We start from the raw sequence: 57671 nt of genomic DNA, 5'->3' as shown, positions 1-57671 counted from the left end.
GGTCATTCGGCGACCGTCTTCGGACTGGTGGAAGCGGGCGTCGGCGTGAGCGTGCTGCCGTGGCTCGCGCTGCCGTTGCCGGCGGATTCGTCGCTCGTCGCGCTGCCGCTCGAACCGCGCGCCGAACGCACGGTGGAACTGGTGCGGCGGCGCGACCGCTCGCTGTCGCCGGCGGCGCAGTCGGTGTGGTCGCTGATCGCAGGGCTGCCGCGACGCGCCGAAGAACTCTGAAGGGCGCGCGCTTTTTATCGCGCTCGCGTTAGACTTCTTCCTTTTCGACGGAGCGGGCGATGAGTGAATCGGAAGGCGCGGTAATCGCTGAATTGGGCGGCTTGACGGCGCAGGCGCACGCGGGCGGCGCGCCGAACGCGCGCGACGCCGTGCGGGCGTTGCGTCCCTCGCAGATTCGCGAAGTCGCGAACGCCGGATTCGGCGTGCCGGACGTGCTGCCGTTCTGGTTTGGCGAATCGGACCGGGTCACGCCCGAATTCATTCGCGATGCGGCAAGCCGCGCGCTCGCCGACGGCGCGACGTTCTACACGCACAACCTGGGCATCGCGCCGCTGCGCGAGGCGCTCGGCCGCTACGTCAGCGCGCTGCACGGCCCGACGCCCGCCGATCACATCGCGGTGACGAGCGCGGGCGTGAACGCGCTGATGCTGGCCGCGCAACTCGTCGCGGGCGCGGGCGACCGCGTGGTCGCGGTGACGCCGCTGTGGCCGAACCTCGTCGAGATTCCGAAGATTCTCGGCGCGACGGTCGAAACGGTCTCGCTGACCTACGGCGAGCGCGGATGGACGCTCGATCTCGACCGGCTGCTCGCCGCGCTCACGCCGTCCACGCGCATGCTGATGATCAACTCGCCGAACAACCCGACCGGCTGGACGATGACGCGCGACGAGCAGCGCACCGTGCTCGACCATTGCCGCCGTCACGGCATCTGGATCGTGGCGGACGAGGTCTACGAGCGCCTGTACTACGGTCCGGGCGCGAACGTGGCGCCGTCCTTCCTCGATCTCGCGGATCGCGACGAGCGCGTGATCGCGGTGAATTCGTTCTCGAAGGCGTGGCTCATGACCGGCTGGCGGCTCGGCTGGCTCGTCGCGCCCGCGCGCCTGATGGACGACCTCGGCAAGCTCGTGGAATACAACACGTCGTGCGCGCCGTCGTTCGTGCAGCAGGCGGGCATCGTCGCGGTGGAACAGGGCGAGCCGTTCACGCAATCGCTCGTCGCGGACCTGCGTGCGAGCCGCGATCATCTGGTGAACGCGTTGCAGCGTATCGAAGGGGTCGACGTGCGCGCCCCCGATGGCGCGATGTACCTGTTCTTCTCGCTGCCGGGCGCCGAGCGCAGCCTCGAACTGTGCAAGGCGCTGGTGAAAGAGGCGGGACTCGGGCTCGCGCCGGGCAGCGCATTCGGCGCGGAAGGCGAAGGCTTCGTGCGCTGGTGCTACGCCTGCGATCCCGCGCGCCTCGACGTGGGCGTCGAACGCCTGCGGCGCTTTTTGTCTGACCGAGGCGCGAAGTAAGGGCTAAGCGAGTGGGAAGTGAGCAGAGTCGGGCGTAATCGATCACCTTTACGCCCCGGTTCTTTTTGCGTAATATGGCGCTCAGTCACGCGCTTTCGCCTAGGAAAGCGCCACCTCGTCCGGCTGAGATGGCCCGGCGATTCGCTCACCGATCGCCCATTGTCGCCTCTCCCCGGTGCGTGCTCCCAATCAATATGACCGATTACAATCGGGCGAGCGCGTCTTGAAACTCCGCGTCCAGCTTTATCGTGCGCACCGCTTCGGTGACGTTCGAACTCGCTCAGGCTCGTTTTGAACCGGATCATTGACCATTAAGGGTTGACCCAAGCTGCATGAATACCCAAGAGGCGAAAATCGTCCTCGAGACTGCTTTGATCTGCGCGCAGGAACCGCTGCGGGTGAGTGAATTGCGCAAGCTCTTCGCCGAGGACATTTCGGCCGATACGGTGCGCACGCTGCTCGAAGGACTACAGGCTGATTGGACGGGGCGCGGCGTCGAGCTGGTGGCGCTTGCGTCGGGATGGCGCTTTCAGAGCAAGCCCGCCATGCGGACTTATCTCGACCGGCTCAATCCGGAAAAGCCGCCGAAATATTCGCGGGCGGTGCTCGAAACGCTCGCCATTATTGCTTATCGACAGCCGGTCACGCGCGGCGATATCGAAGAGATTCGCGGCGTGACGGTGAATACGCAGGTGGTGAAGCAACTGGAAGATCGCGGGTGGATCGAGGTCATCGGACATCGCGACGTGCCCGGCCGGCCCGCGCTGTACGCCACGACCAAGCAGTTTCTCGACGACCTCGGCCTGACCGCGCTCGACGAACTGCCGGCGCTGGACAATCCGTCGGCGCAGTTCGAGGCGTCGCTGCTCGCGCAGCATTCGATCGATTTTCCGGACGGCGCGGCGGCGCAGGCGTCTGCTGGCGAAAACACGGTGGACGGCGCGACGGCCGTGGCGGCTCCCGCAGAAGCGAACGTCGCGAGCGATGCGCCCGAGGCCGCGATGCCTGCCGTCGCCGACACGCCGGACGCTTCGCCGAGCGAAGCATCCGAGGCCGGAACGCTTCGTGCGAGCGAAGACAAGGACGGGCCTGTGTTGACCGAGGTGCGCCTGATGCCCGCGACCGATGCATCCGATTCAGAAGAAACGCCTGCGTTGGCCGACGCAGGCGACGCTGGCACACATCGAGAACACGATGCGACCGACGCCCGCCTATCGAGCGGCGTCGAGCGGAACGACGCCGACCTGAACGACGGCGACTCCGACGAAGAACCGAAGGCGCGCCGCGCCTGATGCAATTGCATGGCCCCTGATTTAACCGGCTCTCGATAAAACATCACGTCGAAGACGACGAGCCGGACCGGTCAGCGGAAATTTTTGACGCGCCCGCCAGGGTGCGCAATTCGACATTTGAGGTTGTTTTGACACACTCCCACGACAGCGATTCGCCCGAATCCGCGCGCCCCGTGCATGGCGCGGACGCCCATGAGTCGGCCGATGCCGGCGAACGCACGCGCACCGACGAGAGCGCCGACGGCGACGATCGTCCGCGCCGCGGCCTGCGCCGCGGTCCGCGCAGTCTGATCGCACGCCGCCGGGCTGTCGCCAAGACCAAGGGCGCGGATGGCGCGCCGGACGCCGCGACCGACGCGCCGCCGCCGGAAGGCGCCGCCGCGCAGGCGCGCGCGCCGCGCAAGGAAGCGGGCGCGAAGGCGCCGCGAAAACCGGCAGCGAAGCGCGAGCCCAAGCGCGAGACGGTGGAAGGGCAGCAGGACGCCGCGCGGCAAGGTGGCCGCAAGCGTGGGCGTCGCGATGACGCAGAAGTCGCCGTGGAAGCGTCGGGCGAAGTCGCAGCGGCCGCGCCCCGCGAGGGCGGGCAGCGCAAGAATCCGCCGGGAAAGCGTGAACGGCAGCCGCGCAACGGCAAGCGCAACGATGCAGGCCCGGCGACCGTCGAGAGCGCGGCGGCCGCCGCCGTCGACGACGTCTTTGCGTACGTCACGTCCCCGGCATTCGACGCGGACAACGGCTCGGCGGGCGTGCGCGCGCCGATGCTGCGCCGTGGCCGCAACGCGCCCCAGCAAAAGCGCGTGCTGGAACCGGACGACGACGCCCCCAAACTGCACAAAGTGCTGGCCGACGCCGGCATGGGCTCGCGTCGCGACATGGAGGAATTGATCATCGCAGGGCGCGTGTCGGTGAACGGCGAGCCCGCGCACATCGGCCAGCGCATCATGCCGACCGACCAGGTGCGCATCAACGGCAAGCCGCTCAAGCGCAAGCTCGCGAGCAAGCCGCCGCGCATCCTGCTGTATCACAAGCCGACGGGCGAGATCGTCAGTCACGCGGACCCGGAAGGCCGTCCGTCGGTGTTCGACAAGCTCCCGTCGATGAAGACGGCGAAGTGGCTCGCGGTCGGCCGGCTCGACTTCAATACGGAAGGGCTGCTGCTGCTCACGACCTCCGGCGATCTGGCGAACCGGTTCATGCACCCGCGTTACAGCGTCGAGCGTGAATATGCGGTGCGCGTCGTCGGTCAGTTGTCCGAGGCGATGAAGCAGAAGCTGCTGAAAGGCGTGGAGCTCGACGACGGCCCCGCCAACTTCCTGCGCATTCAGGACGGCGGCGGCGAAGGCACGAACCATTGGTATCACGTCGCGCTGGCGGAAGGCCGCAATCGCGAAGTGCGCCGCATGTTCGAGGCGGCGGGGCTCATGGTCAGCCGCCTCATCCGCACGCGCCACGGTCCGATCGCGTTGCCGCGCGGCCTCAAGCGCGGGCGCTGGGAAGAACTCGAAGACAACCAGGTGCGCAGCCTGATGGCGGCGGTCGGCCTGAAGGCGCCGACGGCCGAGAAGGGCGGACGCAGCGCCGCGCCGCGCGTTCAGCCCGATCCGATGCAGACGTCGATGGGCTTCATCACGCGCGAACCGGTCTTGAGCTCGCACTTGCGCGCGGCGCAGACGCCGGCGCGCGGCGGCCGGCGCGGCGGCGCGGGCGGGCTTCCCGGCGCGTTCGGCGCGAGCGGGGTGGGTGGCATGGGCGGCTTCGGCGGCAACATGGGCAATACAGGCAACGCTGGCGGCCCGGGCCGACGAGGCGGTCGTGAGCCGAACGGCAACCGCATCGGCAACGAGCCGAATGGCAATCGCGCGAACGGCGGCCGCTCGGGGCAGCGCAATGCGCGCGGACAGGGTCCGCAAGGCATGAGCGGGCCGGCCAAGCGTCCGGCGAGCGGCAACGGCCCGCGCGGCAACCGTCAGGGCGGCGGGCAGCAAGGCGCGGGGCAAGGCAAGGCCGGCGCCGGACGCGGCCCGCGCAACCGCACGCGCGGACGTTGAACGCGCGTTGACGAGCCGTTTCGGTCGGTCGCGGGTGAGCCTGCGGCCGATCCACTCGAATCGCGTCGTCGAGCCATCGGCATAAAGCAAAAAAGCATGCGAACTGGCACGAAACGGGTCCGATCGCGGGCTTTACGTTTGCGTTTATCCCGAAAAATGGCTAAAATCACGGAGTCGCTGGGCACATAGTTTTTGCGCTGCCCGGGTGCGACCTCGGTTGAAAAAGATGGGCGTTGCGCCCATTTTTTTTTTGGCTTTTTGGTTCGGCATCTCGGGAGCAGGGGTGCGCCCAGTCAAGGCGCTCGCCCGCAGGTGTTTCGCGGCGCGGGCGCGAAACACCTTGGAGTTACTGTGCAACTGACGGAACTGATTGAAACCACGGTCTCGAGCCTGGGCTACGAGCTTGTCGATCTCGAACGTTCGGGAGGCGGCATGCTGCGTATTTATATCGACCAGCCGGCCGGTATCGCCATCGAAGACTGCGAGAAAGTCACGCGTCAGCTTCAGTATGTGCTCGAAGTCGAAAACGTCGATTACGACCGCCTCGAAGTGTCGTCGCCGGGGCTCGACCGCCCGCTCAAGAAGCTGGCCGACTTCGAGCGCTTCGCCGGCAACGAAGCCGTCATCACATTGAAAAAGCCGCTGGACGGGCGCAAGTCGTTCCGCGGCGTTCTGCACGCCCCCGAGGGCGACAAGATCGGTTTGGAATTCGAAGGGAAGGACGGCGCCGCGATGCTCGATTTCACGCTCGCGGACCTCGATAAAGCACGTCTCGTCCCCAAAGTTGACTTTAGGAGCCGCAAACAATGAGTCGCGAAGTTTTGATGCTGGCGGATGCGCTGGCGCGCGAAAAGAACGTCAACAAGGACGTGGTGTACGCAGCTCTGGAGGCTGCGCTTGCTTCGGCAACGAAAAAGCTGTTCGAGGAAGATGTCGATATTCGCGTCGCGATCGACCGTGAAAGCGGCGAGCACGAGACGTTCCGCCGCTGGCGCGTGGTGCCGGACGAGGCGGGCCTTCAGGAGCCCGACCAGGAAATTCTGCTGTTCGAAGCGAAGGAGCAAAAGCCCGACGCGCAAGTGGACGACTATATCGAGGAACCCATTCCGTCGATCGAATTCGGCCGCATCGGCGCGCAGGCTGCCAAGCAGGTCATTTTGCAGAAGGTGCGCGACGCCGAGCGCGAGCAGATCCTGAACGACTTCCTCGAGCGCGGCGAGAAGATCATGACCGGCTCGGTCAAGCGTCTGGACAAGGGCAACTTCATCGTCGAATCCGGCCGCGTGGAAGCGCTGCTGCGCCGCGACCAGCTGATTCCGAAGGAAAACCTGCGCGTGGGCGACCGCGTGCGCGCGTATATCGCGAAGGTGGACCGCACGGCGCGTGGTCCGCAAATCGAACTGTCGCGCACCGCGCCCGAGTTCCTGATGAAGCTCTTCGAACTCGAAGTGCCGGAAATCGAACAAGGGCTGCTGGAAATCAAAGCGGCCGCGCGCGATCCCGGCGTGCGTGCGAAAATCGGGGTGATCGCCTACGACAAGCGCATCGATCCGATCGGAACGTGCGTGGGCATCCGCGGTTCGCGCGTGCAGGCCGTGCGCAACGAGCTCGGTGGCGAGAACGTCGACATCGTGCTATGGTCGGAAGACCCCGCGCAGTTCGTGATCGGCGCCCTCGCGCCGGCAGCCGTTCAGTCGATCGTCGTCGATGAAGAGAAGCATTCGATGGACGTCGTCGTGGACGAGAGCGAGCTCGCGGTCGCCATCGGCCGCAGCGGCCAGAACGTTCGACTCGCCAGCGAGCTCACCGGCTGGCAGATCAATATCATGACGCCGGACGAATCGGCGCTGAAGCAGAACGAAGAGCGCGGCAAGTTGCGCAATCTGTTCATGGCGCGTCTGGATGTGGACGAGGAAGTCGCCGACATCCTGATCGACGAAGGCTTCACGAGCCTCGAAGAAATCGCCTATGTGCCGCTCAACGAGATGCTCGAAATCGAAGCGTTCGACGAAGACACCGTGCACGAGCTGCGCAACCGGTCGCGTGACGCGCTGCTCACGATGGCGATCGCCAACGAGGAGAAGGTCGAGGGCGTCGCGCTCGATCTGAAGAGCCTCGAAGGCATGGACAACGAGCTTCTCGCGAAGCTCGCGGAGCATCAGATTCAGACCCGCGACGACCTCGCGGAGCTGGCAGTAGATGAACTGGTCGAGATGACCGGGATGGAAGAGGATAACGCTCGCGCGTTGATCATGAAAGCACGTGAACACTGGTTCCAGTGAGAAATGACCATGGCGCACTGAAATATCGCGGCCGGTTCGGCCGCATGACCCGATCTAACCGCAAGGACTGATCCTTGCATCAAGAGGAATGAATGGCGAGTAACAACGTAGCCCAATTTGCCGCGGAACTCAAAATGCCTGCGGGCGTGCTGCTCGAGCAGTTGCAGGCGGCTGGCGTCCAGAAAGCGAGCGCGAACGACGACCTGTCCGAAACGGACAAGGCGCGTCTGCTCGATCATTTGCGCAAGTCGCACGGGTCCGCCGATGCCGACAAGCGCAAGATCACTCTGACCCGCCGGCATACGTCGGAAATCAAGCAATCCGACGCAACGGGTAAGGCTCGCACCATTCAGGTCGAGGTGCGCAAGAAGCGTGTGTTCGTGAAGCGCGACGAGGCAGGCATCGAGCAGCCGGCCGAGACGCCGAATCATGTCGAAGACGAGGTCGACGAGGCCGAACTCCAGCGCCGCGAGGAAGAAGCTCGCCGCGCCGCGGAGCAACTCGAGCGCGAAGAGCGCGAGTTGAAGGAGCGTCAGGCGCGTCTCGAACAGGAAGAAGCGGAGCGTCGCGCCCGCGAGGAAGCGGCTGAAGCCGAGCGTCGCCGCCAGGAAGCGGAAGCCGAGCGTCGTGCGCAAGCCGCCGCGCAGGCCGCCGAGATCTCGCGCGCCGCGCAGGCAGCGCGTCAGGAAGCTCGTACGCCGGTCGCCGCTGAGGTGAAGGCCGAGGCCAAGCCGCCGAAGCAGGACGATACGGCCCAGCGCGAAGCCGCCGAAAAGGCAGCGGAAGAAAAGGCGGCGAGCGAACGCGCCGCCCAGCGCGAAGCCGCGAAGAAGGCGGAAGACGCCGCGCGCGAAGCCGCCGAGAAGGCGCGTCTCGAACAGGAAGCCATCGCGAAGCGTCGTGCCGCGGCGGAAGCCGAAGCGCGCGCCATTCGCGAGATGATGAACACGCCGCGCAAGGCGCAGGTCAAGGCGCCGGAACCGGCGCCCGCGGCGAAGCCCGCCGAAGCGGCCAAGGCTGCCGAAGCGAAGGGCACGCTGCACAAGCCGGCGAAACCCGAAGGCGCGCAAGCCGCGCGTCCGGCAGCCGCGAAGAAGCCGGCGCCCGGCGCGGCAGCGCCCGCCACGACGGCGCCGACCGGCGACAAGAAGAAAGCCGGCGGCAAGGGCGGCTGGCAGCAGGACGACGCATCGAAGCGCCGCAGCATCAAGACGCGCGGCGACACGAGCGGCGGCGTGGATCGCGGCTGGCGCGGCGGTCCGAAGGGTCGCGGCAAGCATCAGGAACAGACGTCGTTCCAGGCGCCGACCGAGCCGATCGTCCGTGAAGTGCACGTGCCGGAAACCATCTCGGTGGCCGATCTCGCGCACAAGATGTCGGTGAAGGCTTCGGAAGTCATCAAGGTGATGATGAAGCTCGGCCAGATGGTCACGATCAACCAGGTGCTGGACCAGGAAACGGCGATGATCGTCGTCGAGGAACTGGGCCACCGCGCGGTCGCGGCGAAGCTGGACGATCCCGAGGCGCTGCTCATCGAAGGCGAAGCCGCCGAGGAAACGGCAGAGCGTCTGCCGCGTCCGCCGGTCGTCACCGTCATGGGTCACGTCGACCACGGCAAGACCTCGCTGCTCGACTACATTCGTCGCGCGAAAGTGGCGGCGGGCGAAGCGGGCGGCATCACGCAGCATATCGGCGCGTATCACGTCGAAACGCCGCGTGGCGTCATCACCTTTCTGGATACGCCGGGTCACGAGGCCTTCACGGCCATGCGTGCGCGCGGTGCGAAGGCAACGGACATCGTCATTCTGGTGGTCGCAGCCGACGACGGCGTGATGCCGCAGACGAAGGAAGCGATCGCTCACGCGAAGGCGGGCGGCGTGCCTATCGTCGTGGCGATCAACAAGATCGACAAGCCGGAAGCGAACCCGGACCGCGTGAAGCAGGAACTGGTGGCGGAAGGCGTGGTGCCGGAAGAGTACGGCGGCGATTCGCCGTTCATCGAAGTGTCGGCGAAGACCGGCAAGGGCATCGACGATCTGCTGGAAAACGTGTCGCTGCAAGCCGAAGTGCTGGAATTGACCGCTCCGGTCGACGCCGGCGCGAAGGGTCTCGTGATCGAAGCGAAGCTCGACAAGGGCAAGGGTCCGGTCGCGACCATTCTGGTGCAGTCGGGCACGCTGAACCGCGGCGACGTGGTTCTCGCGGGCAGCGCCTACGGCCGCGTGCGCGCCATGCTGGACGAAACCGGCAAGCCGACGAAGTCGGCAGGTCCGTCGATTCCGGTGGAAATTCAGGGTCTGTCGGAAGTGCCGGCGGCGGGCGAAGAAGTCATCGTGTTGCCGGACGAGCGCAAGGCGCGCGAAATCGCGCTGTTCCGTCAAGGCAAGTTCCGCGACGTCAAGCTCGCCAAGCAGCAGGCCGCGAAGCTCGAGAACATGCTTGAGCAGATGGGCGAAGGCGAAGTGCAGAACCTGCCGCTCATCGTCAAGGCGGACGTGCAGGGCTCGCAGGAAGCGCTCGTGCAATCGCTGCAGAAGCTCTCGACCGGCGAAGTGCGCGTGCAGATTGTGCACAGCGCGGTCGGCGCGATCAGCGAGTCGGACGTCAACCTGGCGACGGCGTCGAAGGCGGTCATCATCGGCTTCAACACGCGTGCGGATGCGCAAGCCCGCAAGCTGGCGGAATCGAACGGCATCGACATTCGCTACTACAACATCATCTACGACGCAGTGGATGAGGTGAAGGCGGCCATGTCCGGCATGCTCGCGCCGGAGAAGCGCGAGACGGTGACGGGCACGGTCGAGGTGCGTCAGGTCATTCGCGTGCCGAAAGTCGGTCTGATCGCGGGTTGTATGGTCACGGACGGGTTCGTGAAGCGCACGTCATCGGTGCGCGTGATCCGCAACAACGTCGTGATTCACACCGGCGAGCTGGATTCGCTGAAGCGCTTCAAGGACGACGTCAAGGAAGTGCGTCAGGGCTTCGAGTGCGGGATCTCGATCAAGAACTTCAACGACATCGTCGAAGGCGACCAGCTGGAAGTCTTCGAAGTGACGGAAGTGGCTCGCACGCTGTAATGCATTAGTACGCCGAGCTCGAGGCGGAGCGGGCCTGACGGCTCGCTCCGCCTTTTTCTTTGGCGCGGCGATAGAGAAGGGAAGGAACCAAGATCATGGCTAAAAGACGTACGTCCACGAATCGCAACGTGCAGATTGCGGACCAAATTCAGCGCGATCTCTCGGAACTGATGCGCGAGGTGAAGGACCCGCGTATCGGCCTCGTCACGATGCAGAGCGTCGAGCTGACGCCCGACTACGCGCACGCGAAGGTCTACTTCACGACGCTCACGGGCGATCCGAAGCAGACCGAAGAGGCGCTCAATCACGCCGCCGGTCATCTGCATAACCTGCTGTTCAAGCGACTGCACATTCATACGGTGCCGACGCTGCATTTCCACTACGACAAGACGATCGAGAAGGCCGTCGAGATGTCGCGCCTGATCGACGAAGCCAACGCGACGCGCGCCAAAGACGACGAAGAAGGTGCGTGAGTGAAAGGCGGTCCGAAGATCCCGCGCCGCGCGCTCGACGGTGTGTTGCTGCTGGACAAGCCGCTCGGTCTGTCGAGCAACGACGCGCTCATCAAGGCGAAGCGCCTTTATCTGGCGAAGAAGGCGGGTCACACGGGCACGCTCGATCCGCTTGCCACCGGCCTTTTGCCGCTGTGCTTCGGCGAGGCGACGAAGTTCTCGCAAGACTTGCTCGAAGCGGACAAGACGTACGAAGCGACGATGCGCCTCGGCATTCGCACGACGACGGGCGATGCCGAAGGCGAGGCTGTCGAGACGCGTGATGTGCTGTGCGACGAAGCGGCCGTCGAAGCGGCGATGCAGCGGTTTCTCGGCGACATCGTGCAGGTGCCGCCGATGTACTCGGCGCTCAAGCGCGACGGCAAGCCGCTTTACGAATACGCCCGCGCCGGGCAGACGGTCGAGCGCGAAGGCCGTCAGGTGACGATTCACGCGCTGAAAATGATCGCCTGCGCGCTGCCGCTCGTGACGTTTCGCGTCACCTGCAGCAAGGGCACGTATGTGCGGACGCTGGCGGAAGATATCGGCGAGGCGTTGGGCTGCGGCGCGCATCTGACGGCGCTGCGTCGCACCGGAGTCGGCGCGCTGACGCTGGTAGGCGCGGTGACGCTGGACGCGTTAGCCGCTGCGGGCGAGTCGGAACGCGATGGCTGGCTGCGTCCGGTCGATGCGCTGTTGTCGACGTTCCCGGCCGTGCATCTGCGCGACGACGCGACGCGGCGCTTTAGGCACGGTCAGCGGCTGCGTCTGGATGAACTGAGCGAATCGGCGTCCGTTTGGCAGGCTGAGGACACGCGAGTGCGCGTCTACGACGATGCGGGCAAGCTGCTCGGCGTCGCGCGAGCAGCGGAAGGCGTGCTCGCCCCTGAGCGGTTGGTGGTGAGCGGGTCTTGACTGACCGCCGCGCGCGCATGCACAAATAAAAAAGGAGAGGCCAGCGCCTCTCCTTTTCATTTCCGCCGATGCATTCCGTTCAATGCGCGGCCGATGCCGCCGCTGCCGAATCGCCGCCGCCCGAGCGCTCGGGACGCGTGATCCAGATCAGCGCGATCAGCGCGACGAAAATTCCCGCCGAGATATAGAACATGTCGTTCACGCCGAGCTGCGCGGCCTGCTGCGTCGCCATGCTGTTGAAGAGCCCGTAAGTCTGCTCCTTGGACATGCCGAGCGCGCTCATCTGCTGCATGGAATTGGCGAACGTCGGGTTGTACGAGTTCGCCTGTTCGACCAGTTGCGCGTGATGCACGATCGACCGATGTTCCCACGCCGTCGAAAAGATCGACGTGCCGATGCCGCCGCACATGATCCGCACGAAGTTCGACAAGCCGGACGCCGCCGGAATGCGATGCCCCGGCAAGCCCGACAGCGTGATGGACACGAGCGGAATGAAGAAGCCCGCCATGCCGATGCCCTGAATGAGCGTCGGCAGCGTCAGCGTCCACGTATCGACGCCCGTCGTGTAGCGCGAACGCATCCAGAAGCAGAGCGCGAACACGAGGAACGCGGCCGTCGCGATGCGCCGCGGGTCCGTGCGCGGCAGGAACTTGCCCGTGATCGGCGAAAGCAGAATGGCGAACACGCCGACCGGCGCCATCACCAGCCCGGCGTTCGTCGCCGTGTAGCCGATGTCCGTTTGCAGCCACAGCGGCAGGAGCACGAGATTGCCGAAATACAGCCCGTAGCCGATCGACAGCGCAATGGTGCCGCCGGTGAAGTTGCGCAGTTCGAAGAGCGACAGGTCGACGACCGGATGCTCCGCCGTCAGCTCCCACACGATGAAGAACGCGAACGAAATGACCGCGATCAACGCGAGCACGACGATGGTCGTCGAGTTGAACCAGTCGAGATCCTTGCCCTTGTCGAGCATGATCTGCAACGAGCCGACCCAGATCACGAGCAGCCCGAGGCCGACCGTGTCGATGGGCGCCTTGCGGATCGCGGAATCGCGGTCGCGGAAGATGGCGAACGTGGCGAGCGCCGCTGCGATCCCGACCGGAATGTTCACGTAGAAGATCCACGGCCACGAGATGTTGTCGGAGATCCACCCGCCGAGCACCGGCCCCGCGACCGGCGCGATGAGCGTGGTCATCGACCACATCGAGAGCGCCATCGGTGCCTTTTCGCGCGGATAGCTCGCAAGCAGCAGCGTCTGCGACAGCGGAATCATCGGGCCGGCGACCGCGCCTTGCAGCACGCGCGCGGCGAGCAGGAACGGCAGCGTCGGCGCGAGACCGCACAGCCACGACGCGAGCACGAACAGGATGATCGAGCCGAGGAACAGGCGCACTTGTCCGAATCGCTGCGTGAGCCAGCCCGTGAGCGGCACCGAGATCGCGTTGGCGACCGCGAAGGACGTGATGACCCACGTGCCCTGATCCGACGACACGCCGAGATCGCCGGAGATCGACGGAATCGACACGTTCGCGATCGACGTGTCGAGCACGTTCATGAACACCGCGAGCGACACGGCGATCGTCCCGATGACGAGCTTGCCGCCCGAAAGCGGCGGATGGACGACGTTAGCTTGAGACATGTGTTGGTTCCGCGAGGCGGCCGCTTACATCAGCTTGGCGGCCGACGCGGACTTCGTCGCGTTGCCGCGCGAAGCCGCGGGCGAGCCCGCGCCTTGCGTGCCCGCGCCGCCGCCCGCGTTCTGCTGGATGATGCGCGCGATTTCCGCGTCGGCCTGGGCGCCGTACTTGTCGAACACGTTCGTCTGATAGACGGTGTTCGGCACGTTGCCCAGCTGGCCGCCTTGCTCGTCCTTGATGGTGACGTCGACGTTCATCGAGAGGCCGATACGCAGCGGATGCTGTTCCAGTTCCTTCGGATCGAGTTCGATACGCACCGGCAGGCGCTGCACGACCTTGATCCAGTTGCCGGTCGCGTTCTGCGCGGGCAGCAGCGAGAACGCCGAACCCGTGCCGGCCGAGAAGCCGATGACCTTGCCGTGGAACACGACGCCCGAGCCGTAGAGATCGGCCGTCAGTTCGACCGGCTGGCCGATGCGCATGTGCTTGAGCTGCACTTCCTTGAAGTTCGCGTCGACCCACACGCCGTTGAGCGGCACGATGGCCATCAGCGGATTGCCCGGCGCGACGCGCTGGCCGACCTGCACCGAACGCTTCGCGACATAGCCCGTGACCGGCGCGGGCAGCGTGTTGCGCGCGTAGTTGATGTACGAGTCGCGCACCTTCGCGGCGGCGGCGAGCACGTTCGGATGGTCCGCGATAGTCGTGTTCGCCGTCAGCGACCGGTTCGAGGCAAGTTCCTGCTGCGCGGCGTCGAGCGCGGCCTGCGCGCTGCGCACGGCGTCGCGTGCGTGCGAGATTTCTTCCTGCGAGACTGCGCCCGTCTGCGCGACCGTCAGGCGGCGGCGCAGGTCGTCCTGCGCGCGGGACAAGTCCGACTTGCGCAGCGCCACTTGCGCTTCATACTGGTTGTTATTGACGAAGAACGTGCGAACCTGCCGCACCGTCTGCGCGAGATTCGCTTCCGCCTGATCGAGCGCGACTTTCGAGTCCGCCGGATCGAGCGCGACGAGCGGATCGCCGACCTTCACGGTCTGCGTGTCGTCGGCGTTCACCGATACCACCGTGCCGACCACTTGCGGCGTGATCTGCACGACGTTGCCGTTGACGTACGCGTCGTCCGTCGACTCGTGGAAGCGGGCGACGAGGAAGTAGTACAGGCCGTATGCGATCGCGGCGATGAGAATGACGAGGACGATCAGCGTCATCAGCATGCGGCGCTTGCCACTGCTCTGCTTCGGCGCAGGCGCGGGCGCGTTGGCGGCGGTTTGTTGAGGGTCGCTCATGAAGGGCTCCGAAAATTCCGTGTTGGTCTTGATGCGTGTTCTTTTGAGTCGCTCAGTGCGACGGCGCGGCTTGATCTGCGGCCTGATTCGCGGCCTGCCGTTGCCCGCTGCCGTCGATGGCGAGATTCGTGCTCGTGGCGTCGAAACCGCCGCCGAGCGAACGAATCAGCGCGATCTGCAGGTCGGTGCGCTTCAGGCGCAGGTTCGTCACCGTCTGCTCGTTCGCGAGGCGGTTTTCGTCCGCCGTGAGCACTTGCAGTTGCGGCGAGAGGCCGGCCTTGTAGCGGATCACCGCCAACTGATACGCGCTGGTCGCAGCAGCGAGCGCGCGTTGCGCGTCGGCCATCTGCCTGTCGAGCGAGCGGATCGAGGAGATGTTCGTCGCCACGTCGTTCAGCGCGTTCACGAGCGTCTGATTGTAGTTGGCGACGACATTGTCGAAATCGGCGTAACGGCCTTTGAGCTGCGCGCGCAGCGCGCCCGCGTCGAAGATCGGCAGGTGAATGGCCGGTCCCGCCTGAATCTGCCGGCTGCTCGCCATCAGGAAGCGGCTCCAGCCGAACGCGTCGAAACCGAAGCTCGCCGCGAGATTGATGTCGGGGAAGAACTCGGCCTTCGCTTCCGCGATGTCATGCGTGGCCGCTTCGACCTGCCAGCGCGCCGCGACGATGTCCGGGCGGCGCGAGATGAGGTCGGCCGGCACGTTGTCCGGCAGCGTCACGTTGACGTTCGGATCGATCACCGGATTGGCGATCTGCAAGCCGCGGTCCGGGCCTTTGCCGAGGAGCGCCGCCAACTGATAGCGCACCGACTGGATCTGCCCGTCGAGTTCGCTCAGGTTCGTCTGGCTCGTCGCCACGTTGCCTTCGGCCGTGCGGCGTTCGACGTTCGTATCGAGGCCCGCGGTCACGCGTCCGCTCGTGATGCGGCCGACGTCCTGGCGATTGGCGATCTCGCGCTGCGTGACGTCGCGCAGCGCGTAGAGCAGGGAGAGCTGGTTATACGTGCGCGCCACGGACGCGGCGAGCGTCACGCGCGCCTGCTGCATGTCCGCCTCGGCCGCCTTCTGCTGCGAGACGGCCATGTTCAGGCGCGAGCGGTTCTTTCCCCACAGGTCCAGGTCCCACGACGCGCTGGCGAGCACGTTGTTCTCGCTGAACCACGTGCCGCCGTACGGCGGCGGAAACAGGGCGTTGGCCGAATAGAGCTCGCGCGTCCATGAATACTGGGCGTTCACGTGCGGATAGAGCGTCGAGCGCGAGCTTTCGATATACGACGATGCCTTCGCGATGCGCGCCTGCGCCTGCGCGATGCTCGGATTGTCCGCGACGGCTTCGTCGATCAGTTGCGGCAACTGCGGGTCGCCGAACTGCTTCGCCCAGTCGAGGCTCGGCCACTGGCCGCCTTGCCCCGGCACGCTCTGCGTCGACTGCAAGGCGTCGGGCGTGGTGATCTGCTTGTCGCTCGAGATGCCCGCGTAATTCGCGCAGCCGGCGACCGCGAGCGCGGCCACGGCGGCCGCCACGGCGCTCTTCGCGCCGCGCAGGGCGCTTTTCGGCCTGCACGCGGACAAGGAAAGGTGTTTCATCGCTCGTCTCTTGAGATGAGTGTTAAAGATGGACGTTGCAACCAATTCTTGGGTGGTCAAGCTGGATTCCCCGGTCCATTTGCTTGTCAGCGCAATGGCATACCAGGCTTATCATTGCCGCCCGCAGGACACGCGGCAGGATCGCACGTGTTGGCGAGAATGCGGCGGAGCATGCTCTTCAGAAAGCCGACTTCCTCGGGGGTGAAGCCCGCGAGCAACGCATCCAGCACGCGCGTGAAGATGGCCGGCACCTTTTCCGCCATCGCGCGGCCGTCCGCTGTCAGCGCGAGACGCACGACGCGCCGGTCTTCCTCGCTGCGCACGCGCGAGAGCAGGCCGCGCTTTTCCAGACGGTCGATCAGGCGCGTGACCGCGCTCGCGTCGATGCCGTATTCCCGCGCTATATCCGCCGCCGTCAGGCACTTGCCGACCGCCAGCATGAAGACGATGCTGGCCTGCGTGCTCGTGATGCCGAGTTCGGACGTGGTGTGCTGCGTCACCATGTTCCACAGCGTCGAGCGCACGCGGCTCAGCAAATAGCCGACGCTTTCGCTCAACACGTAGTTGTCAATCGCCGTGGGTTTCGGAGCGTCGCTCATGGAAAATTTTGTGCGAGTGCAATAGTTGACTAGGCAGGATTATAGGGGCGTGAATCCGCCGCTGCAACAGTCTCTTCTGAGAATGCTTAACAATCGGCGCGAGAGCGCAGTGCTTTGTAGACGCAGTTCGATGCTGACACGTCCGCGTGCTATAATTTTCGGTTCTCACCGCGCCGGGCCCGAAGAGTGTATTCCAGGCAGTCACACAGCAGTCACGCAAATCGAAAGCGTGACGTGACGCTTATCCGAGGGTCTGCCGAGCCATCAGCCATTGAGCGTTCTGCTTGGCGGCCCTCGCTCCGACGGCGCACAACCAAGATACTCTTATGACTCGCGCCCTCCGCAATATCGCCATCATTGCCCACGTCGACCACGGCAAGACCACGCTCGTCGACCAGTTGCTCCGTCAGTCGGGCACGTTCCGGGAAAATCAACAAGTCGCCGAGCGCGTCATGGACTCGAACGACATCGAAAAGGAACGCGGCATCACGATTCTCGCGAAGAACTGCGCGGTCGAATACGAAGGCACGCACATCAATATCGTCGACACGCCGGGACACGCCGACTTCGGCGGCGAAGTGGAGCGCGTGCTGTCGATGGTCGATTCCGTGCTGCTGCTCGTCGATGCCGTCGAAGGCCCGATGCCGCAAACGCGCTTCGTCACGAAGAAAGCGCTGGCGCTCGGTCTCAAGCCGATCGTCGTCATCAACAAGGTGGACCGTCCGGGCGCGCGTATCGACTGGGTGATCAACCAGACGTTCGATCTGTTCGACAAGCTCGGCGCCACCGAAGAACAGCTCGATTTCCCGGTTGTCTACGCGTCGGGCCTGAACGGCTACGCGAGCCTCGATCCGGAAACGCGCGAAGGCACCATGCGTCCGCTGTTCGAGGCGATTCTCGAACACGTGCCGGTGCGCCCGGCCGATCCCGACGGCCCGCTGCAGCTTCAAATTACCTCGCTCGACTACAACACGTACGTCGGCCGTATCGGCGTCGGCCGCATCGCGCGCGGGCGTATTCGCCCCGGCATGCAGGTCGCGGTGCGCTCGGGTCCGGACGGCGCGATCCTCAATCGCAAGATCAATCAGGTGCTGTCGTTCCACGGCCTGGAGCGCGTGCAAGTCGAGGAAGCGCAGGCCGGCGATATCGTGCTGATCAACGGCATCGAGGAAATCGGCATTGGCGTGACGATCTGCTCGCCGGAGAATCCCGAGGCGCTGCCGATGATCACCGTCGACGAGCCGACGCTCACGATGAACTTCCTCGTGAACTCGTCGCCGCTCGCGGGCAAGGAAGGCAAGTTCGTGACGAGCCGCCAGATTCGCGACCGTCTCACGAAGGAACTGAACCACAACGTCGCGCTGCGCGTGAAAGATACCGGCGACGAAACCACGTTCGAAGTCTCGGGCCGCGGCGAACTGCACCTGACGATTCTCGTCGAGAACATGCGCCGTGAAGGCTACGAGCTTGCCGTGTCGCGTCCGCGCGTCGTGCTGCAGGAAATCGACGGCGTGAAGTGCGAGCCGTATGAAAACCTGACGGTCGATATCGAAGACCAGCATCAGGGCGGCGTCATGGAAGAGCTCGGTCGCCGCAAGGGCGAAATGCTCGACATGACGTCCGACGGCCGCGGTCGCACGCGCCTCGAATACAAGATTTCGGCGCGCGGGCTGATCGGTTTCCAGAGCGAGTTCCTGACGCTCACGCGCGGCACGGGCCTGATGAGCCATACGTTCGATTCGTACGCGCCCGTCAAGGAAGGCTCGGTCGGCGAGCGCCGCAACGGCGTGCTGATCTCGCAGGACGACGGCGCGGCTGTCGCCTACGCGCTGTGGAAGCTGCAGGATCGCGGCCGCATGTTCGTGTCGCCGGGCGATGCGCTCTATGAAGGCATGATCATCGGCATTCACAGCCGCGACAACGACCTCGTCGTGAATCCGATCAAGGGCAAGCAGCTGACCAACGTGCGCGCCTCCGGCACCGACGAAGCCGTGCGCCTCGTGCCGCCGATCCAGCTTTCGCTGGAGTACGCGGTCGAATTCATCGACGACGACGAACTCGTCGAAGTGACGCCGCAGTCCATTCGTTTGCGCAAGCGTCATCTGAAGGAACACGAGCGCCGCCGCGCGAGCCGCGAATCGGCGGAGTAAATCGCCTCCGACGTTGCAGTCCAAAAGCCGCCTTCGGGCGGCTTTTTGCATTCGACGCTTGGCCGCACCCATTAAAGAATCGCCAGCCGATGCCGACAATCACGCATGGCCGGCGCTCTTGCATCGACCGGAAACGCCCGCACATGCCCGTTGCAGAAGGGCGAATGCCTGCGCAACGGTGCGACGTCCGGTCATATGACGAATGCATCTGTGCTATGCTATTCGGATTAGCTGTCGCTTTTTAGGTCCTTCCAAGCAGACTTGATTCGCGCAATCCGCTAAACGGTCAGGCCGTGTCGCGGAAGGTTTTGTAACCCGCACTTCCTCGAGAAACTCGAAGAAAGGTGAGCGTAAAATGATGAAGCAATTCCAGTCGAACTCCTATTTGTTCGGCGGTAATGCTCCGTACGTCGAAGAGTTGTACGAGGCATATCTCGATAATCCCGCGTCAGTGCCCGAGACCTGGCGAGCCTATTTCGACGCGTTGCAGAACGTGCCCGCGTCGGACGGCACGAATCACAACGACGTGGCCCACGGGCCGATCGTCGAGTCGTTTGCCCAGCGCGCGAAGTCCAACGGCTTCGTTCAGCGCGAAGGCGCCACCGAAGATCTCGCTACCGCGCGAAAGCAAGTCTACGTTCAGTCCCTCATCGGCGCGTATCGCTTCCTCGGCTCGCAATGGGCCAATCTCGATCCGCTCAAGCGCCGCGAGCGTCCGCATATCCCCGAACTCGAGCCTGCGTTCTACGACTTCACCGAAGCCGACATGGACCAGATGTACAGCGCCACGAACCTGTATTTCGGTTTCGAGCGCGCGACGCTGCGCGAGATCGTCAAGGCATTGCGCGACACGTACTGCGGCACGATCGGCGCCGAGTACATGTACATCAGCGATCCGGAACAGAAGCGCTGGTGGAAGGAGCGTCTCGAGTCCATCCGCTCGACGCCGAACTTCTCGAACGACAAGAAAAAGCACATCCTGAACCGCCTGACGGCCGCCGAAGGCCTCGAGCGTTTCCTGCACACCAAGTACGTCGGCCAGAAGCGTTTCTCGCTGGAAGGCGGCGAGAGCTTCATCGCGTCGATGGACGAAGTCGTGCGTCACGCGGGCAAGAACGGCGTGCAGGAAATCGTCATCGGCATGGCGCACCGTGGCCGTCTGAACGTGCTGGTCAACACGCTCGGCAAGATGCCGGCGGACCTCTTCGCCGAATTCGAAGGCAAGCACGTGGACGACCTGCCGGCCGGCGACGTGAAGTACCACAAGGGTTTCTCGTCGGACGTCGCGACCGAAGGCGGCCCGGTGCACCTGTCGCTCGCGTTCAACCCGTCGCACCTGGAAATCGTCAACCCGGTGGTCGAGGGTTCGGCGAAGGCGCGCATGGATCGCCGCGGCGACGAAGAAGGCCTGCAAGTCCTGCCGGTGCAGATCCACGGCGACGCGGCCTTCGCGGGCCAGGGCGTCGTCATGGAAACGCTGAACCTTGCGCAAACGCGCGGCTACGGCACGCACGGCACGCTGCATATCGTCATCAACAACCAGATCGGTTTCACGACGTCGGACCCGCGCGATTCGCGCTCGACGCTGTATTGCTCGGACGTCGTCAAGATGATCGAGGCGCCGGTGCTGCACGTGAACGGCGACGATCCCGAAGCGGTCGTGCTCGCCACGCAGCTCGCGATCGACTTCCGCATGAAGTTCCACAAGGACGTGGTGGTGGACATCGTCTGCTTCCGCAAGCTCGGTCACAACGAGCAGGACACGCCGGCGGTCACGCAGCCGCTGATGTACAAGACCATCGCGAAGCATCCCGGCACGCGCGCGCTGTACGCGGAGAAGCTGGTGCAGCAAGGCGTGATCACGGCCGAAGACGCCGACAACTACGTGAAGGCGTACCGTCAGGCGATGGACGAAGGCCATCACACCATCGACCCGGTGCTCTCGAACTACAAGAGCAAGTACGCGGTCGACTGGGTGCCGTTCCTGAACCGCAAGTGGACCGACGCCGCCGACACCGCCGTGCCGCTCGCCGAACTGAAGCGTCTCGCTGAGCGCATCACGACGGTTCCGGAGAACTTCAAGCTGCATCCGCTCGTCGAGCGCGTGATCAACGATCGTCGCGCGATGGGCCGTGGCGAAGCGAAGCTCGACTGGGGCATGGGCGAGCATCTCGCGTTCGCGTCGCTGGTGGCATCGGGCTATGCCGTGCGTCTGACGGGCCAGGACTCGGGCCGCGGCACGTTCACGCACCGCCACGCCGTGCTGCACGACCAGAACCGCGAGCGCTGGAACGACGGCACGTACATTCCGCTGCAGAACATCGCGGACAACCAGGCGAAGTTCACGGTCATCGACTCGGTGCTGTCGGAAGAAGCGGTGCTCGGCTTCGAGTACGGCTATTCGACCGCCGAACCGAACACGTTCGTCGCGTGGGAAGCGCAGTTCGGCGACTTCGTCAACGGCGCTCAAGTGGTGATCGACCAGTTCATCTCGTCGGGCGAAGTGAAGTGGGGCCGCGTCTCCGGTCTCACGATGATGCTGCCGCACGGCTACGAAGGGCAGGGTCCGGAGCACTCGTCGGCGCGCATCGAGCGTTTCCTGCAACTGTGCGCGGACCACAACATGCAAGTGGTTCAGCCGACGACGCCGGCGCAGATCTTCCATCTGCTGCGCCGTCAGATGATCCGCCTGTTCCGCAAGCCGCTCATCATCGCCACGCCGAAGTCGCTGCTGCGTCACAAGGAAGCGGTGTCGGACCTGTCGGAACTGGCGAAGGGCTCGTTCCAGCCGGTCATCGGCGAAGTGGACGAAAGCATCGACGCGAAGAAGGTCAAGCGCGTGATCTGCTGCTCGGGCCGCGTGTACTACGACCTCGTCGCGCATCGCCGCGAAGCGAAGGCGAACGACATCGCCATCGTGCGTATCGAGCAGTTGTATCCGTTCGCGCACAAGCAGTTCGACGCGGAACTCAAGAAGTACGAAAACGCGACCGAAGTGGTCTGGGTGCAGGACGAGCCGCAGAACCAGGGTGCCTGGTTCTACATCGAGCACCATCTGCGTGAAGGCATGAAGGAAGGGATGAAGCTGGCCTATAGCGGCCGTCCCGCTTCCGCCTCGCCCGCGGTCGGCTACTACGCGAAGCACTACGAGCAGCAGAAGGCGCTGGTTGAAGGCGCGTTCGGCCGCCTGAAGGGTGCGCAGACCATCGCGAAGTAATCGTTGCCTGATCGGACCGGCGTGCGGCAAGCGCGCCGGTTCCGACGCTCGTACACACAGAACGCATTAGGACAATACAGAAATGGCTATCGTAGAAGTCAAGGTTCCCCAGCTTTCCGAGTCGGTCTCGGAAGCCACCATGCTGCAATGGAAGAAGAAGCCGGGCGAGGCAGTCGCCCAGGACGAAATCCTAATCGAAATCGAAACCGACAAGGTGGTGCTCGAAGTGCCCGCGCCGTCGGCTGGCGTGCTCGCGCAGGTCATCAAGCATGACGGCGATATCGTCACCGCTGACGAGATCATCGCGAAGATCGACACCGAAGCGAAAGCAGGCGAAGCGCCCGCAGCCGCCGCCGCTGGCGACGCCGAAGTGAAGCCCGCGCCGCAAGCCGAGCCGGCCGTGGCGTCGTCGTCGGCGACCGCGCAAGCGACCGCCTCCGCGACGGGCGGTTCGGTCACGGGCGGCGCGGCATCGCCCGCCGCGACGAAGATTCTGGCCGAGAAGGGCGTGTCCGCCGACCAGGTGTCGGGCTCGGGCCGCGACGGCCGCATCACGAAGGGCGACGCGCTCGCCGCGCAAGCCGGCGCGCCCGCCGCCGCGAAGGCACCGGCTCCGGCCGCTGCGCCCGCGAAGGCCGCGAAGCCTTCGCTGCCGCAAGTCAACGCGCCCGCGTCGGCTGATCAGTGGCTGAAGGATCGCCCGGAACAGCGCGTGCCGATGTCGCGTCTGCGCGCGCGCATCGCCGAGCGTCTGCTCGAATCGCAGCAAACCAACGCCATCCTGACGACGTTCAACGAAGTCAACATGGCACCGGTCATGGACCTGCGCAACAAGTACAAGGACCGCTTCGAGAAGGAACACGGCGTGAAGCTCGGCTTCATGTCGTTCTTCGTGAAGGCGGCCGTGCACGCGCTGAAGAAGTTCCCGCTCGTGAACGCGTCGATCGACGGTAACGACATCGTTTATCACGGCTACTTCGACATCGGCATCGCGGTCGGTTCGCCGCGCGGTCTGGTCGTGCCGATTCTGCGCAACGCGGATCAGATGAGCCTCGCCGACATCGAGAAGAAGATCGCCGAATTCGGCGCGAAGGCGCGCGACGGCAAGCTGTCGATCGAAGAAATGACCGGCGGCACGTTCTCCATCTCGAATGGCGGCGTGTTCGGCTCCATGCTCTCGACGCCGATCATCAACCCGCCGCAGTCCGCGATTCTCGGCGTGCACGCGACGAAGGAGCGCGCTGTGGTCGAAAACGGCCAGATCGTGATCCGCCCGATGAACTACCTCGCGCTGTCGTACGACCACCGCATCATCGACGGCCGCGAAGCCGTGCTGTCGCTCGTCGCCATGAAGGACGCGCTGGAAGATCCGGCCCGTCTGCTGCTGGACCTGTAAGAACAAAGTGCCTTCGGTGCGCGCGATAGGCTCGCGCGCACCGCTCGAAGGCGTCTCCGCAAGAGCGGGGTCTACTCAAGGAAAGTCATGTCCAAGGAATTTGATGTCGTCGTGATCGGCGCGGGCCCGGGCGGCTATATCGCGGCGATTCGCGCAGCGCAACTCGGCAAGATGGTTGCGTGTATCGAGAAGTGGAAGAACCCGGCCGGCGCGCTGAAGCTCGGCGGCACGTGCCTGAACGTGGGCTGCATTCCGTCGAAGGCGCTGCTCGCGTCCTCCGAAGAATTCGAAAATACGTCGAAGCATCTGGCCGATCACGGCATCAGCGTGTCGGACGTGAAGCTCGATGTGTCGAAGATGCTGGCGCGTAAAGACGGCATCGTCGAAAAGATGACGAAGGGCATCGAGTTCCTGTTCCGCAAGAACAAGATCACGTGGCTCAAGGGTCACGGCAAGTTCACCGGCAAGAACGCTGCCGGCGTGCAGATCGAAGTGTCGGGCGAAGGCGAAACGGAAACCGTCACGGCGAAGAACGTGATCATCGCGACGGGTTCGAAAGCGCGTCATCTGCCGGGCATTCCGGTCGACAACAAGCTGATCGCCGACAACGAAGGCGCGCTCTCGTTCGACTCCGTGCCGAAGAAGCTCGCCGTGATCGGCGCGGGCGTGATCGGTCTGGAACTGGGCTCGGTGTGGCGTCGTCTGGGCGCTGAAGTGACGGTGCTCGAAGCGCTGCCGCAATTCCTCGCCGCAGCGGATGAATCGCTCGCGAAGGAAGCCGCCAAGCAGTTCAAGAAGCAAGGTCTCGACATTCACCTCGGCGTGAAGATCGGCGAAGTGAAGACGACCGGCAACGGCGTGTCGATCGCGTACACGGACAATCAGGGCAACGCGCAAACGCTGGAAGCGGACCGCCTGATCGTCTCCGTCGGACGCGTGCCGAACACGGACAACCTCGGCCTGGAAAGCATTGGCCTGAAGGCGAACGAGCGCGGCTTCATCGACGTGGACGATCACTGCGCGACGAGCGTGCCGGGCGTGTACGCTATCGGCGACGTCGTGCGCGGCCCGATGCTCGCGCACAAGGCGGAAGACGAAGGCGTGGCGGTGGCGGAAATCATCGACGGACAAAAGCCGCATATCGACTACAACTGCGTGCCGTGGGTCATCTACACGGAACCGGAAATCGCGTGGGTCGGCAAGACCGAGCAGCAGCTCAAGGCCGAAGGCCGAGAGATCAAGACCGGCCAGTTCCCGATGATGGCCAATGGCCGCGCGCTGGGCATCGGGCGGGCTGAAGGCTTCGTCAAGATGATCGCGGACGCGAAGACCGACGAGATTCTCGGCGTGCATATCATCGCAGCGGACGCGTCGGATCTGATCGCGGAAGCAGTCGTCGCGATGGAGTTCAAGGCCGCGTCGGAAGACATCGGCCGCATTTGCCATCCGCATCCGTCGCTGTCTGAAGTGATGCGCGAAGCGGCGCTCGCGGTCGACAAGCGCGCGTTAAACATGTAATACGGCTCGACTTCGGGCAACAAGCAGGGCATCGCACACGAAGGCGAGCGGATCAAACCGCTCGCCTTCGTCACATCGAACGGCAGAAGATGAACGTCACCGAATACTACGAAAACGAACTGCGCACGCGGGGCTACCAGTCCGACGAAGCGCAGCTGGCGGCGGTCGCTCGCCTGCAACGCTGCTACGAAGAATGGGTGGCGTACAAGGCGCGACGCTCGAACGCGATCCGGAAGTTTCTGGTTCATCCGGAACTGCCGCGCGGTGTGTACATGTGGGGCGGCGTCGGGCGCGGCAAAAGTTTTCTGATGGACAGCTTCTATGCCGTCGTGCCGGTGCAGCGCAAAACGCGCCTGCATTTTCACGAGTTCATGCGCGAAGTGCATCGCGAACTGGAGGAGTTGAAGGGGCAAGCCGATCCGCTCGACGAACTGGCGCGGCGCATCGCGAAGCGTTATCGGCTGATCTGCTTCGACGAATTCCACGTCTCCGATATCGCCGACGCGATGATTCTCTATCGCCTGCTGGACCGCCTGTTCAGCAACGGCGTGCAGTTCGTGATGACGTCCAATTACGAGCCCGACACGCTGTATCCGGAGGGCTTGCATCGCGACCGACTGCTGCCGGCCATCGAGTTGCTCAAGAAGAATCTCGACGTGCTGAATGTCGACGCGGGCACCGATTATCGCAAGCGCACGCTGTCGCAAGTGCAGGCGTATCACACGCCGCTCGGCGCGGCGGCGGACAAGGCGCTGCGCGCGGATTACGCGAAGCTCGCGGCCGTGCCCGACGAAAGCCCCATCCTGCATATCGAAAAGCGCGAGATCAAGGCGCTGCGTAAAGCGGATGGCGTCGTGTGGTTCGACTTCGCGACGCTTTGCGGCGGCCCGCGCTCGCAGAACGACTATCTGGAGATCGCGAACCGCTTCCACGCGGTCATCCTGTCGGACGTGCCGCAGATGTCGCCGCGCATGGCGTCGGAAGCGCGCCGCTTCACGTGGCTCATCGACGTTTTCTACGACCACAAGGTCAAGCTGCTGATGTCGGCGGCGGTGCCGGCCGAGGACTTGTACGTCGAAGGGCCGATGGCGAACGAGTTCGCGCGCACGGTGTCGCGCATCGTCGAAATGCAGTCGCAAGAGTATCTGGAGGCGCCGCGGCGGCTCGCGAACATTTCGCTTACGTGAGCTAATACGAGAATCAAAAACAGGCGTCTAGCCAGATGGCATAAGGCTTTCGCCGGGTTTTCAAGATTAGGACCTCTCTGATTTGCCGGTTGAAGGGCACTCGGTATCGTTCTGGCCAGTTAATCAGCAGCTAATTGGAGAGAATGCCGTGAAACCCTACCGCGATATGTCCGACGAAGAATGGCAGATGGTCGCGCCGCTGCTTCCGGAATTGCGTCCGCGCTCGGAGTTGCGCGGCCGTCCTCTGGCCAACACGCGCGCTGTGCTCAACGGCGTGCTTTGGGTGATGTATAGCGGCGCGTCGTGGTCCACGCTGCCGCGCAAATACCCGTCGTATCAGACGTGCCATCGGCGCTTCAAGGCGTGGCATGAATCGGGCGTGTTGCTGCGCGTGATGACGCAGCTCTTCGGCCCGGCCGGTGAATCGCTGTACGGGCTCATGACGTCCCGCATGCGCGTGCCGGCCGAATTGCCGGTTGCGACACCAGAAGCCTTGGAGCCGATGCGCGCCATTGCGGCGGCGCGCTCGCCGCAGGACGACGAGGCGGTTCGTCACGCTGCCTGACCTGCACGCTGAACAAATAAATACGGGCGGAAGACACGCAGTCTTCCGCCCTTATTTTTTGCGAACCGAGAAGCACTACTGCTGCCGCACCCACGTTTGCGAGCGCCCGAGCAGCGACACGCCGATATAACCACGCACCACGAGCTTCTGACCGCCGTCTTCCAGCTTCATCTTACACTTGTACAGCTTGCCGTTTTCCGGGTCCAGAATCTGGCCGCCTTCCCACGTATCGCCGTTCTGCTTCATGCCCGTGATGATGGTCATGCCTTTCACCAGTTGATCCTTCCGGTCGTCGGTGCACGCGGTGCAGCGCCGGTCCGGATGATCGAATTCGCCGATGCCGCGCACCACCTTGCCGGAGAGCTGTCCGCTACCGTCGTCGACGATCTGGATGATCGCCTTCGGCTTGCCGGTGGCGTCATCGATAGTTTCCCAGGTACCCGCGGGCGACGATGCTTGCGCGTACGCGCCCGCCGCCGACACGGCGATAAGCGCGCCAGCCGCGATGCGGACCAAGTGCTTCATAGTGCCTCCTTGTTTTTATGATCGTGGCGCCCGAGCCGTTGCCGGGCGCGTTGCCGACGCAGCATACGAGAAACCGTCGGTCGCGTCTGGGAGGAAAAGCTCTAGGCTCACGCGCCGCCGCGCAGACCGGCTTCGAGTACGTCGAACGTGCGCGAATCGGTGCGATCGAAATGCAGCGGCGTCACCGAGATGCGCTTGCTCGCGACCACGGCGGTTTCGCTGTCGGGCGCGTTCTCGCGCTGACCGCGCTCGAATCTCAGCCAGAAGTAGTCGATGCCGCGCGGATCGGTCTCATCGACCACGTCGATGCCTTCCACGAGCCCGACGCCCTGTCGCGTCACGGTGAGGGGACCCGCCGCGGACGCATCGCAGTCCGGGAAGTTGACGTTGAGACACGTCGGCGCGTCGTGCGAGATGGCGAGCAACTGACGGATCACGCCGGGCGCGAGCGCGCGCGCCGTATCCCAGCGCACGCTTTCACGGTCGGAGAACGTCTGACTGAGCGCAATCGAAGGCAGGCCGAGCAGAAGGCCCGTCATCGCCGCGCCGACGGTGCCCGAGAACATCGTCTCGACGCCGAGGTTCGCGCCGCGATTGATGCCCGACAACACGAGCGTCGGCGGCGCGTCTTTCATGAGATGCCGCGCGGCCATCACGACGCAATCGCCGGGCGTGCCCTGAACGCCGAAGCGCCGCTCGCCCTGACGCGAGATACGCAGCGGCGAATGCAGGCTGATGGAGTGCGAAGTACCGCTCTGATCGTGCTCGGGCGCGACGACCCAGACTTCGTGCGCGAGCTCAGCGGCGACGGCTTCGAGCACGGCCAGGCCGGGCGCGTCGATGCCGTCGTCGTTGGTCAGCAGCACACGTTGAACGATGGGTTCCATGGCGGGCATCGCGAATCACTCCTCGGTCGGTTAGAAAGGTCGACCGATTATTACAGAGATCGCGACGGAAGAAGGGCGCTTACCTGACGCCCAAGCCGCGCAGCACGGCGTTGCCGTCTTCGGTGAGGCGCACCTTGGGACCGTCCGCGCCGGGCGAGACGATTTCCACGTAGCCATATTCCTGCAGCGAGGTGACATCGGGCGGCGCGGCCATCGCGTCGATCGGCGCGTGCATCAGCAGGAGCAGCGTGGCGATCTCGTGATGACTCAAGAGCCGTTTGATGGCTCGCACTGGAGCCGAAGCAGAGCGGAGGTTCATGCGCGAACTCCTTGTTTTACATGACGATTCGCGCCGCGGACAGAGCGGCGTCGTGGATGTCGATGATGAAGTGGGGCAAGCGTATCGGCCGAAACTTAGGCGAGACTTAAGCGCTGCGCATCGGCACGGATGCGCGTGTTACAGCGCATGTCATGCAGTCAGCGCGCGCTTCAGAAGCGGTAGTCAGGGTTGCGTGGATCGAACGTCAGGCCGTCAAATGCCTTCGGCTCGATGTGCTCGAAGACGACGCTTTCGAACACTCTGCCTTCGTTGTCGAAGGATTCGACCGCGCGAATGAGCGGCGCTTCGAGATCGAGGTCGATCACTTCGCGCTTCGCATAGAAGTCGGGCTGCCCGGCCGGCGCGACATACGTCAATGCGACGACGCGCACGCCATTGACGGTCGCCACCGCGATATCCGACGGCTGCGTGATGTCGGCGTCGGCGAACTTCCTGCCTTCGTCGATGAAACGCTGCATCACGGCATCGATGCCGAGTTCGCGGATCGAATGGTTCGATTGCGCGCGGGCGAGCGGTCCGTTCAGCGATGTCCACATCGATACGACACCGAGCAAGCCGCCGGCATGGCCGTAGAGCTCGCCCGGGCGCTTGGACTCGTCGTAGATGACTTCCTGGCCCGCATGGGCGCCATCGGGCAGCCATCTGGCGTAGATACGCAGCGGTTCGCGCGTGACGCGCACGAGCATGTGGTCGGGCCGCTTCGGCCATTTTCCGCCGATGCGCTCGCGTCGAAGGATCGTGAATTCGCACGACGCATAGCGGACCAAGCCGTCGCGCAGGTAGCGCGGCAGCGTCGCGGGATCGAGCGCGCGGAAGAGGGCGACGAGTTCGTCGTCGCTCAGGCGCGCGAGCGTGCCGTCGGCGGCGGCGCGTGCGAGCCATTGGGCTTGTTGGTCGGCAGTCTGGGTGGCGATTTCGTTGACCGCCGGCTGCGGAGTCGCTCGGGCGGGGGCCGGGCTAGCGGTAATCGCCGCTGATAGCGCGCACGCGAGCGTCGCGTAGAGGAGGCGACGGACGTGCGCTTGCGTCATGACTTGTCTTCCCGTTTGACGGTGCTGGAGTGGTCAGGTGTAAACGGGGAATCGCGAGCATTCTTCCGTTGAGCCAGTGCAAGCTGTTCTTGAGAGGGCTTGACAGCTTTGCGATGACAGTTGTCGGGGGGTGCCGGCGCATCGAATACTCAATACACGACGCAGAAGTCAACGTCCATTAACACCGGTTCCCTACCGTTTCCAGGTTGCTGACCCGTTGTTCGTTCGACGCCGTGAATCGGAGCAGCGACGCCGACCATCCGAATTCGGAAATATCGTATGGATAAATATATCGCGGCTAAGATAGAAAGGAGGGGCCGGTCAACATCGCGAGTTTCGCGCAAAGACTGGCACTCACGTACCACAAGGAGGTTTCTAGCAGTAAGGACGGGCCGCTGCAGTTAAGTCGCGCCAAGACCAACCGCAGCTAAATTGCAAACTGACAGACGTAAAACTAGCCACTCCTGAACCAGTCGCAATTTCCTACCGGCCACTTTAGTAGGCGACAGGAGATTAACTGATGTTTGGGCAAAATGTTGTATTGCTCAGGATAAACCTAAACCTGAGCTTCGAAGAACTACGCTCCGATGAGGAAATTCTATTCGATTCGACGCTTTTCACATTCTTAGATACCAGCGGGAAGCTCTCGTATCGAAAGAAGGAAGTCAGTCCGCGTGAACGCGCCGATCTTGAGCGCGCGATCCGCTCTAGCAAAGGCTCGGCGGTCAAAAATCCGAACGGCCGCATTCGTCCGTTCATCAGGTTTCAAGTACTGGTCATGATTCATTTTGGAGCTTCCGCAAGGAGCCTAGCAAAGCAGTTTAATATCTCGGAGACGACAGTTCGAACACTTGGTAAAAAATTGAGGATGACTGTAGGAAAGAACTGCGATAGAGTCCCGATTGACGTTTTCCGCGTCCTGTCGCGTTAGTTTCTCTCTGACGACCTAGCGAGCGCGCCGTGCCCTCGCGCGCTCGGTAGGTCAATCATGTTTTTGTGAGCCGACAGCGTCGCCTCGTTCACAGGAGGCTATGCATTCTTGGATAAGCCCTATCCCGTCGCCCCCACTTCCTCCGCCGACCGGGTCATATCGATCCCCCTGCGCTCCCGGCTAAAGAAAATCAACGCCGCAATGACCACCGCAACCGTACCCGCGACGATCGCCATCGCCATGCCGTAGTTGTTTCCATGCGAAGTGGCAATCGACGCCTGCATCGTCGCATTGATTGCCGCCAGCAAATTGCCGAGTTGATACACGAGCCCAGGAAAAGTGGCGCGAATCTCATCGGGCGATATCTCGTTCAAATGCACCGGAATCACGCCCCAGGCGCCTTGCACTGAAATCTGCATCAGAAACGCGCCGATCGCCAGCGCAACGGGAGTCACCGAAAACGCCCACAGATAAAGCACCGGCAACGCAATCAGTGCAGCGATGAAAATGGTCACGCGCCGCCCGATTCGCTCCGACAACGACCCGAAAAACAATCCGCCGACGATCGCGCCGATATTCAGCACGATGGTAATGATGGACACCGTATGCGGATCGAAGTGATGCTGTTCGCGCAGAAACGTCGGATAAAGATCCTGTGTTCCGTGCGAGAAGAAATTGAATGCGGTCATCAGAACGATCGCATAGAGGGAAAGCGTCCAGTTCTGTTTGAGCGTCGCGAGCAGGCCGGGACGCTTGCGCTTTTCCATCGCTCGCCATGCGGGAGATTCGGGCACATGCGCGCGAACGTAAAGCACGAGCAGCGCAGGCGCCACGCCGACGAAAAACATGCCGCGCCAGCCGACGAACTGATACAGCACGCCGAATACGATCGACGCGAGCAGATAACCGCTCGGATAACCGGCTTGCAGTAAGCCGGAAACGAAACCGCGCGCCTTGGGCGGCACGGTTTCCATCGTCAGCGCAGAGCCGACGCCCCATTCACCGCCCATCGCGATGCCGAAAAGCGAGCGCAAGATGAGCAGCGTCGTCAGGTTGGGCGAGAGACCGGATAGCAATTCAAGCAACGAATAACACGCGATATTGACCATCAGCGTCGGACGGCGGCCGAACTTGTCCGCGAGCCGGCCGAATATCAGCGCGCCGATAGGGCGCATCGCGAGCGTGAGCGTAATGGCAAACGCGACTTCGGGAATCTTCGTGTTGAATTCCGCGGCAATGTCCTTCAGGACGAAAACCATCAGGAAAAAATCGAATGCGTCCAGCGTCCAGCCGAGATAAGCGGCAATCGTTACGTTTCTTTGTTCTCGCGTCCAACTCATCGCCTCGGTCTCCGAATCAGTGTTGATCAGCTTGATATGCAATGCGGTTGCACGCGGCGGTCATGCGGCCACGCGGGCAGGACGAGTGTACGCCGCCGTTCAAGAGCGTGCTGATCGTTACTGATGCAGAAAAGACGATAACGCGGCCGATCCATTCATTTCGCTTTAATCCGAGTCATACGTCGAATAAAGATGAAAGCAAAGCGAAGCCGCTTATAAGCAGAAAAATCGCGCGCAGAAAACAAAAAGCCCCACGTGCATGCGTGGGGCTCTTCGTGAGAAAGGGACCTTGGTGCCCAGGAGAGGACTCGAACCTCCACGGTGTTGCCACCGCTAGGACCTGAACCTAGTGCGTCTACCAATTCCGCCACCTGGGCCAAGGGGTACAGCGAGCCCGCTATTTTAGCGGGAAGCCGAGCCGTGTCAACTGCGCTTCACGACCGGCAGGAGCCGAAAAGCACGGTCTCCGCATAAAAAGAAAACGCCACCCGAAGGTGGCGTTTCCTGACATCTGGTGCCCAAGAGAGGACTCGAACCTCCACGGTGTTGCCACCGCTAGGACCTGAACCTAGTGCGTCTACCAATTCCGCCACCTGGGCAAGGGTGCGTTGCTGCGTATTTCTTTGTCTGCGTCAGCAGCAAAGAACGCCATTATAGCGACTCGCGAGCCGCTGTCAAGCGTTTCATCGCCGGTCGCGGCGGGGCCAGCGTTTGCTGCACTGGCAACGAGCAAGCGCCGGCCGGGCGGTTAGTGCGCACAATAGCCAGTGTTAGAATGATTTCAACGATTGCCGCTCGACTAACGGCAAAACACGGCGAAAGTCCAGTCCAACGAGAAGAACTCTATTAAGCCCTTGAGCAAATATCCGTATCCGATTCCCAGCCGCGAAGAGATTCTCGGCGTGCTGCGCACGAGCGAAACGCCTCACTCCGCGAACGACATCGCCGAGGCCCTGTCGATCAAGCGCCAGGAGCGCGAAGGATTTTTCAAGCGACTGGCGGCCATGGAACGCGACGGGCAAATTCGGCTCGACAAGCGCGGCCATTATCAGCTCACGCATCCGTCGAACTTCGTCGCGGGGCGCGTGCAGGGTCATCGCGACGGCTTCGGTTTCCTGATCCGCGATGACGGCCAGGACGATCTCTTCCTGCCCAACGGCGAAATGCAGAAGGTCATGCACAACGACCGCGTGCTCGCGCGCATCGTCGGCTATGACCGGCGCGGGCGGCCCGAAGGCCATATCGTCGAAGTTACCGACCGCGCGAACAAGCGCATCATCGGGCGGCTCGTGAATGAAAACGGCGCGCTGATTCTCGTGCCGGAAGACAAGCGCATCGGCCACGACATTCTCATCACGCAGAACCCGAAGAAGGCGAAAGTCGGGCAGGTCGTGTCCGTCGATCTGACGGACTTTCCGAGCCGCCATTCGCAGCCGCTCGGGCGCGTGGTGGAAGTGATCGGCGATATCGACGATCCCGGCATGGAGATCGAGATCGCGGTGCGCAAGTACGGCGTGCCGCATCAGTTCAGCGATGCCGCGCTCGCCGCCGCCGCGAAGCTGCCCGACGAAGTGCGGCCGGTGGACATCCGGCATCGCGTCGATCTGCGCGACGTGCCGCTCGTCACGATCGACGGCGAAGACGCCCGCGACTTCGACGACGCGGTGTATTGCGAGCCCGTCGCCGTCGGCCGGGGACAAGGCTTCCGCCTGCTCGTGGCGATCGCCGATGTGTCGCATTACGTGCGTCCGAACGAGCCGCTCGACGTCGACGCGCTGGACCGCAGCACGTCGGTATACTTCCCGCGGCGCGTGATCCCGATGCTGCCCGAGAAGCTCTCGAACGGGCTGTGCTCGCTGAATCCGGACGTCGACCGCTGCGTGCTCGTGTGCGACATGGTCATCACCGCGCGCGGCGAGATCAAGGCGTACCAGTTCTATCCGGGCGTGATGCACTCGGCCGCGCGGCTCACCTACACCGAAGTCGCGGCGGTGCTCGCCAACACCAAGGGCCCGGAAGCCGCGCGGCGCGCGGAACTGGTGCCGCAGTTGCAGAACCTTTACGGCGTCTTCAAGGCGCTGCACGCGGCACGGCAGAAACGCGGCGCGATCGACTTCGACACGACGGAGACGTATATCGTCGTGAACTCGCAGGGCAAGATCGAGCAGATTCTGCCGCGTCATCGCAACGACGCGCATCGGCTGATCGAAGAGTGCATGCTTGCGGCCAACGTCTGCGCGGCGGACTTTTTGAAGCGCAACAAGCATCCGGGCCTGTACCGCGTGCACGCGGGGCCGACCAAGGAAAAGCTCGAAAACCTGCGGCAGTTTCTGCGCGGCGTCGGCCTGACGCTGACGGGCGGCGACAAGCCGCACGCGAGCGACTACGCGGCGCTGATCGCGCAAATCCGCGACCGGCCGGATGCGCAGATGCTTCAGTCGATGGTCCTGCGCTCGATGCAGCAGGCGGTCTACAGCCCGGACAACATCGGTCACTTCGGGCTCGCGTATGAGGCGTACGCGCATTTCACGAGCCCGATTCGCCGTTACCCCGACCTGCTCACGCATCGCGCCATTTACGCGATTCTGCAGGGCAAGAAATACGTGCCGGATATCGGCCACGACGTTTCGCTGAGCACGGGCTTGACGAAAGCCGCGCGCGAAATGCAACTGGCCGACGACAGCGCGCGCAGCCGGTCGCGCAACAGCGTCGCGGTGTGGGAAGAACTCGGCCTGCATTGCTCGTCGAACGAGCGTCGCGCCGACGAAGCGTCACGCGACGTCGAAGCCTGGCTCAAGTGCTATTTCATGCGCGACAAGCTCGGCGAGGAATACGGCGGCATGGTGAACGGCGTGACGTCGTTCGGCATCTTCGTGCAGCTGGATTCGCTCTTTATCGAAGGGCTCGTGCATGTGACCGAACTCGGCTCGGACTACTTCCAGTACGACGAGATCAAGAACGAGCTGCGCGGCGAGCGCACCGGCATCCGCTACCGGATGACTGACCGCGTGCGCGTGCAGGTGGGCCGCGTGGATCTCGATGCGCGCAAGATCGACTTCCGTCTGGTGCGCGATACGCCGGTGAAGCCGTCGCCGCGTTCGTCGTCGGGCACGGCCGATCACGGCGCCTCGGGCGCCAATGGCGCAACGGGTCCGCGCATCCGTCCGCTGAACGACGACGCGCCGGGCACGCGTCAGCGCGGCGGCACGAAGAAGGGCGCGTCGCCGGCGGCGCGTGGCGGCGCGGCGAAGAAACGCGGAGGGACGTCCAACTCGGCGTCGAAGTCGTCGGCGCAGGGGCGGCCGGCGCGCAAGAAACGCTAGCCGGCGCTCATCGCGTCAACGAATACGCGCGGTCCGGTGCGCTTTGCGCCGGGCCGCGTCGTGCTTTTCATGGTTATCACGAAGGTCGAATCAGTCATGTCACGTCTCAAAGTTCTTTACGGTTTCCACGCGGTGACGGCGCGCGTGCGGGCGGATGCCTCGTCTATCGAGGAAGTGTTGTACGACCCCACGCGCAAGGACCGGCGCATGCAGGACTTTCTGCGTGCCGCGAAGGACGCGGGCGTGCGCCTGATCGCCGCTGACGAAGGGCGTTTGTGGGGCCTCGCGGGCAATATCCAGCATCAGGGCGTCGTGGCCCGCGCGCACGACTTGCCGCTCGCGCAGAACCTCGCCGAACTGCTCGATGGCATTTCGGGAACGCCGTTGCTGCTCGTGCTCGATGGCGTCACCGATCCGCATAATCTCGGCGCATGCCTGCGCGTTGCGGACGCGGCGGGCGCGCATGCGGTCATCGCGCCGCGCGATCGTTCGGCGGGCCTCAACGCGACCGCCGCGAAAGTGGCGAGCGGCGCGGCCGAAAGCGTGCCGTACATCACGGTGACGAATCTGGCGCGCGCCCTGCGCGAACTGAAGGACGCCGGCGTCTGGGTCATCGGCACGGCGGGCGAAGCGACGGCGAGCGTCTACGAGACGAAGCTCGACGGCCCGGTGGCGATCGTCGTGGGCGCGGAAGGCGAGGGCATGCGCCGCCTCACCCGCGAGACGTGCGACGAGATCATGCATATTCCGATGGCGGGCGCCGTGGAGAGCCTCAATGTGTCGGTGGCGAGCGGGGTGTGCCTGTTCGAGGCCGTGCGCCAGAGGATGGTGAAGAAGTAAGGTGTTTCGCATGCTTCGCCTCGTCTGTCTAGCGCTCGCCTGCGCTCTCGTTACCGCCTGCACCCCCACCATGCAAAACCGCGGCACCTACATCGCCGACACGCAACACCACGCGAAGAACGCCGATTCGCGCGTGCGTTTCCTCGTCATGCACTACACGGAAATCGACGAAGCGCGTTCGCTCGCCGTCCTCACGGGCGATGAGGTCAGCGTCCACTACGTCGTGCCGGACGCGCCGCGCATCGAGAACGGCGAGCCGGTCGTCTATCAACTCGTGCCCGAAGAGAAGCGCGCGTGGCATGCCGGCCAGAGCTACTGGCAGGGCGCGACGGAGCTGAACGCGTCGTCGATCGGCATCGAGAACGTGAATCTCGGACCGATCGATACCCCCGCCGGCCGCACCTGGCAGCCGTATCCGCCCGCGCAGGTCCATGCGCTCGTGAAGCTCTCGCGCGATATCGTCGAGCGTTACGGCATTCCGCCGACGCGCGTGGTGGGCCATAGCGACATCGCTCCGCAGCGCAAGATCGATCCCGGTCCGCTCTTTCCGTGGCGCGCGCTGTACGAGGCGGGCATCGGCGCATGGCCCGACGATGCCGCCGTCGCCGCGCATCTCGCCGGCCGCGATCCCAAAGCGCCGTGCGACGTGCGCGCGTTGCAGGAAAAGCTGAAGCGCTACGGCTACGACGTCGCCACCGACGGCATGCTCGACGAGAAAACGCGCCGCGTCTTCGGCGCGTTCCAGATGCACTTCCGGCCGTCGGACTACGCAGGCGACGCCGATGCGCAAACAGACGCCATCGCGCAAGCCTTGCTGGACAAATACTTCCCCTGACCGTTGCGTTAGACAAAAGAAGAAATGGGCGACTACTTCCTGCCGCTGCGCGCGCTCCACATGACGTGCGCCGGCCTGAGCATCGCGGGCTTCGTCCTGCGCTGGATCTGGATGCTGACGGACTCGCGCTTACTCACCGCGCGTGCGAGCAAGATGGTGCCGCATATCGTCGATACGCTCCTGCTCGCGAGCGCGATTGCGCTCGTCGCGATCATCGGATTCGGGCCGAACGCGGCGTGGCTGGGCGCGAAGATCGCGGGCCTCGTCGTCTACATCGTGCTCGGCACCTTCGCCCTCAAGCGCGGCCGGACGAAGGGCGCACGCGCCGTGTTCGGGGTGCTGGCGATCATCGTGTTCGCGTTTATCGCGTCGGTCGCGCGCACGCACGATCCGCTCGGCTTCCTGCACAGCATCCTCTGACCGCATGCTCAAAAAGCGCGGGAAGGCGGCGCGCGCTCCGATAAAATCGCGTTTTACCCTCACGCGCAGCACCATTTCCATGACTCAGGACGAACTCAAGCAGCGCGTCGGCCAGGCCGCGGCCGACTACGTGAACGCGCACGTGCCCGAAGGCTCGATCATCGGCGTCGGCACCGGATCGACGGCCAATTGCTTCATCGACGCGCTGGCCGCCTCGAAGGGGCGTTATCGCGGTGCGGTATCGAGTTCGCTCGCGACGACCGCGCGCCTCGAATCGCACGGCTTCAAGGTGTTCGACCTGAACGACGTGGACACGCTGCCGGTCTATGTCGACGGCGCCGACGAGATCGACGCGAGCGGCGCGATGATCAAGGGCGGCGGCGGGGCGCTCACGCGCGAGAAGATCGTGGCGTCGGTGGCGGAGGTGTTCGTGTGTATCGCGGATGCGAGCAAGCGCGTCGACGTGATGGGCACGTTCCCGCTGCCCATCGAAGTCGTGCCGATGGCGCGCACCGCGATCGGCCGCAAGGTCACCGCGCTCGGCGGCGTGCCGATCGTGCGCGTGACGCAGGACGGCATGCCGTTCATTACCGACAACGGCAACGAGATCATCGACGTGAAGGGCCTCTCCATCACGGACCCGCGCGGACTCGAAGCGCAGATCAACGCGTGGCCGGGCGTGGTAACGGTGGGTCTTTTCGCGGCGCGCGGAGCGGACCTGTGCCTGCTCGGCACGGAGCAGGGCGTCGAGCGCATCGACTACTGAAGCGCCTCGCCACAAGCACAACGGGCCCGGCAACGCGAGTCGCCGGGCCCGTTTTCGTTGAATGCAGCGCTCAGCGCTTAGTACGCGTTTCGTCCGATGAAGCCCTTGAACAGCGTCATCGCGACGATCTTGATGTCGAACCAGAACGACCAGTTGTGAATATAGAAGAGGTCGAATTTCACGCGGTTCTGCATCTTCTCGACTTTCTCGGTCGCGCCCCGATAGCCGTTCACCTGCGCCCAGCCGGTAATGCCCGGCTTGATGCGATAGCGGAACATGTAGCCGTAGACGAGATCCTTGTACAGATCGTCGTGTTCGATCGCATGCGGACGCGGCCCGACCACCGACATGTCGCCGAACAGCACGTTGATGAACTGCGGCAGTTCGTCGAGGCTCGTGCGGCGCAGGAACGCGCCGATCTTCGTCACGCGCGGGTCGTTGCGCGTCGCCTGCGTCACGTGTCCCTTGGTCTCGCGGTGCACGGCCATCGAACGGAACTTGTAGATCTTGAACGGCCGTCCGTCCGCGCCCTTGCGGTTCTGCGTGAAGAACACCGGCCCTTCCGATGTCGCCTTGATCGCGATTGCAATCGAAATCATGATCGGTGAGAGCGCGAGCAGCGCGGCCGCGGCAAAGCAGCGGTCGAACAGCAGCTTCGGCCACATCTGCAAAGTGCTGACAGGCGAGGTCGTCAGATTGATGGTCGCGAGCCCCGCGACGTCGGTCATCGAATGATTGAAGAGCGAGATGCTGCGCGTGTCCGGAATCAGCCGCAGATTCACGAAGTCGTGCCGCAGCGCATGCACGAAGCGATAGATCGTGTGTTCCTGCGAAAGCGGCAGCGCGAGCCACACTTCGTTGATGTCCTCGGCGCGCACTTTCTCGACGAGTTCGTCGAAGTCGTTGAGCACCGGCAGGCGCATGGACGCGCCGGGCCGGCTGCCGACGCCGCTCGCATGCAGTTCTTCGTCGCCCGTCGTGTCGAGCAGACAGACGGGCGTGAAGCCTTGCTCGGGCGTGCTCGACAGATGGGCGAGCAGCGTGCGCGCGAAGCCCTGCGCGCCGACGATCGCCACCGTGCGCTGATTGAAGCCGCGGCCGCGCATGATTCGCAGGCTCGCGTACACCGCGCATTTCGCGAGCACGATGAGCGCGCCGGAGATGAGCGTCGAATACGCGAACCAGAGCCGCGACACCGCGTCCATGCGATGCAGCGTGAAGGCGAGCAGAAGCGCCGCGGCGGCCACCGTCATCCAGGCGAGCGTGACGCGCGCCAGCATCATCGGAAGCGGCTTGCCGCGCCAGGCTTCGTACACCCCGAACGTCGGAAACAACAGCAATGCCAGCACGCTATTGAATGCGATCAGGAGCTTCTCGATATCGCTGAATTCAAGCGAGGAAAAGCGCATGGAATGCGCGATCACCCCGCCCGCGATAACGAAGAACACGTCCAGACAGCGCGCCGTCCAGCCGAACATATCGTGACTTTTATTGTGCATCCGCATCTCAGACACTGGAGGCCGAAGCCGTCTCCTGCGCGCGCAGACGCGGCAGCAGTCGGTCGAACTCACGTTTGACGAGGCCGTAGCATTCGCACGCGCGCGCTTCCAGCCCTTCGCGATCCACCACCTTGATGCAGCCGCGGCTATGGTGGATGAGGCCCGCATCGTGCAGCTTGCCGGCCGCTTCGGTCACGCCTTCGCGACGCACGCCGAGCATGTCGGCGATCAGTTGCTGCGTGACTTGCAGTTCGTTCGACGCGGTGCGGTCGATTTCGATCAGGAGCCAACGGCACAGCTGCTTGTTGAGCGAATGATGACGATTACACGCTGCGGTCTGCGCGACTTGCGTGAGCAGGGCCTGCATGTACAGGAGCATCAGGCGGCGCAGAAAGTCCGAACGTCCGAACTGTTCGCGCAATGCCTGCGCGCTCATGCGATACGCGAAGCCCGGGCACTGCACCTGGACACGCGTGGGCATGGTTTCGCCGCCGGTCAGGACCGGCACGCCCGTCATGCCTTCACGGCCGACTGCGGCGATTTCGACCGAGCCGCCGTCTTCCATCGTATGCAGCAAGGAGATGATGGCGGTCGTCGGGAAGTACACGTGATGAATACGTTGGCCCGAATCGCAGAGCAGTTGCTCGGTGCGGAGTTGAACCAGTTCGAGATGCGGAGTCAGAGCTTGCCACTCATGTGCCGGAAGGGCGCCGAGGAGGTGGTTGCCGTGCAGGTCGGACTGAAGGGTCAGCATGTTTGTTCTCTCGTAACTTCGCGCGTTGCGCTTCACTTTTTTCTTTACTGGTGTGATCGTTCTCGGGTCGCGTCTTTCGCGGCTGTGAAAACGTCTCACACCAGCCCCGTTAGCAGCCCGTGCTCGCTTGAGTTGATTTAGTAGATCGCGTCGCTTCGGGTTGCGCGACTCTTTTAGCGAGGACTGTGCCAATGCGGCGAACGTCAATGCTGGTGGGGCCTCACTGCTCGAACCCCTGCTGTGATGCGGCGCAGCGTCGCTATTTTGTTTCAGTCTTGAACATTGCTGGTCTTAGGAATCCCCATACGCCCGGAGGGGTATCGTCAGCGCAAACGGCTCGCGGACGGCGCGAAGCTTCGACGATCACCGTGCGATAAGCCTCAGAGGCCCGCCTCCCACTGCGAGAACCCCTCCTTTTGTAGGGACATTGAAAATTGATTCATCTGTGTTCCATCATGTTCGTGGCCTAACGAACGTGCTGCCGGCGCGAGACCTCTTGCTTCCCGCCAAAGCCTTGCTGCACAAGGCTTTGGCGGAGTGAAGAATGTGTTCCATGGCAATTTCGCAAACTGCTAAACGTTGCGCCTGCTGCACGAAACGGCTCGTCTGTGGGCCATGCCGCGCCCGAATGCGTGAATCGTGCCTGCAAGAGGGCGTGAGTTCGCCCACATAGCGCATGGAAGCGACCGACTTTTCCCTCGAAAACCGCTATTCGCATGTCAAACGTTTGCGAAACCTGCACTGGTCCCGAGGATCGACCCGACATCCGGATGTGCGCGCCGAACGTATGGAACGCGCCATTACGCGGCGCGGAAATGTTTCATCGGGGACAACATGGGTCTTGGCGCACGTCGCATCTCACCATGCGAGTGAAACTCGCATGACGCGACGGAAGATCATCGCGATGTCATACGCATGTGCGTGACGCGCGGCTCGCGCGCGTGGGGGAACGATCAGCGAACGATCAGCAGACGATAGCCGCGAGCGTGGGCACCACGCGCTCATACGCGGCTTCCATGATGTCGAACGAGGCGTCGCAGAGATCCGCTTGCCCGTTTGCCAGCGCCCGTTCGAGCCGGCATTGCAGCGCCTTCGCTTCGCTTGCGATCGCGCGAGCGGCCACGTGGGTCGTCACCGGAATGTCGAAGCCCTGTTCGCGCATCCATTCGAGGTAATGCGCGAGCAACTCGAAGTTGCCGCCGAGCTGACGCATGACGTGAGACGCATAGGGCCGCGCATACGCTTCTCCGCGCTCGAGCATCGTATCGACATGCGCGGGAAACGCGCTGCGCCAGCGCGATATCGGGTTGTGCATGGGACGGCGCAACAGGTGCGCGCACAACAGGTCTGCCGATGCTTCCGCAAGGGCTGTCCCGGCGAGCGATTCGCGCGCGCGTTTGATGAACTCGACATGCGGGAACAGGGCTTGCCCACGCGTTGTGCCCGCTGCACCGGTTGAGGCCGTATCGTGCGCAGCGCTGGTTCCGAGCACGCCGTCGTAGTCGTCGCCGTGAAGCAGGTGATAACCGCTGTGATGAAAGTAACCGAGCCGTCGTGCGTTGGCGTCGATCACGTCGATGGCGATGGTCGTCTTCACATGCTCGCGCCGATAGAAAAGCGCGCGCATGTCGGGCAGAAAGAAGGCATCGACTTCGACGAGAACGGTGTTGCCGCGGCGCGTTTGCACGAGCGCGCGTTCTTCGAGCGAGCCGAACACGGCCAGTTCCTGCACCTGCAGGCCGTACAGCTTTTCGATGTCTTCATCAGGCGGACGGCCGAGCGTGAACTGATCGTCCTCGAAGTCCTGCGTGACCGTGTAGGCCAGCATGGCATGCGGTTCGAGCTGGTTGCCGTGCAAGAACTCGATCCACAGATCGACGGGGTCCGCGCCATCGCGCCAGATGCGTTCAGCACGATGCAGCGCATGCGCGCGATGACGTTTTGCGCGCATGCGCAAGGGATCGAGTGAAACGACGCGTGAACGACTGACGCCGGAACTCGTCATACCGCTGGTATGAAACGCGCTCATGCACTTACCTCGGGCCTGAAAAGCCGGCAACCGATACCGCGTGCGCGCCGAAGCATTCGTTGTTTTTACCTGCGCTTTTATCGCTTTGGTTTTTATCGCTTGCGCTGTGTTTGCTTTTTTCGCTTTCTAAGGCGCCGCGTTCAATGGCGGGTTGCATTGTGATTTTCCCATGAAGGTGCGCAACGACGCGAGTGCTATCGCGACACGCGCACGAGCCTTCCGCGTGTGGCGCGGAACTCGATGACATGTCGCGATGGATCTCGTGAAGGCGTCCTTTTCCCCGAAGACGCCCTCTTGTGTGGTTGACCTTATTTGACGGGGCCGCAAGCCCTGGAGTCGGTGCGCCCCCGCACTGAAAGCTTGTTTCGCGGGACGTAACGTTCAATCGTCGCAACGCCGGTGAGAAACCGGCAGCAAGGAGAACAACCAATGAATTGGAAGACCCTGGATTTCGAACAGCTCACTGCGCGCGAGCTTTATCTGATTCTGCGTGCGCGCAGTGCGGTGTTCGTCGTCGAGCAATCGCATGTGCATCTCGATGCGGACGGCCGCGATGAAACCGGCGTGCACGTCTTCGCAACCGACGACATGACGCGCCCGATGCCGGTGCTCGCTTACGCCCGCATCCACGAAGGCGATATGGAAGATCCCGAAGTCGTCGTGGACAAGATCCTGACGAGTCCGCTGCGTCGTGGCGATGGCACCGCGCACGCGCTCATCGAACGCGTGCTCAACGTGTGCGGCGAACGTTGGCCGGGCCGCGCGGTGCGGCTCACGGCGCCCGTGAGTCTGCGCGCGTTCTACGAAGCGTTCGGCTTTCGCAAGACCGAAGGACCGTTCCTCGAACACGGCATGCCGTATATCGGTCTGACAAGAAAAGGCCGCACGACGCGCGAAACGAGCGCCAGCAAGTCGCAGCAAGCGGGCGCCAACGCGTTCGCCAATACGTACGAACTGCTCTGAAGCCCGACGCGCGCCGCTTGTCTTCGGCGCGCGCGTGTTCGCGGTACCTGTAGCTCTTCTTCAAAACGATAACGAACCGCGCGGCCGGCGTCTCCACGTATGCCGGCACGCGCGCAACCGGCACCCACATGCGAATAGTCCATCTCGCCAACCACGCGCAGATCATCGGCAACGGCACCGTCAACATGATGGTCGATCTCGCATGCATGGAGGCGCGCATGGGACACGACGTGGTCGTCGCTTCGTCGGGCGGCGGTTTCGAGCCGCTGTTGCGGCGTCATGGCATCACGCACATTCCGTTGCAGCAGTCGCGACAGCCCTGGCGCGTGCCATCGATGATCGCGGGCTTCAATCGTCTCATCGATCGCTTCGATCCCGACATCGTTCACGCGCACATGATGACGGGCGCGCTCATCTCGCGTTTCGGCAGCATGCGACGCCGCTTCGCGCTCGTGACCACCGTGCATCACGAACTGCAGAAGAGCGCGTCGCTCGTGCGCGCGGGCGATCGCATGGTCGCCGTGAGCGATGCCGTCGCGCGCACGCTGGAGGAGCGCGGCATCGGGCGCGAGCGCGTATCGGTCGTGCTCAACGGCGCGGTCGGCGCGCCGCGCCTCACGTGCCGTCCTGCAGCGCGTCCGGTCCACATGAAGCGGCCGAGCGTCGTCTGCGTCGCGGGGATGTATCGGCGAAAGGGCATCGCGGATCTCTTGAAAGCCTTCGCGATCGTGCGCGAACAAACGGCGCATCAGCGCGACTTCATCGCGGAGCCGCACCTGTATCTGATCGGCGATGGCCCCGAACGCGAGTCGATGGAAGCGCTCGCCGCCGAACTCGGCCTGCAATCGGCTGTTCATTTCACGGGCTTCGTGACGGACCCGCGCCCTTATCTCGCGAACGCCGATGTCTTTGCGCTCCTGTCGCATCAGGACCCGTGTCCGCTCGTGATCGCCGAGGCGCGCGAAGCGGGCTGCGCCATTCTCGCGACGCGCGTGGGCGGCATCCCCGAATTGCTCGATGGCGGCGCGGGCGTGCTAGTGCCACCCGGCGATCCGGCGCAGGCCGCCGTGAAGCTGCGCTGGCTGCTGCTCGATTCGCAAGCCCGCGGGCAGTATGCGTCGCGCGCGCGGGAAGACATTCAGCGGCTTTCAGTCGAAAGAGTCGGCAGCGAATACGTGGCCATCTATCAGCAGACGCTTGCCGAGCGCGAGTCGCTGCAACGCCGCGATCAGCGCATGCACGCGAGGCGTCCGCGCGCCTCCGACGGCGCCATGTAAGCACCCCCATACGCCGCGCAAATCGATGCGACGGCGTTTCGAAGCGGCATTCTCATGAACTAAGCACTGCATGAGAATTTCGGTAATCGCGTCATACAATAGCCGCCCCCGCGCGAGCGAGCGTTCGCGTTCGCACAGAAAGCCTACGAGATGCTTGCTCAAATGAGTGCATGAACGGCTGACGTTTTCTGGCCGAAAAAACACACAAAAAACGCCGCGCTGCGACGCCGTCATTCATCAGTTTCCCTGAGGAATGACGGCGCCCGCGCGGCGCGAGCACAGGAAATTGGGCGTACGAATACCGCAGCGAATGCGGCATACGCGTGCGCAACGACTAGGAACGGCGGCAAGCGTAGGCGCCTTGGCGCGGCGATCAGAGGGAATACCCTGTCAGGAAATTCCGCACTGGTTTTCGACGCGACGAAGACGCAACGTGTAGTGCGACGAATGGATGTTCGGAAATTCGTCGCCTTGGCCGCCACGGGACGCGTGAGAGCGACGCGCACAGACACACATGGGCTACGGACAGGCGGATAGGGGAGAAGCGTGATGGATGAAAACAAAGAGCGGTCGCTGGTGGCGAAGGTCATGGACGGGCTCGTCTCGGGGATCGTCGAGCAGAAATACGGCGCGATACTGCCGCCGCAAGACATCCTTTCGAAAGAGTTCGACGTGAGCCGCACCGTCATGCGCGAAGCGCTCTCGATGCTGCTCGCCCGTCACATGCTGGACGTGCGGCCGAAAACCGGCACGCGCATCCGGCCGATGAGCGACTGGCGTCTCATCGACGAAGACGTGGTGTCGTGGCGTTTTCGCGCGAAGCCGGATCAGACTTTCTTGCGGGATGTAATCGAATTCCGCATGCTGATCGAGCCGCGCGCCGCCGCGCTCGCCGCTGCGCGCGCGACGCCCGACGAGATCGCCGGCATCCGCGACGCGTTCGATACGCTTTCGCGCCTTCAGGTCGGCGAGCCCGAGTATCAGGCCGCGGACGAAGTGCTGCATACGCGCATCGTCGCGGCGAGCGGCAACCAGTTCTTCCGGCAGATGACGGCCATCGTGCGCGGCGCGCTCGTGACGGTGAATCCCATCGTGGACGGCATCGAGTCCGTGCGCGAGGCGACGCTCGCGGCGCAGCGCAGCGTCGTCGAGGCGATCGAGGCGAAAGACCCGGCAGCTGCCGAACGCGCGACGCGCTCGCTCGTCGATCTCGCGGCGGAGGAAGTGGGCCGCGCCTTCTCGCTCGAACGCATGAGTCAGCCGAGCCAGCCGGTGTCGCCGCCGGACGTGAACGCGTCGGCCGGAGCCTGAGCGGGTTCGAGCGCGCTGGCGCTGTCGGCGCGAAGGCGCGAAGCAATCGCATCGTCCGATGAAAGCCGGGCCTCGTGCCCGGCTTTGTCGTTTTCGCGCGGCGCGATCAGGCACAATCCCCGCACGTTCATATATCCGGAGGCAACCTGCATGGAATCGATACGCTGGGGCATCGTCGGCGCGGGGCGCATCGCGCGACGCTTTGCCGAGAGCCTGCAACCCGTCGAGGGCGCGACGCTCGCGGGCGTGTCTTCGCGGCGGTCCGAGTCGGCGCGCGCGCTCGCCGAGCCGTTCGGCGCGGCCGCATTCGATGACTTCGATACCTTGCTCGCGAACATCGACGCGCTCTACGTCGCGACGATGCAGGACAGCCATCCGCACTATGCGCTGCGCGCGTTCGCCGCGGGCAAGCCCGTGTTATGCGAGAAGCCCGCCGCCGTGAACGCGCGCACCTTGCAGCAGATGATCGACGCGGCTCGCGGCGCGAAGGTCCTCTTCATGGAGGCGATGAAGCCGCCGTTCTACCCGCTGTATCGGCGCTTGCGCGAGCATCTGCAGGCCGATCCGATCGGCCACATCGGCCTCGTGCGCGCGGGCTGCTCGATGGCGGACGTGCCGGCCGATCATCCGTCGTTTTCGCTGGACGCGGGCGGCGGCGCGTTGCTCGATATCGGCATCTACGAAGCGTTTCTCGCCGTCGACTGGCTCGGCGAGGCGCTCGACGTGCAGACGATCGGTCGCGTCGGCGCAACGGGCGTCGATGTCTTCGCGAGTCTCAACGTGCGGCACGAGCGCGGCATCGCGCAGCTTTTCTGCGGAATGGACCTGCAAGGACGCGGCGACGCGCTCATCGGCGGCACGAAAGGCACCGTGGTGATTCACGAGAACTGGTGGAACCCGTCTCGCGCGACCATCGCCTATACGGACGGCCGCAAGGTGGAACTCGACGAGCCGTTTTCAGGCGGCGGCCTCAACTACGAGACCGCGCACTTCTGCGAGCTGCTGCGCGCGGGTGTAACCGAAAGTCCGGTGATGCCGCATGTCATGTCCATGCGGATGATGGCGATCATGGATGCCGCGCGGCGCGATCTGGGCGTGCGCTTTCCGTTCGAGGAAGACTGAACGAGGCGCGCGCGTTAGTGCCGGCCGGGCAGCGCGAGCCGCCGCTCGAACACGCGCTGCACGACTTCCAGCACGCTGCACAGCAGCCAGTAGACGAAGGCTGCCGCCAGATAGAGCGGCAGCGGCTGATAGGTCGCCGCGATCACTTCCTGCGCGCTACGCAAAAGCTCGGTCACCGTGATGACGGAAACGAGCGACGTGTCCTTGATGAGACTGATGAGGCTGTTCGAAAGACTCGGCACCGCGATGCGCAGCGCCTGCGGCCCGATCACGTAGCGCAGCGTCTGCGTGCGCGACAGGCCGAGACTGTACGCCGCGAGCCATTGCCCGCTGTGAATGCCGAGAATCGCGCCGCGCATGCTTTCCGAAAGATACGCCGCCACGTTCGCCGATAGCGCGATGACGCCCGCGGGCGTCGGTTCGAGCGAGATGCCGAGGCTCGGCAAGCCGTAATAGATCACGAAGATCTGCACGAGGAGCGGCGTGCCGCGCATCACGCTGACGTAGACGCGGCCGATGCCGACGAGCGCGCGGTTGCGGCTGATGCCCATCAGCGCCAGCACCGTGGCCGCGATGAGGCCGAAGAACATCGAGTACAGCGCGAACTTGATCGTCAGCAGCGCGCCTTGCGCCAGCACCGGCGCCGATTGAACCAGCAGGGAAGTGGTCGACATGAACGGGAAAACGTAAGCGGAAAGCGCGCGGATCGAAACGAAAAGCCGGGCGGCGCGCGAAAGCGCACATCATAAACCGGGCGCGGAAAAGAGAAGGGCGGCACCGTGAGACGATGCCGCCCGATCATGCGTGCGCTCGCGTGTCTGCGTGCTTACTTCGCCGGCTTCGTCACGTCGATGCCGAACCACTTGTCGGAGATCTTCGCGAACGTGCCGTCCTGTTCGAGCTGGGTCATCGCGTCGTCGATCGCCTTCGCGAACTTCGGATTGCCCTTCTTGAACGGGATGCCCGACGGATTGCCCGCGCCGACGTTCGCGCCCGTGCGCAGCGGCAATTGCGAGTTCTTGAGCAAGTACGCGAGCATCAGGCGGTCGTTGAGCGCGGCGTCCAGACGGCCCGCGGCCAGATCGCGCAGATATTCGGGCGCGCCCGGGTACGTCTTCACGTCGATGCCCGGCACCGACTTCGCCATGTCCATGTAGTTCGTGCCGAGGCCGACGCCGAGCTTCTTGCCCTTCAGATCTTCGAGCGACTTGAAGTCACGCTTGTCGTCGGCGCGCTGGATCAGCTGCGCGTTCGAGTACGTGTACGCCGGCGAGAAGTCGAGCGTTTCCTTGCGCTTGTCGGTGATGCCGACCTGGTTCACGATCACGTCGAACTTGCCTGCCTGCAGGCCCGCGATGATGCCGCTCCACTCCGTCGTGACGAACTCGGGCTTCACGCCGAGCTTGGCGGCGACGGCTTTCGCGATGTCCACGTCGAAGCCGACGAGCTCGCCCGACGGCGCCTTCGAGTTGAACGGCGGGAACGTGCCTTCCAGACCGACGCGCAGCGTGCCGCGCTGCTTGACCTGATCGAGCAGGTCTTCTGCGTGCGCCGTGGCCGTGACCGCGGTGAACGCCGCGCCGATCAGGCTGGCGGCGACGAGCTTCTTGAGCGTGGACAGGTTCATCGTGTTGTTCTCCTCGTGTTGGCAAAGTGGCGCGCCGCTTGTTCCAGCGCCGCGCCCGTTAGGTGCGGCATCATAGAGAAACTGCAACCGGCGCGTAAGATCGTTTGCTTATGTCTATATTCCCTGCGCGAGCGACTCGACGCATTCGGTGACGAGCGCCGGCCCGCGATAAATCAGCCCCGTGTAAATCTGCACGAGCGATGCGCCCGCCGCGAGCTTCGCGCGCGCATCCGCGCCGGAGAAGATGCCGCCCACGCCGATGATCGGCACTTCCGTGCCCACTTCCGCGCGCAGTTTGCGGATCACTTCGTTTGATGCATCGAACACCGGACGCCCCGACAGGCCGCCCGCTTCGTCGCCGTGCTTCATGCCGGCGACGGCGGTGCGCGAAAGCGTCGTGTTGGTGGCGATCACGCCGTCGATGCGATGCGCGAGCAGCGTGCCCGCGATCGACTTGATCTGCTCGTCGTCGAGATCGGGCGCGATCTTCAGCGCGAGCGGCACGAGCTTGCCGTGCAGGTCCGACAAACGCTGCTGCTTGTCCTTCAGCGCGCCGAGCAGCGCGTCGAGCTCGCCCGCGCCCTGAAGTTGCCGCAGGTTCTTCGTGTTCGGCGACGAGATGTTGATCGTCACGTAGCTCGCGAACGGATACACGCGTTCGAGACAGTACAGATAGTCTTCGGCGGCGCGCTCCATCGGCGTATCCGCGTTCTTGCCGATGTTGAGCCCGAGCACGCCGCGATAACGCGCGGCCTGCACGTTCGCGACGAACTGATCGACACCGCCGTTGTTGAAGCCCATCCGGTTGATGAGCGCGCCCGCCTCAGGCAAGCGGAAGATGCGCGGGCGCGGGTTGCCCGGCTGCGCGCGCGGCGTCACGGTGCCCACTTCGATGAAGCCGAAGCCCAGCGCGGCGAGCCCGTCGATGCACGCGCCGTCCTTGTCCAGTCCCGCCGCGAGGCCGACCGGATTCCGGAACGTGAGGCCCATCACGGTGCGCGGCGAATCGGGGCCGCGCTTGCCGAGCACGCCGGCCAGTCCGGTGCGGCCGGCCGCGCGGAGCATGCGCAAGGTCAGGTGATGCGCGTCTTCCGCGTCCATGCGAAAAAGGCGCGAACGCGCGAGCGGGTAGAGAGAACTGAGCACGGATGAGCGCCGGCGACGGCGAATTTTTTTAAGACCGCTATTTTAGCGGCTTTGTCGCGCGCGCCCGGAGCCGGATGACATGGCGCGTGGACGCCGTTATTTCGGCTGGCCCGGCCCGGTGCTGCGGCCCGGCATCGGCAGGGCGCCGGCCGAGTGCGTCGTCGCGGGATCGAGCACCGACCAGCGCCCATCGACGAGCCCTTCCAGCGGCCGGAAATTGGCCTTGTAGGCCATCTTTTCGCTCTCGCGAATCCAGTAGCCGAGATAGACGTGCGGCAAGTCCAGGCTTCTTGCCTGCTCGATTTGCCAGAGGATGTTGAAAGTGCCGTAGCTCGTCTTCGGCAGATTGGGCTCGAAGAACGTGTACACGGACGAGAGCCCGTCGCCGAGAATGTCGATCATGCTGATCATGCGCAGCGCGCCGGGCGCGTCGGGCGTGTCGGGCGACGCAGGCTCGCGGAACTCGACGAGCCGCGAGTTGATCCGGCTTTGCAGCAGGAACTGCTCGTACTGATCGCGGCTGTCGCGGTCCATGCCGCCGCCCGCGTGCCGCGCCGACTGATAGCGCATGTAGAGCGCGTAGTGTTCCTCGTCGTAATGCAACGGCGCGACGCTCGCGATCAGATTGCCGTGCTGCTTCCACACGCGCCGCTGCGCGCGGTTCGGCGCGAAGCGCGCGACGGGCACGCGCACCGGCACGCAAGCGCGGCAGCCGTCGCAGTACGGGCGATACGTGAACACGCCCGAGCGCCGGAAGCCCGCCTTGACGAGTTCCGTGTAGACGTCCGAGTTGATCAGGTGGCTGGGCGTCGCGACTTGCGAGCGCGCCACGCGCCCTTCCAGATAACTGCAAGGGTAGGGCGCTGTTGCATAGAATTGCAGCGCGGAAAGCGGTGACAGTGGCAGCTCGTTCGGATGTGTCACTTTGGCGGCTCTCGCAGGCGTCGTCTCTTCATTGCCGCGTGCGCTTCGCGACTGGCGAAGGCGTGCGCGGCGGATCGTGCGTGTCTGAGTACTCGTGTCGCAAACGGTGCGCCCGGCGCGGGCTCAGGATGATCGGGGCGCGGCCGTGCCGGTGAGGTCGGTCAGCACGGACTTGTCGAAGCGCCACGGGATCGGCGCTTCGGCGACCGCGCGGCGCAGATGCGCGACGAACGCGCGGCGGGGGATCTCGCGGCCGCCCAGCGACGCCAGATGCGACGTGTTCTGCTGGCAGTCTATCATCTCTATTTTGTGGCGGCGCAAGTGTCCGACGAGTGCCGCGAGCGCGATTTTCGAGGCATCCGTTTCGTGCGCGAACATGGATTCGCCGAAGAACATGCGCCCGAACGACACGCCATACAGCCCGCCCACGCGCACGCCGTCGCGCCAGGTTTCGATGCTGTGCGCCTCGCCCGCGCGATGCAGCGACGTATAAGCCTCCACGATATCCGCCGTGATCCAGGTGCCGCGCTGGCCTTCGCGCGGCGTGTCGGCGCAGGCGCGCATCACGGCGGGAAAGTCTTGGTCGACGCGCACTTCCCACGCGTCGTCGCGCAGAACGCGCTTCAACGTCTTGCGCAGCGAATGCGACACCTTGAACTCGGCGGGCACGAGCACCATGCGCGGATCGGGGCTCCACCACAGCACGGGCTGTCCGTCTGAATACCACGGGAAGATGCCGCGCCGGTAGGCGTCGACGAGCCTCGAGGGCAGAAGATCGGCGCTCGCGGCGAGCAAGCCCGGCGCGCCGCTCGATGCGCCGAGCGCGCGCTCGACCGGCGGAAACGGATCGTCGTGGGCGAGCCAGGGAACCATGATCGTCCTGCGCCGTTCAACCTTCGCGCAGCGTGCGGAAAATGTCGCCGGTATGCAGCGTGAAGTTGCCGGCGGCGCGGTCGGCGAAGAAAAAGCGCAGCGTCTGGCCGACGGTCGGGAACGCGATCTCGTCCCACGGAATTTCGCTCTCCTCAAAGAGCCGCACTTCCAGACTTTCTTCGCCGGGGTCCAGTTCGATATCGAGCAGCCGCGCGAGATAGAACAGATGCACCTGATGCACGTGCGGCACGTTCAGCAGCGTGAACAGGCTCTGGATTTCGACGCGCGCGCCGGCTTCTTCCAGCGTTTCACGAGCGGCGCCTTCGCTCGTCGTCTCTTCCATTTCCATGAAGCCGGCGGGCAGCGTCCAGTAGCCGTAGCGTGGCTCGATCGCGCGGCGGCACAGAAGCACCTTGTCGTCCCACACGGGCACGGTGCCCACGACGTTGCGCGGGTTCTGATAGTGCACGGTGCCGCAGTTGTTGCAGACGAATCGCTCGCGGTTGTCGCCGGGCGGAATGCTCAGGCCGACCTCGTGGCCGCAGACGGAACAGAATTTCATGGAAATGGACGCTGGAAGTGTGCTGCGAGTGTATCACTGGGGCGGGGCAGCTTTCGCGCGCGGCGCGGGTGTCGGGTGCCGCGCGATGAGTCGCTACAATAGTTGCCGATCGCCTCATTTTTCCATTCCTTCAGCGCGCCGCGCTCCAGCGAAGCCATGTCCTCTCCGTCAGCCGGTTCATCTCGTCCTCCGATGCTCGCCACAGCCGATGCCCTCGGTCGTCTGCTCGACGCCGCGCGCCCGGTGACGGACACCGAGCGTATCGACACGCTCGACGCCCTCGGGCGCGTGCTCGCCGCCGACGTGAGCTCGCCGCTCGACGTGCCGCCGATGCACACGAGCGCGATGGACGGCTACGCGGTCCGCGCCGCCGATCTCGCCGCCGCCAGCGACGCCGCGCCGGTCGCGCGGCGCGTCTCCCAGCGCATCCCGGCCGGTCAAGCGGCCGAGCCACTCGCGGCGGGCACGGCGGCGCGCATTTTCACGGGCGCGACGGTGCCGCCGGGCGCGGATGCCGTCGTGATGCAGGAAATGGCGCAGGCGTCGGACGATGGCACCGTGGCATTCACGCAGCCGCCCGCTGCCGGCGAATGGATCACGCGGCAGGGCGCGGACATCGAGCGCGGCTCGGTCATTCTGCGCGCGGGCACGCGGCTGACGCCGCAGGCGCTCGGTCTCGCGGCGTCGGTCGGCTGCGCGGCGCTCGATGTAACGCGGCGCGTGCGCGTCGCGATTTTCTTCACCGGCGACGAACTGCGCATGCCCGGCGAGCCGCTCGCGCCTGGCGCCATCTACAACTCGAACCGCTTCACGCTGCGCGCGCTGCTCGCGAAGCTCGGCTGCGACGTGACGGACTTCGGCATCGTGGCCGACCGGCTCGACGCCACGCGCGACACGCTGCGCCGCGCCGCGCTCGACCACGATCTGATTCTGACGTGCGGCGGCGTTTCCGTCGGCGAGGAAGATCATGTGAAGCCGGCGGTCGAAGCAGAAGGGCGCATCGCGATGTGGCAGATCGCGATGAAGCCGGGCAAGCCGCTCGCGTTCGGCGCGGTCCGTCGCGGCGAAGGCGGGCAGGAGGCGTTCTTCATCGGCTTGCCGGGCAATCCTGTTTCGAGCTTCTGCACGTTCTTGCTGTTCGTGCGGCCGTTCGTGCTGCGCCTCGCGGGCGTCGAGGATGTCGCGCCGCGCGTCTACTCCATGCGCGCCGACTTCACGCAGAGGAAGGGCGATCGGCGCAACGAGTTCCTGCGCGCGCGCGTGAACGACGGCGGCGGCCTCGATCTCTTCCCGAACCAGAGTTCGGCGGTGCTCACGTCCACCGTCTGGGGCGACGGCCTCATCGACAATCCGCCGAATCACGCGATCAGCGCGGGCGAGACGGTGCGGTTCATTCCCTTTTCAGAGTTGATGCGGTAAGGAACGAAGTCCCATGAAAGTCGAACTGAGATTTTTTGCGAGCGTGCGCGAGGCGCTGGGCGTCGCGAACGAGACGGTGAGCGTGCCGGATACGGTCGTCAACGTCGGCGACGTGCGCGCCTGGCTGCGCATGCGCGGCGGCGTGTGGGCCGAGACGCTCGCGGAAGGCCGCGCATTGCGCATGGCCTGCAATCACGTGATGACGAATGCCTCGCAGCGCATCACCGATGGCTGCGAAGTCGCGTTCTTCCCGCCGGTCACGGGTGGCTGACATGGGAACGCATGCGAAAGTCCGCGTGCAGGAAGCCGACTTCGACATCAGCGCCGAAGTGGCCGCGCTGCGCGCCGACAATCCGAAGGTCGGCGCGGTCGCGTGTTTCGTCGGCACGGTGCGGGATCTGAACGAAGGCAGCGCCGTCGAGACGATGGAACTGGAGCACTATCCGGGCATGACCGAGAAGTCGCTCGAAGCGATTGCCGATCAGGCGCGCGAACGGTGGCGCGGCTCGGATGTGCTCATCGTGCATCGCGTCGGCAAGCTGAAGCCGCTCGATCAGATCGTGCTCGTCGCGACGACCGCGATGCATCGCGCGGAAGCGTTCGAATCGTGCGCGTTCGTGATGGATTACCTGAAGACGCAGGCGCCGTTCTGGAAGAAGGAAAAGACGGAGCAGGGCGAGCGCTGGGTCGACGCCCGCGAATCCGACGACGCAGCCCTTGCGCGCTGGACGCCGCCTGCGGGTTGACGAGCGGCAGTGGTTCTAGTCGTCGTCGCGCTTGTTCACGGCGCTGCTTTGGCAGACGGACGGCGCCGCGCCGCTTATACGCGCGTCAGTCTTCGGCGGCCGGCTTGCCGACGAACTTCGCCGGGAACGGCTCGCCTGCCGGGCGCTCGGGGAAACGCGGCTCGTCGCGGCCGCCGGTGCGCTGGCGCTTGAGCGCCGCGAGCAGGGCTTCCTGCGCCTCGGGAATCCGGTAGTCCCAGCCGAACTTGCTCAACTGGAGACTTTGCGCGATGCGCAGCGCCGGCTCCATGAACTGCACCGCCGCGGCGGGCTCATAGCGCGCTTCGACGGTGTTCAGAAACAGCGACAGCCAGCGCGCGAAGTGCTGCGGCTCGATGCCCTCCAGCGGCCGATGCGCCTCCTGCACGTTCCCCCGATACTGCTTCGAGCCGAGCACGAGGCTCGACCAGAACGTCGTCATCTTCGCGAGATGCTCGTCCCAACGGCCGGCCAGTTGCCGCGCGAAGATCGGGCCGAGCAGCGGATCGTCGTCCACGCGGCGATAGAACGCCTCGACCAGCGCGCGGATGTTGCTTTCCGTGGGCTCGCGCTCGCGGGTGAGGGCGTGGCTAGTTTCGTCTCGGTTCATGGCTGAAGACTTCATGGCTGCAAACGGTAAGTCTCACGTCAGCGGCGGAATCATCGCGAATCTGGCTGACGCAAAGCACCCAAGTGGCGCAGAATGTTGAGCAGTGCTCTGGCGCGTGACGGTTCTGTCGCGACTGCCGCGAGCGGATATTAGACCCTGTGACGCTCGCGCGGGCGATGGCCCCGGCCGCCGCGCGGATTTGTCCGGCTTCGTTCGCCCGTCAGTCGATTCACGCCACCTCGGCTTTTTTCCACTCCGCCGTCCGACGCACCGAGGCCATGCGACTGACCGACTACACCGATTATGCGCTGCGTGTCCTGCTGTATCTGTCGGTGCGGCCGGCGCGGCTCTCGACCATCCGCGAGATCTCCGACGCCTACGGCATCTCCAAGAATCACCTGATGAAGATCGTCCAGCAACTCGGCGACCTCGGCTGGGTGGAAACCGTGCGCGGACGTCACGGCGGCCTGCGGCTCGCGGCGCGCTCGCGCGGGCTGACCATCGGCGACATCGTCAGGGAAACCGAGAGCGACTTCGCGCTCGTCGGCTGCTTCGGCGCGCAGACGGACGGCCGGCATTGTGCGATTCAGCCGGCTTGCCGCCTGCGCGGCGTGCTGGCGGCGGCGCGCGATGCCTTCCTCGCCGAACTCGACAAGCACACGGTCGGCGAGTTGTCCGAGCCCGCGAGCGAGCTCGCGCGGCTGCTCGGCATCGCGCCCGTCGATGCTCCGTACGCCACTGCGCTCGTCCCGCGCGCCGCTTCGTCCTGACCGGCCAATCCGCACGACCACGCGGCACTGAACGAAACCTGCACAGCGCGGTCTTTCGAAAGCGCCGCCGCGCGTTTCGGACGCGGCCAATCTTGCAAAAAACCCCCGGAATGAGCGGTTTGCGCGCTTGAAACCGCCCGAAAGCGCCTCATTTTGGTTGTATTCGAATTGGAGCTCACCAAAAATGAGAATCGACAAACTCACTACCAAATTTCAGGAAGCACTGTCGGACGCGCAAAGTCTGGCTGTCGGCAACGACAACCAGTACATCGAGCCCGTGCATCTGCTTTCCGCGTTGATCGCGCAACGCGACGGCTCCGCGCGCTCGCTGCTTTCGCATGCCGGCGTGCAGGTCCAGGCGTTGCAGGCCGCGCTCAACGAGGCCATCAGCCGCCTGCCGCAAGTTCAGGGCACGGACGGAAACGTTCAAGTGAGCCGCGACCTCGCCGGTCTTCTGAACAACGCCGACAAGGAAGCGCAGAAGCTCAACGACACCTACATCGCGAGCGAGATGTTTTTGCTCGCCGTGGCGGACGACAAGGGCGAAGCCGGGCGCATCGCCAAGCAGCACGGGCTCACGCGGCGCGCGCTGGAAGCGGCCATCAATGCGGTGCGCGGCGGCGCGCAGGTGAACAGCCAGGACGCCGAGAGCCAGCGCGAGGCGCTGAAGAAGTACACCGTCGATCTGACCGAGCGCGCCCGCGCCGGCAAGCTCGACCCGGTGATCGGCCGCGACGACGAAATCCGCCGCTCTATTCAAATCCTCCAGCGCCGCACGAAGAACAATCCGGTGCTGATCGGCGAGCCGGGCGTCGGCAAGACGGCGATCGTCGAGGGCCTCGCTCAGCGCATCGTCAACGGCGAAGTGCCGGAAACGCTCAAGGGCAAGCGCGTGCTGTCGCTCGACATGGCGGCGCTGCTCGCGGGCGCGAAGTATCGCGGCGAGTTCGAGGAGCGTCTGAAGGCCGTGCTCAACGACATCGCGAAGGACGAAGGGCAGACCATCGTCTTTATCGACGAGATTCACACGATGGTCGGCGCAGGCAAGGCCGAAGGCGCGATGGACGCGGGCAACATGCTGAAGCCGGCGCTCTCGCGCGGCGAGCTACACTGCATCGGCGCGACCACGCTGGACGAATACCGCAAGTACATCGAAAAGGACGCGGCGCTCGAACGGCGCTTCCAGAAAGTTCTGGTCGATGAACCGTCGGTCGAAGCGACTATCGCGATCCTGCGCGGCTTGCAGGAGAAGTACGAGCTGCATCACGGCGTCGAGATCACCGACCCGGCTATCGTCGCGGCGGCGGAGTTGTCGCATCGCTATATCACGGACCGCTTCTTGCCGGACAAGGCCATCGACCTGATCGACGAAGCTGCGTCGCGCATCAAGATGGAAATCGATTCGAAGCCCGAAGAGATGGACAAGCTGGACCGACGTCTGATTCAGCTGAAGATCGAGCGCGAGGCCGTGAAGAAGGAGAAGGACGAAGCATCGCAGAAGCGCCTGCAACTGATCGAAGAGGAAATCGACCGGCTGAATCGCGAATATTCGGACCTCGAAGAGATCTGGACCGCTGAAAAGGCGGCGGTGCAGGGCAGCGCGCAACTGAAGGAAGAGATCGAGAAGGTGCGCGCCGACATCGCGCGTTTGCAGCGCGAGGGCAAGCTCGAAAAGGTCGCCGAGTTGCAATACGGCAAGCTGCCCGAACTGGAGGCGCGGCTGAAGCAGGTCACGCAGGCGGAATCGGAGGAGCAGAACAACCCGACGCGCCCGCGTCTGTTGCGCACGCAGGTCGGCGCGGAGGAAATCGCGGAAGTGGTGTCGCGTTCCACCGGCATTCCGGTGTCGCGCATGATGCAGGGCGAGCGCGAGAAGCTGCTGCAGATCGAAAGCAAGCTGCACGAGCGCGTCGTCGGCCAGGACGAGGCGATCGGCGCGGTCGCGGATGCCATTCGCCGTTCGCGTGCCGGTTTGTCGGACCCGAACCGTCCGTATGGATCGTTCC

At 64.3% G+C, this 57671-nt stretch carries 50 protein-coding genes and 2 tRNA genes (2 of these 52 cut by a window edge); 30 read left to right on the top strand and 22 right to left on the bottom strand.

The genetic code is table 11. From position 1 onward, the window contains the following. From LDZ24_RS07995 to truB, 9 genes are all read left to right on the top strand, one after another. On the top strand, nt 1–231 hold the end of the coding sequence (locus LDZ24_RS07995; RefSeq protein WP_248322305.1) for a LysR family transcriptional regulator. The gene continues 669 nt to the left of window position 1, outside the view; 231 of the gene's 900 nt are visible here — the last part of the coding sequence; the start codon falls outside the window, past its left edge; it ends in the stop codon at nt 229–231. Between the two features lie 59 nt (nt 232–290). Further along, complete coding sequence (locus LDZ24_RS07990) at nt 291–1529, top strand: pyridoxal phosphate-dependent aminotransferase (protein ID WP_248319995.1); 1239 nt, start codon at nt 291–293, stop codon at nt 1527–1529. Between the two features lie 332 nt (nt 1530–1861). Next, nucleotides 1862–2821 carry an SMC-Scp complex subunit ScpB gene (scpB, locus tag LDZ24_RS07985; protein ID WP_248319994.1) on the top strand — a complete coding sequence of 320 codons (960 nt, stop codon included), beginning with the start codon at nt 1862–1864 and terminating at the stop codon, nt 2819–2821. A gap of 128 nt (nt 2822–2949) precedes the next feature. Continuing rightward, the gene (gene rluB / locus LDZ24_RS07980; protein ID WP_248319993.1) at nt 2950–4869 is read left to right on the top strand and encodes a 23S rRNA pseudouridine(2605) synthase RluB; all 1920 of its coding nucleotides are present in this window, start codon (nt 2950–2952) and stop codon (nt 4867–4869) included. Between the two features lie 351 nt (nt 4870–5220). Then, nucleotides 5221–5679, top strand: coding sequence for a ribosome maturation factor RimP (rimP, locus tag LDZ24_RS07975; protein WP_175940666.1), 459 nt, complete (start codon nt 5221–5223; stop codon nt 5677–5679). Further along, nucleotides 5676–7151, top strand: a complete 1476-nt coding sequence (gene nusA / locus LDZ24_RS07970) for a transcription termination factor NusA (RefSeq protein ID WP_175940503.1) — start codon at nt 5676–5678, stop codon at nt 7149–7151. The genes rimP and nusA overlap by 4 nt, the downstream gene beginning before the upstream one ends. 92 nt (nt 7152–7243) lie before the next feature. After that, complete coding sequence (gene infB, locus LDZ24_RS07965) at nt 7244–10228, top strand: translation initiation factor IF-2 (RefSeq protein WP_248319992.1); 2985 nt, start codon at nt 7244–7246, stop codon at nt 10226–10228. A gap of 95 nt (nt 10229–10323) precedes the next feature. Continuing rightward, nucleotides 10324–10701, top strand: a complete 378-nt coding sequence (gene rbfA / locus LDZ24_RS07960) for a 30S ribosome-binding factor RbfA (RefSeq protein WP_175940501.1) — start codon at nt 10324–10326, stop codon at nt 10699–10701. After that, nucleotides 10702–11634 (top strand): tRNA pseudouridine(55) synthase TruB, encoded by a 933-nt coding sequence (truB, locus tag LDZ24_RS07955; protein WP_248319991.1) that lies wholly within the window; start codon nt 10702–10704, stop codon nt 11632–11634. It begins immediately after the preceding gene. Between the two features lie 79 nt (nt 11635–11713). Here the strand turns inward: truB and LDZ24_RS07950 are convergent, their stop codons facing one another. From LDZ24_RS07950 to LDZ24_RS07935, 4 genes are all read right to left on the bottom strand, one after another. Beyond that, nucleotides 11714–13273 carry a DHA2 family efflux MFS transporter permease subunit gene (locus tag LDZ24_RS07950; protein WP_248319990.1) on the bottom strand — a complete coding sequence of 520 codons (1560 nt, stop codon included), beginning with the start codon at nt 13271–13273 and terminating at the stop codon, nt 11714–11716. A 24-nt stretch (nt 13274–13297) separates the two neighbouring features. Further along, nucleotides 13298–14557, bottom strand: coding sequence for an HlyD family secretion protein (locus tag LDZ24_RS07945; RefSeq protein ID WP_248319989.1), 1260 nt, complete (start codon nt 14555–14557; stop codon nt 13298–13300). A gap of 52 nt (nt 14558–14609) precedes the next feature. After that, nucleotides 14610–16145 carry an efflux transporter outer membrane subunit gene (locus LDZ24_RS07940; RefSeq protein WP_248319988.1) on the bottom strand — a complete coding sequence of 512 codons (1536 nt, stop codon included), beginning with the start codon at nt 16143–16145 and terminating at the stop codon, nt 14610–14612. Between the two features lie 86 nt (nt 16146–16231). Further along, nucleotides 16232–16744 (bottom strand): MarR family winged helix-turn-helix transcriptional regulator, encoded by a 513-nt coding sequence (locus LDZ24_RS07935; RefSeq protein WP_175940496.1) that lies wholly within the window; start codon nt 16742–16744, stop codon nt 16232–16234. Nucleotides 16745–17070: 326 nt separating this feature from the next. Here LDZ24_RS07935 and typA point away from each other — a divergent pair, with 326 nt between their 5' ends. The 6 genes from typA (at nt 17071) to LDZ24_RS07905 (ending at nt 26777) form a co-directional block, all read left to right on the top strand. Beyond that, nucleotides 17071–18894 carry a translational GTPase TypA gene (typA, locus tag LDZ24_RS07930; RefSeq protein WP_248319987.1) on the top strand — a complete coding sequence of 608 codons (1824 nt, stop codon included), beginning with the start codon at nt 17071–17073 and terminating at the stop codon, nt 18892–18894. 355 nt (nt 18895–19249) lie between these two features. Then, entirely contained in the window at nt 19250–22111 is a 2862-nt protein-coding gene (locus LDZ24_RS07925) for a 2-oxoglutarate dehydrogenase E1 component (protein ID WP_248319986.1), read from the top strand. Between the two features lie 82 nt (nt 22112–22193). Continuing rightward, a complete protein-coding gene (gene odhB, locus LDZ24_RS07920; RefSeq protein WP_175940493.1) occupies nt 22194–23507 on the top strand; it encodes a 2-oxoglutarate dehydrogenase complex dihydrolipoyllysine-residue succinyltransferase in 1314 nt (437 codons plus the stop codon). Between the two features lie 87 nt (nt 23508–23594). Further along, on the top strand, nt 23595–25025 hold the full coding sequence (gene lpdA / locus LDZ24_RS07915; protein WP_248319985.1) for a dihydrolipoyl dehydrogenase: 1431 nt from the start codon (nt 23595–23597) through the stop codon (nt 25023–25025). 89 nt (nt 25026–25114) lie between these two features. Next, complete coding sequence (gene zapE, locus LDZ24_RS07910) at nt 25115–26212, top strand: cell division protein ZapE (RefSeq protein ID WP_248319984.1); 1098 nt, start codon at nt 25115–25117, stop codon at nt 26210–26212. A gap of 148 nt (nt 26213–26360) precedes the next feature. Next, nucleotides 26361–26777 carry a transposase gene (locus LDZ24_RS07905; RefSeq protein WP_248319983.1) on the top strand — a complete coding sequence of 139 codons (417 nt, stop codon included), beginning with the start codon at nt 26361–26363 and terminating at the stop codon, nt 26775–26777. Nucleotides 26778–26852: 75 nt separating this feature from the next. Here LDZ24_RS07905 and LDZ24_RS07900 read toward each other — a convergent pair whose 3' ends face one another. From LDZ24_RS07900 to LDZ24_RS07885, 4 genes are all read right to left on the bottom strand, one after another. Then, nucleotides 26853–27302 (bottom strand): DUF2147 domain-containing protein, encoded by a 450-nt coding sequence (locus LDZ24_RS07900; RefSeq protein ID WP_248319982.1) that lies wholly within the window; start codon nt 27300–27302, stop codon nt 26853–26855. 107 nt (nt 27303–27409) lie between these two features. Next, nucleotides 27410–28198: a 5'/3'-nucleotidase SurE gene (gene surE / locus LDZ24_RS07895; protein WP_248319981.1), complete on the bottom strand. Its 789-nt coding sequence runs from the start codon at nt 28196–28198 to the stop codon at nt 27410–27412. Between the two features lie 70 nt (nt 28199–28268). Next, complete coding sequence (locus LDZ24_RS07890; protein ID WP_175940487.1) at nt 28269–28508, bottom strand: hypothetical protein; 240 nt, start codon at nt 28506–28508, stop codon at nt 28269–28271. A 170-nt stretch (nt 28509–28678) separates the two neighbouring features. After that, entirely contained in the window at nt 28679–29560 is an 882-nt protein-coding gene (locus tag LDZ24_RS07885; RefSeq protein ID WP_248319980.1) for a DUF1571 domain-containing protein, read from the bottom strand. 520 nt (nt 29561–30080) lie between these two features. Between LDZ24_RS07885 and LDZ24_RS07880 the strand changes: the two genes are divergently transcribed. After that, nucleotides 30081–30491 carry a hypothetical protein gene (locus LDZ24_RS07880; protein ID WP_248319979.1) on the top strand — a complete coding sequence of 137 codons (411 nt, stop codon included), beginning with the start codon at nt 30081–30083 and terminating at the stop codon, nt 30489–30491. A gap of 119 nt (nt 30492–30610) precedes the next feature. Here the strand turns inward: LDZ24_RS07880 and LDZ24_RS07875 are convergent, their stop codons facing one another. The 3 genes from LDZ24_RS07875 to LDZ24_RS07865 all read right to left on the bottom strand — a co-directional run bounded on the left by LDZ24_RS07875 (nt 30611) and on the right by LDZ24_RS07865 (nt 32430). Continuing rightward, on the bottom strand, nt 30611–31831 hold the full coding sequence (locus tag LDZ24_RS07875) for an MFS transporter (protein ID WP_248319978.1): 1221 nt from the start codon (nt 31829–31831) through the stop codon (nt 30611–30613). A 290-nt stretch (nt 31832–32121) separates the two neighbouring features. Further along, nucleotides 32122–32208 (bottom strand) — tRNA-Leu (locus tag LDZ24_RS07870). 135 nt (nt 32209–32343) lie between these two features. Then, nucleotides 32344–32430: transfer RNA gene (locus LDZ24_RS07865), tRNA-Leu, on the bottom strand. A 255-nt stretch (nt 32431–32685) separates the two neighbouring features. Between LDZ24_RS07865 and rnr the strand changes: the two genes are divergently transcribed. From rnr to rpiA, 5 genes are all read left to right on the top strand, one after another. Beyond that, entirely contained in the window at nt 32686–35154 is a 2469-nt protein-coding gene (gene rnr, locus LDZ24_RS07860) for a ribonuclease R (RefSeq protein WP_248319977.1), read from the top strand. 96 nt (nt 35155–35250) lie between these two features. Further along, on the top strand, nt 35251–35994 hold the full coding sequence (gene rlmB, locus LDZ24_RS07855; RefSeq protein WP_175940483.1) for a 23S rRNA (guanosine(2251)-2'-O)-methyltransferase RlmB: 744 nt from the start codon (nt 35251–35253) through the stop codon (nt 35992–35994). Between the two features lie 10 nt (nt 35995–36004). Beyond that, entirely contained in the window at nt 36005–36829 is an 825-nt protein-coding gene (locus tag LDZ24_RS07850; RefSeq protein WP_248319976.1) for an N-acetylmuramoyl-L-alanine amidase, read from the top strand. Nucleotides 36830–36853: 24 nt separating this feature from the next. Then, a complete protein-coding gene (locus LDZ24_RS07845) occupies nt 36854–37249 on the top strand; it encodes a SirB2 family protein (protein ID WP_248319975.1) in 396 nt (131 codons plus the stop codon). A 79-nt stretch (nt 37250–37328) separates the two neighbouring features. After that, entirely contained in the window at nt 37329–38015 is a 687-nt protein-coding gene (rpiA, locus tag LDZ24_RS07840; RefSeq protein WP_248319974.1) for a ribose-5-phosphate isomerase RpiA, read from the top strand. Nucleotides 38016–38092: 77 nt separating this feature from the next. Here rpiA and LDZ24_RS07835 read toward each other — a convergent pair whose 3' ends face one another. From LDZ24_RS07835 to LDZ24_RS07820, 4 genes are all read right to left on the bottom strand, one after another. Continuing rightward, nucleotides 38093–39493: an undecaprenyl-phosphate glucose phosphotransferase gene (locus LDZ24_RS07835; protein ID WP_248322304.1), complete on the bottom strand. Its 1401-nt coding sequence runs from the start codon at nt 39491–39493 to the stop codon at nt 38093–38095. 28 nt (nt 39494–39521) lie between these two features. Beyond that, nucleotides 39522–40268, bottom strand: coding sequence for a Crp/Fnr family transcriptional regulator (locus tag LDZ24_RS07830; RefSeq protein WP_159836384.1), 747 nt, complete (start codon nt 40266–40268; stop codon nt 39522–39524). 964 nt (nt 40269–41232) lie between these two features. Continuing rightward, nucleotides 41233–42219 carry a DUF1839 family protein gene (locus LDZ24_RS07825; RefSeq protein ID WP_248319973.1) on the bottom strand — a complete coding sequence of 329 codons (987 nt, stop codon included), beginning with the start codon at nt 42217–42219 and terminating at the stop codon, nt 41233–41235. 82 nt (nt 42220–42301) lie between these two features. After that, a complete protein-coding gene (locus LDZ24_RS07820) occupies nt 42302–42454 on the bottom strand; it encodes a hypothetical protein (RefSeq protein ID WP_248319972.1) in 153 nt (50 codons plus the stop codon). 272 nt (nt 42455–42726) lie between these two features. Between LDZ24_RS07820 and LDZ24_RS07815 the strand changes: the two genes are divergently transcribed. From LDZ24_RS07815 to LDZ24_RS07800, 4 genes are all read left to right on the top strand, one after another. Further along, on the top strand, nt 42727–43260 hold the full coding sequence (locus LDZ24_RS07815; RefSeq protein WP_248319971.1) for a GNAT family N-acetyltransferase: 534 nt from the start codon (nt 42727–42729) through the stop codon (nt 43258–43260). Between the two features lie 128 nt (nt 43261–43388). Continuing rightward, a complete protein-coding gene (locus tag LDZ24_RS07810) occupies nt 43389–44537 on the top strand; it encodes a glycosyltransferase family 4 protein (RefSeq protein ID WP_248319970.1) in 1149 nt (382 codons plus the stop codon). Nucleotides 44538–45086: 549 nt separating this feature from the next. Further along, nucleotides 45087–45848 carry a FadR/GntR family transcriptional regulator gene (locus LDZ24_RS07805; RefSeq protein ID WP_244846556.1) on the top strand — a complete coding sequence of 254 codons (762 nt, stop codon included), beginning with the start codon at nt 45087–45089 and terminating at the stop codon, nt 45846–45848. Nucleotides 45849–45998: 150 nt separating this feature from the next. Beyond that, complete coding sequence (locus tag LDZ24_RS07800) at nt 45999–46970, top strand: Gfo/Idh/MocA family protein (RefSeq protein ID WP_248319969.1); 972 nt, start codon at nt 45999–46001, stop codon at nt 46968–46970. A gap of 14 nt (nt 46971–46984) precedes the next feature. Here LDZ24_RS07800 and LDZ24_RS07795 read toward each other — a convergent pair whose 3' ends face one another. The 6 genes from LDZ24_RS07795 to LDZ24_RS07770 all read right to left on the bottom strand — a co-directional run bounded on the left by LDZ24_RS07795 (nt 46985) and on the right by LDZ24_RS07770 (nt 52102). Further along, nucleotides 46985–47644 (bottom strand): amino acid ABC transporter permease, encoded by a 660-nt coding sequence (locus LDZ24_RS07795; protein WP_175940475.1) that lies wholly within the window; start codon nt 47642–47644, stop codon nt 46985–46987. A 152-nt stretch (nt 47645–47796) separates the two neighbouring features. Continuing rightward, a complete protein-coding gene (locus tag LDZ24_RS07790; protein ID WP_175940474.1) occupies nt 47797–48597 on the bottom strand; it encodes a cystine ABC transporter substrate-binding protein in 801 nt (266 codons plus the stop codon). 114 nt (nt 48598–48711) lie between these two features. Beyond that, nucleotides 48712–49743: a quinone-dependent dihydroorotate dehydrogenase gene (locus tag LDZ24_RS07785; RefSeq protein WP_248319968.1), complete on the bottom strand. Its 1032-nt coding sequence runs from the start codon at nt 49741–49743 to the stop codon at nt 48712–48714. Between the two features lie 96 nt (nt 49744–49839). Continuing rightward, the gene (locus tag LDZ24_RS07780) at nt 49840–50667 is read right to left on the bottom strand and encodes an arginyltransferase (RefSeq protein WP_248319967.1); all 828 of its coding nucleotides are present in this window, start codon (nt 50665–50667) and stop codon (nt 49840–49842) included. 123 nt (nt 50668–50790) lie between these two features. After that, nucleotides 50791–51540 (bottom strand): leucyl/phenylalanyl-tRNA--protein transferase, encoded by a 750-nt coding sequence (gene aat / locus LDZ24_RS07775; protein WP_248319966.1) that lies wholly within the window; start codon nt 51538–51540, stop codon nt 50791–50793. Nucleotides 51541–51556: 16 nt separating this feature from the next. After that, the gene (locus LDZ24_RS07770; protein WP_175940470.1) at nt 51557–52102 is read right to left on the bottom strand and encodes an NUDIX hydrolase; all 546 of its coding nucleotides are present in this window, start codon (nt 52100–52102) and stop codon (nt 51557–51559) included. Between the two features lie 192 nt (nt 52103–52294). Here LDZ24_RS07770 and glp point away from each other — a divergent pair, with 192 nt between their 5' ends. Genes glp through moaE form a run of 3 tightly spaced genes read left to right on the top strand, consistent with a single transcriptional unit; the run spans nt 52295 to nt 54267 of the window. After that, entirely contained in the window at nt 52295–53521 is a 1227-nt protein-coding gene (gene glp / locus LDZ24_RS07765) for a gephyrin-like molybdotransferase Glp (RefSeq protein WP_371747333.1), read from the top strand. 13 nt (nt 53522–53534) lie between these two features. Beyond that, nucleotides 53535–53792, top strand: a complete 258-nt coding sequence (moaD, locus tag LDZ24_RS07760) for a molybdopterin converting factor subunit 1 (RefSeq protein WP_035970519.1) — start codon at nt 53535–53537, stop codon at nt 53790–53792. A 1-nt stretch (nt 53793) separates the two neighbouring features. After that, a complete protein-coding gene (gene moaE / locus LDZ24_RS07755) occupies nt 53794–54267 on the top strand; it encodes a molybdopterin synthase catalytic subunit MoaE (RefSeq protein ID WP_244846533.1) in 474 nt (157 codons plus the stop codon). A gap of 85 nt (nt 54268–54352) precedes the next feature. On the opposite strand, the gene LDZ24_RS07750 is transcribed toward moaE, so the two are convergent. Next, nucleotides 54353–54895 carry a group III truncated hemoglobin gene (locus LDZ24_RS07750; protein WP_248319964.1) on the bottom strand — a complete coding sequence of 181 codons (543 nt, stop codon included), beginning with the start codon at nt 54893–54895 and terminating at the stop codon, nt 54353–54355. 278 nt (nt 54896–55173) lie between these two features. Here LDZ24_RS07750 and LDZ24_RS07745 point away from each other — a divergent pair, with 278 nt between their 5' ends. Both LDZ24_RS07745 and clpB read left to right on the top strand, forming a co-directional pair. Continuing rightward, on the top strand, nt 55174–55665 hold the full coding sequence (locus tag LDZ24_RS07745) for an Rrf2 family transcriptional regulator (protein ID WP_248319963.1): 492 nt from the start codon (nt 55174–55176) through the stop codon (nt 55663–55665). Nucleotides 55666–55849: 184 nt separating this feature from the next. Further along, nucleotides 55850–57671, top strand: partial view of an ATP-dependent chaperone ClpB gene (clpB, locus tag LDZ24_RS07740; RefSeq protein WP_248319962.1) — the 5' portion only. 776 nt of this gene lie beyond the right edge of the window; the window shows 1822 of its 2598 coding nt (coding positions 1–1822); its start codon is at nt 55850–55852; the stop codon falls past the right edge of the window.

Origin of the sequence: Caballeronia sp. Sq4a, assembly GCF_023170545.1 — a bacterium.
GTDB lineage: Bacteria > Pseudomonadota > Gammaproteobacteria > Burkholderiales > Burkholderiaceae > Caballeronia.
Note: the sequence above shows the minus strand (reverse complement) of the source record. Positions and strands in the feature narration are given on the sequence as shown.

What these genes read in the sequence shown, in the direction of transcription:
- LDZ24_RS07990 (WP_248319995.1), top strand. Translation starts at nt 291, where the DNA reads ATGAGTGAATCGGAAGGCGCGGTAATCGCTGAATTGGGCGGCTTGACG.
- scpB (WP_248319994.1), top strand. Translation starts at nt 1,862, where the DNA reads ATGAATACCCAAGAGGCGAAAATCGTCCTCGAGACTGCTTTGATCTGC.
- nusA (WP_175940503.1), top strand. Translation starts at nt 5,676, where the DNA reads ATGAGTCGCGAAGTTTTGATGCTGGCGGATGCGCTGGCGCGCGAAAAG.
- infB (WP_248319992.1), top strand. Translation starts at nt 7,244, where the DNA reads ATGGCGAGTAACAACGTAGCCCAATTTGCCGCGGAACTCAAAATGCCT.
- rbfA (WP_175940501.1), top strand. Translation starts at nt 10,324, where the DNA reads ATGGCTAAAAGACGTACGTCCACGAATCGCAACGTGCAGATTGCGGAC.
- LDZ24_RS07950 (WP_248319990.1), bottom strand. Translation starts at nt 13,273, where the DNA reads ATGTCTCAAGCTAACGTCGTCCATCCGCCGCTTTCGGGCGGCAAGCTC.
- LDZ24_RS07945 (WP_248319989.1), bottom strand. Translation starts at nt 14,557, where the DNA reads ATGAGCGACCCTCAACAAACCGCCGCCAACGCGCCCGCGCCTGCGCCG.
- LDZ24_RS07940 (WP_248319988.1), bottom strand. Translation starts at nt 16,145, where the DNA reads ATGAAACACCTTTCCTTGTCCGCGTGCAGGCCGAAAAGCGCCCTGCGC.
- LDZ24_RS07935 (WP_175940496.1), bottom strand. Translation starts at nt 16,744, where the DNA reads ATGAGCGACGCTCCGAAACCCACGGCGATTGACAACTACGTGTTGAGC.
- typA (WP_248319987.1), top strand. Translation starts at nt 17,071, where the DNA reads ATGACTCGCGCCCTCCGCAATATCGCCATCATTGCCCACGTCGACCAC.
- LDZ24_RS07925 (WP_248319986.1), top strand. Translation starts at nt 19,250, where the DNA reads ATGATGAAGCAATTCCAGTCGAACTCCTATTTGTTCGGCGGTAATGCT.
- odhB (WP_175940493.1), top strand. Translation starts at nt 22,194, where the DNA reads ATGGCTATCGTAGAAGTCAAGGTTCCCCAGCTTTCCGAGTCGGTCTCG.
- lpdA (WP_248319985.1), top strand. Translation starts at nt 23,595, where the DNA reads ATGTCCAAGGAATTTGATGTCGTCGTGATCGGCGCGGGCCCGGGCGGC.
- zapE (WP_248319984.1), top strand. Translation starts at nt 25,115, where the DNA reads ATGAACGTCACCGAATACTACGAAAACGAACTGCGCACGCGGGGCTAC.
- LDZ24_RS07900 (WP_248319982.1), bottom strand. Translation starts at nt 27,302, where the DNA reads ATGAAGCACTTGGTCCGCATCGCGGCTGGCGCGCTTATCGCCGTGTCG.
- surE (WP_248319981.1), bottom strand. Translation starts at nt 28,198, where the DNA reads ATGCCCGCCATGGAACCCATCGTTCAACGTGTGCTGCTGACCAACGAC.
- LDZ24_RS07890 (WP_175940487.1), bottom strand. Translation starts at nt 28,508, where the DNA reads ATGAACCTCCGCTCTGCTTCGGCTCCAGTGCGAGCCATCAAACGGCTC.
- LDZ24_RS07885 (WP_248319980.1), bottom strand. Translation starts at nt 29,560, where the DNA reads ATGACGCAAGCGCACGTCCGTCGCCTCCTCTACGCGACGCTCGCGTGC.
- LDZ24_RS07880 (WP_248319979.1), top strand. Translation starts at nt 30,081, where the DNA reads ATGTTTGGGCAAAATGTTGTATTGCTCAGGATAAACCTAAACCTGAGC.
- LDZ24_RS07875 (WP_248319978.1), bottom strand. Translation starts at nt 31,831, where the DNA reads ATGAGTTGGACGCGAGAACAAAGAAACGTAACGATTGCCGCTTATCTC.
- rlmB (WP_175940483.1), top strand. Translation starts at nt 35,251, where the DNA reads ATGTCACGTCTCAAAGTTCTTTACGGTTTCCACGCGGTGACGGCGCGC.
- LDZ24_RS07850 (WP_248319976.1), top strand. Translation starts at nt 36,005, where the DNA reads ATGCTTCGCCTCGTCTGTCTAGCGCTCGCCTGCGCTCTCGTTACCGCC.
- LDZ24_RS07845 (WP_248319975.1), top strand. Translation starts at nt 36,854, where the DNA reads ATGGGCGACTACTTCCTGCCGCTGCGCGCGCTCCACATGACGTGCGCC.
- rpiA (WP_248319974.1), top strand. Translation starts at nt 37,329, where the DNA reads ATGACTCAGGACGAACTCAAGCAGCGCGTCGGCCAGGCCGCGGCCGAC.
- LDZ24_RS07835 (WP_248322304.1), bottom strand. Translation starts at nt 39,493, where the DNA reads ATGTTCGGCTGGACGGCGCGCTGTCTGGACGTGTTCTTCGTTATCGCG.
- LDZ24_RS07830 (WP_159836384.1), bottom strand. Translation starts at nt 40,268, where the DNA reads ATGCTGACCCTTCAGTCCGACCTGCACGGCAACCACCTCCTCGGCGCC.
- LDZ24_RS07825 (WP_248319973.1), bottom strand. Translation starts at nt 42,219, where the DNA reads ATGCGCGCAAAACGTCATCGCGCGCATGCGCTGCATCGTGCTGAACGC.
- LDZ24_RS07820 (WP_248319972.1), bottom strand. Translation starts at nt 42,454, where the DNA reads ATGCAACCCGCCATTGAACGCGGCGCCTTAGAAAGCGAAAAAAGCAAA.
- LDZ24_RS07815 (WP_248319971.1), top strand. Translation starts at nt 42,727, where the DNA reads ATGAATTGGAAGACCCTGGATTTCGAACAGCTCACTGCGCGCGAGCTT.
- LDZ24_RS07810 (WP_248319970.1), top strand. Translation starts at nt 43,389, where the DNA reads ATGCGAATAGTCCATCTCGCCAACCACGCGCAGATCATCGGCAACGGC.
- LDZ24_RS07805 (WP_244846556.1), top strand. Translation starts at nt 45,087, where the DNA reads ATGGATGAAAACAAAGAGCGGTCGCTGGTGGCGAAGGTCATGGACGGG.
- LDZ24_RS07800 (WP_248319969.1), top strand. Translation starts at nt 45,999, where the DNA reads ATGGAATCGATACGCTGGGGCATCGTCGGCGCGGGGCGCATCGCGCGA.
- LDZ24_RS07795 (WP_175940475.1), bottom strand. Translation starts at nt 47,644, where the DNA reads ATGTCGACCACTTCCCTGCTGGTTCAATCGGCGCCGGTGCTGGCGCAA.
- LDZ24_RS07790 (WP_175940474.1), bottom strand. Translation starts at nt 48,597, where the DNA reads ATGAACCTGTCCACGCTCAAGAAGCTCGTCGCCGCCAGCCTGATCGGC.
- aat (WP_248319966.1), bottom strand. Translation starts at nt 51,540, where the DNA reads ATGGTTCCCTGGCTCGCCCACGACGATCCGTTTCCGCCGGTCGAGCGC.
- LDZ24_RS07770 (WP_175940470.1), bottom strand. Translation starts at nt 52,102, where the DNA reads ATGAAATTCTGTTCCGTCTGCGGCCACGAGGTCGGCCTGAGCATTCCG.
- glp (WP_371747333.1), top strand. Translation starts at nt 52,295, where the DNA reads ATGCTCGCCACAGCCGATGCCCTCGGTCGTCTGCTCGACGCCGCGCGC.
- moaD (WP_035970519.1), top strand. Translation starts at nt 53,535, where the DNA reads ATGAAAGTCGAACTGAGATTTTTTGCGAGCGTGCGCGAGGCGCTGGGC.
- moaE (WP_244846533.1), top strand. Translation starts at nt 53,794, where the DNA reads ATGGGAACGCATGCGAAAGTCCGCGTGCAGGAAGCCGACTTCGACATC.
- LDZ24_RS07750 (WP_248319964.1), bottom strand. Translation starts at nt 54,895, where the DNA reads ATGAACCGAGACGAAACTAGCCACGCCCTCACCCGCGAGCGCGAGCCC.
- LDZ24_RS07745 (WP_248319963.1), top strand. Translation starts at nt 55,174, where the DNA reads ATGCGACTGACCGACTACACCGATTATGCGCTGCGTGTCCTGCTGTAT.